Consider the following 56,435-nt stretch of genomic DNA (forward strand, 5'->3'; position numbering starts at 1 on the left):
GGTGACCGGCACAACGCATGATCGCCAACCCGCAAGCAGGCGGCAGCGAGGCTACGAGCCAGGTCACCAGCGGCCAGGATCCCAACCACCGCAACAGCGGCAACACCACCCTGACACTGACGCGAGGCTAACGCCTTCGCCGGCCGGTTCGATGAACACACCGGACACAACTGGCGAGTAAGGTGACGAACCCGAATCCGATTCATAGAATCGGCAGCCATCAGGTCCCGGTCGGCCCACTCAAGCGGAGGTTCCCGATGGCGCGCACGGCGCACCGTGCCCAAGGCAAGCCCGTCACGGTGGGGGAGCTGATGCTGCGGCCGGACGTCCACGGCAGACGCCGCCCCGAAGACCTCGAGGTGCTCGAACTCGCCTACCGGATGCGCCGCCGGATCGGCCCGGAGCCGGTGGTCGCGCCGACGCCCCGCTCGCGGGCGCTTGCCGTTGTCGCCGGGCTTTGGCGGCGCAAGGCGCGGTAACCGCCTGGGTTCTGGTGTGGGCCACCCTCGTCGAGGGTGGCCTTTTTCGTGTGCGTGAAGGTGCTTGATGTGGCGTTTTCGTGGCGGCGCCGCGCTCGGCCTCGTCCCCACATCGCCCTCTTGTGTGTCGCCCGGCTGCACACGCGCGCGTACCTCATGCACAAAGTTGCGCGATACGACGATTGACGAAGCACAAAACTGCACCTAACGTGACACCTGTTGCGCACACCGGCACGGATGGGGAGTTCATGAGCGGGACCTTCATGGCGGCGGAGGTCGCCAGCCAGCCCGGCTGCTGGCGTGAGGCGGGCGCGCTCGCCTCGGCGAACAGCGGGCAGTTGCCGGCTCCGGGCGCGCGGGTGGCCGTCGTCGGCTGTGGTACCTCGTGGTTCGTCGGCCAGGCGTACGCCGTGCTGCGCGAAACGGCCGGGTTGGGTGAGACCGATGCCTTCGCCGCTTCCGAGTTTCCGGTCGGCCGGGCCTACGACCACGTGATCGCGCTGAGCCGCTCGGGTACCACGACCGAGGTGCACACCCTGCTCGCGAAGCTGCGCGGGCGGACGAAGACCACCGCGATCACCGGCGTGCCCGAGGCCGTCGGGGGCGCCGCCGACGCGCTCGTCGATCTGTCGGCCGTGGACGAGCGGTCGGTCGTGCAGACGCGGTTCGCCACGACCGCGCTCGCGATGCTGCGCGCGCACCTGGGCGAAGACCTCGGCGACGTCGTCGCACAGGCCGAGCGGGTGCTGGCCGAGCCGCTGCCCGCCGAGCTCACCGAAGCCGAGCAGGTCAGCTTCCTCGGCACCGGCTGGTCCGTCGGCATCGCGAACGAGGCCGCGCTCAAGTTCCGCGAGGCGTGCCTGCTGTGGACGGAGTCGTACCCGGCCTGGGACTACCGGCACGGCCCGATCAGCATCAGCGAGCCGGGCCGGGTGACGTGGATGTTCGGCGCCGCACCGGACGGGCTGGCCGAGGACGTGCGCCGCGCGGGCGGCACGTTCGTCGAGAGCGGGCTCGACCCGCTCGCCGACCTGGTCCGCGCCCAGCTCGTCGCCGGGGCGATCGCGCGGCGCAAGGGCCTGGACCCGGACCACCCGCGCAGCCTGACGCGCTCCGTCGTCCTCGCATGATCGTCACCGTGACGCCGAACGCCGCGCTCGACGTCACGTACACAGTGGACAGCCTGGTGCCGGACGCCGTGCACCGGGCGCGCGACGTCCGGCGCCGGGCGGGCGGCAAGGGCGTGAACGTCGCCCGCGTGCTGCACGCGCTCGGCGCCGACGTCCGCGCGATCGCCACCGCGGGCGGGGCGACCGGGGCCGAGGTCGCGGCGGAGCTCGGCGCGGCCGGGCTGCCCGCCGAGCTGGTGCCGATCAGCGGCGAGACGCGCCGGACGACCACCGTGCTCTCCGCGGAAGACGGCTCGGTGACCCTCCTCAACGAGCCGGGGCCGCGGCTGACCGCGGCCGAATGGGCGCTGCTGGCCGCGCACGTCCGGCGCCGCGAGCCCGAGGTGCTGGTCTGCTCCGGCAGCCTGCCGCCGGGTGCGCCGCCCGACGGCTACGCGCGGCTGGCCGCCGGCTGGACGTCCATTTTGGACACCTCGGGGCCGGCTCTGCTGGCCGGGCTGGCCGCACGGCCGGCCGTGGTCAAGCCCAACGCCGCCGAGCTGCGCGAGGCGACCGGGCTCGACGACCTGGAACAGGCGGCGCACGAGCTGCGCGGGCGGGGCGCGGGCGCCGTGGTGGTGTCTCTCGGCGCGGCCGGGTTGCTCGCGGTCACGGCCGCGGGCACCTGGCACGCGACACCGTCGAAGCCGCTCGCCGGCAACAGCACGGGCGCGGGCGACGCGGTGGTCGCGGCGCTCGCGCTCGGGCTCTGCCGCCGCGAGCCGTGGCCGGAGATCCTGCGCCGCGCCGTCGCCCTGTCCGGCGCGGCGGTGCTCGGCCCGCTCGCCGGCGACGTCGACCTCGGGCACTACCACCGGGAGCTGGCCGCGGTGCGGGTCCGGCCGGGCGGGGAGGCCTGATGTCTCCGGCCGCGGCTGCGGGATCGGCCGCGGTGCGGGGCGGAGTCCCGATGGCTTCGACCCCCTCCGGCGCATTCGACCAACGGGGGCCGGCCGCCGGGTGCGGCCGGCCGGAAGGGATGTCCTGATGCCTCTGGTCGCCACCGGCGAAATCGTCGCCGAGGCCGCGGCGGCGCGGCGGGGGTGTGGTGCCTTCAACGCGATCCAGCTGGAGCACATCACCGCGATCGTCGAAGGCGCGGCGCAGGCGGACTCGCCCGTGATCGTTCAGCTCAGCCAGAACGCCGTGCGCTACCACGGTGCGCTCGCGCCCATCGGGGGCGCCGCGCTGGCCGTGGCCCGGGTGGCCGAAGCGCGCGTCGCCGTGCACCTCGACCACGCCGAGTCGCGTGAGCTCGTGCGGGAGGCCGTCGCGCTGGGGTTCGGCTCGGTCATGTTCGACGCGTCCAAACTGGACTACGCCGGCAACGTCCGGGAGACCCGCGAGGTCGCCGCCTTCTGCCACGACCACGGCGTGTGGGTGGAGGCCGAACTCGGTGAGGTCGGCGGCAAGGACGGCGTGCACGCGCCCGGCGCCCGCACCGACCCGGACGAGGCGGCGGAGTTCGCCGCGGCCACCGGCGTCGACGCGCTCGCCGTGGCCGTCGGCAGTTCGCATGCCATGCTGACCCGGGACGCCACTTTGGACTTCGGCCTCATCGCGCGGCTGCGCGAACGGGTGCCCGTGCCGCTGGTGCTGCACGGCTCGTCCGGGGTGTCGGACGAGGGGCTCGCCGAGGCCGTGCGGGCGGGGATGACGAAGGTCAACATCGCCACCCAGCTCAACAAAGTCTTCACCGCGGCCGCGGCGGGAGACTGGCGCGCGCACCCCGAACGCGTCGACCCCCGGAAGTACCTGGGGGCCGGGCGGGACGCCGTGACCGCCGAAGTGCGGCGATTGTTGCGGCTTCTTGTGTTGACAGATGCTTGAAAGCCCATAAAACTGCGCACTAACGCGCAGAACATGCGCAATATTCGATCTCGATCCAGGTGGTGGCGGATGCGGCGAAGCAAAGTCATGGCATGTGCGGTGGGAGCGTCCGTCCTCCTGGCGGGCTGCGGCGGAGGTGCCGACGCGGGCGGCGGCACGGGGGAGAACGCGCTGCCCGGGGTCGACCAGTACCTCGCCGCGCCCTGTCCGGAGGCGGCCGTCAAACCGGCCACGGACAAGGAGTTCACGTACTGGGCGATGTGGACGGCCGACGAGCCGCAGGGCAAGGTCCTCCAGAAGGCGTTCAAGTGCTTCCAGGAGAAGACCGGCGTCAAGGTGAACGTGCAGTGGCTGGGGCGCAAGGCCTACACGCAGAACCTGGTGCCCGCGCTCAACACCGACGCCGTGCCGGACCTGTTCGACCAGGACGTCAGCAAGGTCGGCGCGGCGATCATGACGCCCGGCGGCACGCAGAGCGTCGACGACGTCTTCGCGATGAAGGTCGGCGAGGGCGACAAGACGGTGAAGGACGTGCTTTCCCCAAGCTCGTACGACTTCCCGCAGAACAAGGACCACGAAGGCCACAACTTCATGGTCCCCTACACCGTGCAGTCCAGCGCGTGGTGGTTCAACAAGGACACCGCGGGCGACGTGCGGCAGCCGAAGACGATGGACGACCTGACGGCGTTGTTCGACAAGGCGAAGGCCGACGGCAAGGCCGCGATCAGCCAGGACGGCGACATCCCGTTCTACAACATGTACTTCTTCACGCAGCTCGCCGAGCGGTACGTCGGCGCGGGCGGGCTCAACAAGGCCGCGTCCGACAGGACCGGGCAGGCGTGGAAGACCGACCCCGGCTTCCTCAAGGCCGCCACGGAAACCGCGAAGCTGCCGAAGTACTTCATCGACGGCTGGGACGCGGCGAAGTTCCCGCAGGTGCAGCAGCGCTGGGCCGACGGCGACTCGCGCTACCTCTACGTCGGTACCTGGGCGCCGAGCGAGACGCGCGAGTACCTGGACAAGCAGGGCGCCGGGACGAAGATCAACTACGGCTCGTTCCAGTTCCCGATGCCGGCCGGGGCCACGCACGACACCGTCGAGCAGATGTCGATCGGCTTCGCGGTGACCAAGAAGGCCAAGCACCCCGAGGCCGCGAAGGCGTTCATCGCCTACTTCCTCGGCAAGGACATCCTGTCGGGCATCCCGGCGGTGGCCGACAACCTCGTGCCGCGCGCCGACCTCGCCGTGCCGGACGACCTCAAGCAGGTCAAGGCGGCGATGGACGACCCGAAGAAGGAGCACGTCCTGCAGTACGACGGGATCGACGGCATCGCGGGCGGCAAGTGGCAGACCGACGTCTTCGACCCGGCTGACACCGCGTTGCTGAAGGGCCAGCTCACGCCGCAGCAGTTCGTCGACCAGCTGGCCGCCAAGGGCGCCGAGTTCTGGAAGAGCCAGGGCTGATGGCCACGCTCACGACGGCACCGGCGCCGCGGGTTTCGGAGACCCGCGACGCCGGTGGCGCGCACCTGCGCCGCAAGAAGCGGCTGTTTTGGCCCTTCGCGGCGCCGGCGTTGGCGCTGTACCTCGCGTTCCTCGTGCTGCCGACGCTCGCGACGGTGGTGCTCAGCTTCACCAGCTGGGCCGGCGCCGGCGACACGCCGCAGCCCAACGGCGTCACCAACTACACGCGGATGTGGGCGAGCGACTCGTTCCAGTACGCGTTCCGCAACACGCTGGTGTACGTCTTCCTCGGCGGCATCGGCACGTTCGCGCTGGCGTTCCTGTTCACGATGGTGCTGCGGGACATGCGCGGCGGCAAGGTCGTCCGCGCGATCCTGTTCTTCCCGAACATCGTCGCGCCGGTGGCGCTGGGCATGTTCCTCGGCTTCGTGTTCAAGTACCAGCCGGGCAAGCAGGGCCTGGCGAACTACGTGCTGGAGCACGTCGGCGCGGACGCGGCGAAGTTCCTGGCCCCGGCCAACGTGACCGGCGTCGTGACGGCGTCGCTGATCTGGGCCAGCTCGGGCTTCTACATCACGATCCTGATGGCCGCGGTCGACCGGATCCCGCCGTACCTCTACGAGGACGCCGAGCTGGGCGGCGCGTCGCCGTGGCAGAAGTTCCGCAACATCACGCTGCCGATGACGTGGGACGTCGTCGGCGTCGCGGGTGTCCTGTGGACGATCAACGCGCTGAAGATCTTCGAGCTGGTGTTCGTGCTGGCCGGGCCGGGCACGTACGCGCCGCCGAACCAGGCGTGGACGCTGGGGATCTACGTGTTCGACCGGACCTTCGGCTCGAACGGCACGCCGGACTTCGGCGCCGCCTGCGCGTGCGCGGTGGCGATGATCGCGCTGGTGTCGATCCTGGTCGTGCTGCTGAGGCGGGTGATGCGCCGTGACGCTCTCCAGTTCTGACGTCCGCGTGCGGAAGGTACCGCGCAAACCGCGCCCGGCTCCCGGCGCGCGCCGGCTGAGCCCGTTGCGGCTGCTGGGGTCCACGATCGTCTGGCTGTTCACCGCCGGCAACGTCCTGGTGCTGTACTGGCTGGTCACCGCGGCGTTCAAGACGCCGGTGGAGATCTTCACCAAGCCGTTCGCGCTGCCGTACCAGTGGTTCCACCTCGGCAAGCCGTTCCGCAACTTCGGCTACGCCTGGACCAACGCGGGGTTCGGCGACGCGGTGCTGACGACGGTCGTGCTCGTCGGCCTCGCCACGGTCGCGACGGTGGCCGTGTCGGCGCCCTGCGCGTACGCCCTGACCAGGCTGGGGGTCCGCGGGTCCGGGCCGATGACGAACGTGGTCGCGATCGGCATGGGGGTGCCGTTCCAGACCGTGATCATCCCGCTGTTCGTCGTGCTCAGCCGGATCCACCTGGACAACGAGTACGGGCTGTTCGTGCTGTACGTCGCCTTGTCGATCCCGTTCACGGTCTTCCTCCTGACCGGCTTCTTCCGCTCCCTGCCGGACGAGCTGGAGGAAGCGGCCGCGCTGGACGGCGCGTCCCCGGTGCGGACGTTCTTCTCAGTGATGCTGCCGCTGGCGCGCGGCGGCCTGATCACGGCGCTGACGCTGAACGCGATCGGCCTGTGGAACGAGACGCTGCTGGCGATCGTGTTCCTGAAGGACCAGGCGCACTTCACGCTGTCCCGCGCGCTGTTCACGTTCTACGGCGCGGCGAGCTACCAGTCGGAGTACGGCGGCCTGATCGCCGGGGTGGCGATCGTGGTGCTCCCGATGCTGGTGCTCTACCTCGTGCTCGCCCGCCGGATCATCACCGGCCTGACCCTCGGCGCCGGAAAGTAGGAAGACGATGGCGGAAGTGACGTTCCGGGACACGACCCGGTTCTACGCGGGCGTCGACCGCCCGGCGGTCGACGGGCTCGACCTGGCGGTGGCGGACGGCGAGTTCCTGGTCCTGGTGGGCCCGTCGGGCTGCGGGAAGTCGACGACGCTGCGGATGCTGGCCGGGCTCGAGGGCGTCGACGACGGTTCGATCCACATCGGGGAGCGCGACGTCACGGCGTTGCCGCCCAAGGACCGGGACATCGCGATGGTGTTCCAGAACTACGCGCTCTACCCGCACATGACGGTCGGCGAGAACATCGGCTTCCACCTGAAGCTGGCCCGGATGCCGGCAGCGGAACGCCGGCGGCGCGTGGCTTCGGCGGCCGAACTGCTGGACCTGACGCCGTACCTCGACCGCAGGCCCGCGCGGTTGTCGGGCGGGCAGCGCCAGCGCGTCGCGATGGGCCGGGCGATCGTGCGCGAGCCGAGCGTGTTCCTGATGGACGAGCCGCTGTCCAATTTGGACGCTCAGCTGCGCGTCCAGACCCGCACGCAGATCGCCTCGCTGCAGCGGCGGCTGGGGATCACCACGCTGTACGTCACCCACGACCAGGTCGAGGCGATGACGATGGGCGACCGCGTGGCGGTGCTGCGGGACGGGGTGCTGCAGCAGTGCGACACCCCGATCGGCCTGTTCTCCCGGCCGGCGAACGTGTTCGTGGCGGGGTTCATCGGGTCGCCGTCGATGAACCTGCTCGAGACCACGGTGTCCGAGCTGGAAGTGCCGTTGACACCGGCGCAGCGGTCGGCGCTGACCGGCCCGGGTGTCGTCGTGGGCGTCCGTCCCGAGGGGTGGATCATCGGCTCGGGGCGGGACGCCGTGGTCGAAGTCGTGGAGGAGCTGGGCAGCGACCAGTACCTGTACTGCCGGGCCGGCGAGCAGGTGCTGACCGTGCGCACGCCGGGGATGGCGGCGTGGCAGCGGGGCGAGCCGATCAAGCTGGCGCCGCAGCCGGAGTCCGTGCACCTGTTCGACGCCGCGACCGGCGCGCGGCTGCCTTGACCGGCGTGCCGCGTGCGGGCGACACCGGCGATGCAGCATACTGCTCGAAACGGTAGTCAACAGCGCAACCGTGTGCGCGCTGGACCGCCGCGAAGCAAAGCTAGGGAGTACCGCAGATGGCCCGGCACGAACGGTTGAGCACCCTGCTGGACATGCTGGGGCAGCGGGAAAAGATCGACGTCGAGGACGTGGCGGCGGAGCTGAACGTCTCCGCGGCCACCATCCGGCGCGATCTCGACCACCTCGCCGAACAGCAGCTGCTGACGCGCACCCGGGGCGGCGCGGTCGCCAACGACCTCGCCTACGACCTGCCGCTGCGCTACAAGACGGCGCGGCACGTGCCGGAGAAGCAGCGGATCAGCGTCGCCGCGGCGGCGTTCGCGGCCAAGGGCATGGTCGTCGGGCTGAACGGCGGGACCACGACCGCCGGGGTGGCGCGGGCGCTCGCCATGCGGTCCGACCTGTCCGGACGCGGGGACGCGCCGGGCATCACGGTCGTCACCAACGCGCTGAACATCGCGCACGAGCTCGCCGTGCGGCCGAACGTCAAGATCGTCGTCACGGGCGGGGTCGCGCGGCCGCAGTCGTTCGAGCTGAGCGGCCCGCTGGCCACCCGCGTGCTCAGCGAGCTGACCATCGACCTGCTGTTCCTCGGGGTCGACGCCTTCGACCCGGAGGCGGGCGCGTTCGCCCACCACGAGGGCGAGGCCAGCATCAACCGCCTGATGGTGGAACGCGCCGAGCGCGTCGTCGCGGTCGCGGACGGGTCGAAGCTGGGCCGCCGGGCGTTCGCGCGGATCTGTGAGACGACCCAGGTGCACGCGCTGGTGACGGACACCGACGCGGATCCGGAGGCGGTGCGGGCCCTCGAGGCGATGGGTGTCGATGTTCAGGCCGTGTGAGCCAGGGCGAGTTCGAGGACGCGGTGGCCGGCCGCGGACGGGTGGACGTCGCAGCCGCCCGCCGGGAGCTTGACCAGCAGGCCCGCCGCGCACGGGTCGCCGCCCGTGCGCAGGGACGCCAGGAAGAACGCCGTGAAGCCGTCCGCCACCTTGCCGTGGTAGCGGCGCGTCACCTGGGCCAGCGTCGTGTCGAGGGCCTTCACCTGCGCGACCTGCGCCGCGTCGCGGTAGTCCAGCGAGTAGTACGACACCAGCACCAGCTCACCGCGGTACTGCGAGCGCACCGCGCCGAGGATCGCCGCCAGGTTCCGGCTCACCTGGCCGAGCGCCGCCGTGAAGTCCGGGCCCGTGCAGTGGTCCGGCGTGGTGTCCCGGCAGAGGAACAGGTCGTTCGCGCCGATGGTCAGCGTCACCAGCCGGGTGTCCCGGTGGGTCCGCAGGTACTGCACGGCGTAGGCGATCTGGCTGCCCGGGTAGGCGACGTGCAGCGGGAACGCCGCCCGGTAGCCGTTTTCGCAGCCGTTGCTCGGCGCGGTGGTGACCAACAGGCTGCCCGTCGTTTCGCCGGGACACGACGCGTTCGCCAACCGGAGCCCGCGCAGCGCGGCGTATTTCTCCGCGTAGCCGCTGAAGTTGGCCGCGTTCAGGTAGTCCGCGCCCGCGTTGGGCCGGTAGCCGAACGCGACCGAGTCACCCAGCGCGAGGTAGCGGCCGGTGCCGGCTTCCGCCGGGGTCGTGAGAAGTGCGGAAGCGGCGATCACGACCGCCGCCGTGGCGAAGAATCGACGAAGCATCTCCGGCTCCCTTCCCCGCAGCGCTGCGTGGCCGGAACGATTGTGCCCGTTCCGGCCACGCGGCGGAAGCGTCAGAAGCCGATCGTCGACGGCGGTTTCGGCCCGGCGATGCGGGCCTCGGCCGATCCGGGCTCGACCGCGGCGCAGTGCGTGCCCTGGGCCGGGAGCTTGCCGCTGATCAGGTAGTCGTCGGTCGCCTTGATCACGCACGGGCTGTTCTTGAAGTACGCGCCGTGGCCCCAGCCGTCGTAGGTGAGCAGCGTGCTGCCGCTCTGCCGGGCCGCGGCCTGCGACCACGCGTACGGCGTTGCCGGGTCGTGCTCGCTGCTCACCATCAGCAGCGGCGGCGCGCCGTGGACCTGCAACGGGTGCTGAGGATTGCTGGTCTTGTCCGGCCAGCCGATGCAGCCGGTGACGGCCTGCCAGCCCAGCGAGTTGACCTTGACGTCCGGCGCCAGCGCCGCGGCCGTGCGGCGGTAGGCCTCGAGCTCGGCGTAGTTGTGCACCGGCAGCTTCCAGTCGTCGCAGAACACGCTCCGGAAGACGTTGTTGACCGGGGTGTCGGCCCTCGCCTGCGCCGACGCGGCCGGCTTGGTGCCGTCCGCGAACGTCTTGAGCGTCTTCGCCAGCTGGTCCCAGCTCGGGCCGTAGAACGAGCCCTGGAAGATCGACGCCAGCTCCAGCGGCGTGATCGCTTCGCCGCTCTGCGGGTCCCTCAGCTCTCCGCGCGCGGCCTTGTCCTGCAGGGCACGCGTCAGCTTCGAGACGTCCTGACCGTGCAGCGCGCAGCTCGGCGTCCGGCCGCACCAGGCGGCGAACTCGCCGAACTCCGCTTGCACCGACTGCGTTTCGCTGGTGAGGAACTCGAACGCCGTGTACTGCGAGTGGTCCATGTTGCTGTCCAGCACGAGCGCGCGGACCTTGTCCGGGAACAGCTCCGCGTACTGCTGGCCCATCAGCGTGCCGTACGAAACGCCGTAGTAGGTCAGCTTCCGCTCGCCGAGCGCGGCGCGGATGGCGTCCATGTCGCGCGCGACGCTCCTGGTGTCGCCGAACCGGCCCAGCGGCCCGGAAAGCCTGTCGCAGCTTTCGCCGAGCTTGCGGTTGTAGCTCGCGAGCTGCTCGAACTCGGCCTGGTTGCGCGGAACGGCCGGGTGGTCGGCGATGATCTCGTCGAGCCCGCACTTGATCTGCGTGCTGTCGCCGACGCCGCGCGGGTCGAAGCCCACGGTGTCGAAGCGCTTGGTGATCTCGGGTGAGAGCGACCAGCCGCCCTCGACCTCACCCGCGCCCGCGCCGCCGGGGCCGCCCGGGTCCATCAGGATCGAGCCGATGCGGGCGGCCGGGTCGGTCGCCTTGCGGCGGGCGAGCGCGATGCTCGCGGTGCCCTTCTCCGGGTGGGCCCAGTCGATCGGCACGGTCACCGTGCCGCAGTCCACGCCGGGCGCGCCGGCGCACGGCTGCCAGTCGATCGTCGCCGGGGACGCCCCGGCCGGCGTCGCCGCCAGCAGGCTCCCCGCTACCGCCACTGCTGCCGCGGCCGTGACCAGCCGCCTCGATACCCCCGACATCGTCAGCCCTTCCCCTTACCGACAGTGGTTGGCCGGCTCCAGGTAATCACCATTCCGGTGATCGCGCCAGATTCCCTGGTGGATCAGGCCTTGACGTCCACTGTGGACGCTCGCTCCGCGTGCCGCAGCCACGCCGTCGCCACCACACCCAGCACGCACAACGCGCCCAGCACGCCGAACGCCCAGCCGAACCCGGTCGCCGGGTCCACGGCGAGCCCGCGGGACAGCACGATCACGCACAACGCGCCGCCGGCCGCGCCGCCCACGCGCAGCACGATGTTCACCAGAGCCGTCGCGTGGCCGAGCTCCGCCGCGCTGACCGACGCGTACGCCGCCGTCGAAGCGGGCATGATCGACAGCCCGAGCCCGGCGCCGCGGACCACGAGCACCGCCTGGACCAGCCACATCGGCGCGTCCGGGCCGAGCCACGGGAGCGGCGCGGTGCTCGCCAGGACGACCAGCGCGCCGGCGAGAGAGACGGTGCCGCCGCCGTAACGGTCCGTCAACCGGCCGGCGACGAGCACGAACCCGGTCGTGGCCAGCCCCATCGGGGCGAGCAGGACGCCCGCCTCGGCGGGCCCGGCGCCGAGCCGGACCTGGAACCACAACGGCAGCAGGAGAACCGCGCCGAACATCCCGGCGCCGGCGAGCAGGACGGACGCCAGCGCCGAGCCCAGCACCGGCCGCGCGGCGAGCCGCAGGTCCAGCACGGGGTGGCGGACGCGCAGCGAGCGCCAGGCGAACACCGCGAGCGCGAGGGCGCCGACAGCCGCGAACACGGCGTCGCGCTCGGTGAGCGTGTAGACGAGCAGTGGCAGGCCGAGCGACACGAGCAGCAGCCCCGGCCAGTCCACCGGCGGCGGCTGCCCGCGGTCGCCGCGCGGCACGTACCGGAGCGCCAGCCCGAACGCGACCAGCCCGATCGGCAGGTTCAGCCAGAACAGCACCGGCCACGAGAAGTGCGCGAGCAGGAACCCGCCGACGCTCGGCCCGACGACGGGGGCCAGCCCGACGACGAGGCCGAGCGTGCCCATGGTGCGGCCGAGCCGCTCGGGTCCCACGGCCAGCCCGATCACCGTCTGCCCGGCGGTGACCAGCACACCGGTGGTCATGCCCTGCACCGCCCGGACCGCGATCAGCGTGCCGGCGTCCGGCGCGAGCGCGCAGGCCACGGACGTCAGCAGGAACGCCGCGAGCGCCCAGAGCCACAGCCGTCCGGCGCCGAGCTTCTTCACGAGCCACGGGGTGAGCGGGAGCGCGGCGGACAGCCCGAGCAGGAAGGCGGTGGCCACCCACTGGATTTCGATGAGGCCGACCCCCAGGCGCAGCCTCATCGACTCCAGCCCGACGGCGACGATCGAGCCGTCCATGTTGGCCAGGAAGCCCCCGAGCGCCATCACGCCGGAAGCGATCCAGACGGTGCGCGGGATCGGTGGTGCGGTCATGTCCCCGACGGTAGAAGTTCAAGGAAGGTCGAGGTCAAGGCTGAGCCGCGGGCGCCTGGCACGGCCGGATCTCCCTGCCGTGCAAGGAGAGGTGCCGGTGCCACCGCCTGGGCGTCCCGTCGCCGAAGAGCCAAGGCCGCCACGGAGGTGCGCCAAGCGTCACTTCGGGCGGTCTCCGGTGCGCGTCGAGCTGCCCCGGACGATCAGCTGCGCGGCCATCGTCGTCGTGGTCGTCGCGCGGGCGCCGCCGTCGCCGATGCGGTCGAGCAGCAGGCGCGCGGCCAGCTGGCCCATCGCGTGGGCGGGCTGGGCGACGACGGTCAGCGCCGGGGAGATCAGGGTCGCCCACGGCGCGTCGTCGAACGACACGATCCCGACGTCGCGGCCCGCTCGCAGGCCCAGCTCCGCCAGCACCTGCAGGACACCGACGGCCATCGTGCTGCTGGACACCAGGAGCGCGTCCGGCGGCTCGGGTTTCGCCAGCAGCTGCGTCGCGGCTTCCCGCCCGCCGGCTTCGCGGAATTCGCAGCGGCGGACCAGTTTCGCGGAGTACTTCCGGCCGGCGGCCCGGAGTCCGTCGCGGTACCCGTCGAGCCGGTCGTCGGCCGTGGTGACGCCCGGCGGGCCGGCGATGCAGGCGATGCGCTCGTACCCGTTGTCCGCGAGGTGGGCCACGGCGTCCCGGGCCGCGGCGCGGGAGTCCAGCAGGACGGCGTCGCAGTCGGTGGACCCGAGCCGCCGGTCGACGGTCACGATCGGCGTCCGGTGCGTCGTCAGCGGCCCGACGTCGCTGTCGCCGGTGGTCGGCGACATGATCACGCCCGCGATCCGCTCCTGCGCCGCGACCTCGACGTACCGGCGTTCCTTGGCCGCGTTCTCGTCGGAGTTGCACAGCATCACCGAGTACCCGGCCGCCTGGGCCGCGTCCTCGACGCCGCGTGCGATCGCCGTGAAGAACGGGTTCTCGACGTCGGAGATGATCAGCGCCAGCACGGCGGTCTCGCGGCGGCGCAGGCTGCGGGCCAGGCCGTTCGGGGTGTAGCCGAGCTCGGCCACCGCCCTGGCCACGCGTTCGGCCAGTGCGGGGTCCACAGTGGACTTGCCGTTGAGCGCCCGCGACACGGTCGCGGTCGACACCCCGGCCAGCGCCGCCACGTCGGAGATCGTCGCCACCCGCGTCCTCGTTCACCCTCGTTCGTTGACAGGGCCCCCGGGGACACCATAGCTTGGGGGAAATCGATTTCCCGCAGGGTGGTCCGTGGAGGGAGGATGACGGGACTGCTGCTCGGCGTGGACATCGGCACGGCCAGCTCGAAGGGCGTGCTGGTGGACCCTGACGGCGCCGTGCTGGCCCGGTCCGTCCGCGAACACGCCGTGGCGACACCGCGTCCCGGCTGGTTCGAACACGACGCGGAAACGGTCTGGTGGGCCGACTTCGCCGCGATCGTCGCCGACCTGCTGCGCGCCGCCGAGGGACGGCCGCTCGCCGGGCTCGGCGTCAGCGGCATCGGGCCGTGCCTGCTGCCGGCTTCGGAGGCGGGCGAGCCGTTGCGGCCGGCGATCCTCTACGGCGTCGACACCCGGGCGAGCGCCGAAATCGCGGAGCTGAACGACGAGTTCGGCGTCGAGGAGATCCTCGCGCGCGGCGGCTCGCCGCTGACCAGCCAGGCCGTCGGGCCGAAGGTGCGCTGGCTGGCCCGGCACGAGCCGGACGTCTACGCGCGCACGAAGAAGCTGCTGATGGCGAGTTCGTTCCTGGTGCACCGGCTGACCGGCCGGTACGTCCTGGACCACCACTCGGCGAGCCAGTGCACGCCGCTGTACGACCTCGTCGCGGGCGAGTGGGCGACGGACTGGGCTTCCCGCGTCGCACCGGGTCTGCCGTTGCCGGAGCTGCTGTGGCCGATGGAGGTCGCCGGGAAGGTCACCGCCGCGGCGGCCGCGGCGACCGGGCTGCCCGAAGGCCTCCCGGTGACGGCCGGGACGGTCGACGCCTGGGCCGAGGCGGCCAGCGTCGGCGTCCGCGGGCCCGGCGACGTGATGGTCATGTACGGCACCACGATGTTCCTGGTCCAGGTGCTTCGTGAGCCGCGCCCGCACCCCGGCCTGTGGGGCACGCGCGGGGTGGTCCCGGGGAGTTTCACCTTGGCGGCGGGGATGGCGACGTCCGGCGCGGTGACGGACTGGCTGCGGAAGCTCGTCGGCGCGTCCTACGAGGACCTCGTCGCGGAGGCGGCGCTGGTGCCGGCGGGCAGCCGGGGGCTGCTGCTGTTGCCGTACTTCGCCGGGGAGCGGACGCCGTTGTTCGACCCGGACGCGCGCGGCGTGCTCGCCGGGCTGACGACCACGCACGGCCGGGCGGAGATCTACCGCGCGGCGCTCGAAGGCATCGCCTACGGCGTCCGGCACAACCTGGAGGCGATGGCGGCCGCGGGCGGCGCGGCGGGCCGGCTGGTCGCGGTCGGCGGCGGGACGAAGGGCGGGCTGTGGACACGCATCGTCTCGGACGTCACCGGGCTGCCGCAGCAGATCCCGGCCGAGACGATCGGCGCCTGCCTGGGCGACGCGCTGCTGGCGGCGGAGGCGGTCGGGATGGCGCCCGTCCGGGCCAACCCGATCGCCACGACGGTCACCCCGGACCCGGCGAACAGTGCGCGGTACGAGGAGTTCTACGGCCACTACCGGTCCCTGTACGAGGCGACGGCCGGGACGACTCACTTTCTGGCGGAGCAGCAGCGCGCGTCGTCGTAGTGGTCAGGGCGCGGACCGGCGGCGGGCGACCATGTCCCGGTAGTGCTCCAGCGCCGCGACGGACTGGGTGACCTGCTCAAAGCTGGGGAGCGCGCGGACGTTGGCCACGAGCGTCATGTCCTTGCGCGGGATCTCCACGAAGCACACCTCCACGCCGGACTCGGCGGCGAGGGTGGCCACCTGGGTCCGCCAGGTCGGGAGATCGTGCTCGTCGCCGAGCCATTCGTGCAGGTAGACGCACCACTTGCCGCGGCGCAGCTCGCCCGCGATGGCCTCCTGCCCAACCAGGTACGGTTCGGTCACGCGGTCGTCCACGACCGTTCCCCGGAACACCAAGGCACCTCGTTCCCTCCTGCTCCCGGGCGGTGACCCCGACCGCCGGAAAGCGCTATCTCGGCGAAGACCTCCCCTCTGCCGCCGAGCAGCGCGGATCCCGGCAACCGATGACCGACCAGCCGGGACGGCGCCAACATACCGGCGGAAATGGCGCGCAGCAACCATTTCCGTTCGGGACGCGCCGAGCGTGCACAGCCGGCGTGCGGATGCACGTGCCGATCGCCGCGTGCGCGTTCGAACATTCATCGAAATGGCGGGAAGAATTTTCCGGCGGAGAAACCGCAGAACGTTATCGGAGTCCGCGGCGCGTGCCCAGTGGATCTTCGGTCCGCGACCGGACGGGTGCGCAACGTGAGCACCGACGGAAGTCGTGAGTCGGCCCGCTGAACCGGTTCGGCGGGTGACTTTGCGCGAAACGTGCGCTATACAGAGCCCGTCATGCGTGTTGATGCGCGAAAGGTGTCTCGAATGAGCAGAGTTGCGCAGTCGCTCGGCTGTCTGGCCGCTGCCGCCGCCCTCGGACTGGCGCCCACCGCGGCGTCCGCCGAGCCGGCCGCGGCGGGCTCCGGGCAGCTGGGGGACCTGACCGGGATCACGGCCGACGGCCCGACGGTGACGCTGGAGTCGGGGGCCGCCGCCGTGCGCGTGAGCTTCCCGGCCGACGGGGCCGTCCGGGTCTGGCTCGCCCCCGACGGGACCTTCACCGACCCGGCGGGCAGCAGGATCGTGCTGCCGAAGAACACGCCCCCGGCGACGCCGAAACGCGTCGACAAGGGCGCTTACTGGGCCATCTCGACGCCCAAGGCGACGCTGCGGGCGTACAAGCACCCGCTGGAGTTCGCCCTCTACGACGGCGCCGACCGCAAGCAGCTCTGGGCGGAGTCCGCGCCGCTGGCCTGGACCGGCACCACGACCACGCAGAGCCTGGCCCGGACCGCGACCGAGCAGTTCGTCGGCGGCGGTGAGCAGAACGGCCGGTTCAGCCACCGCGACCAGACGATCAAGATCTTCGCCGACGACAACTGGGACGACGGCGGAGCGCCCAACTCGCAGCCGTTCTACGCCTCGACCTCGGGTTACGGCGTCCTGCGCAACACCTTCGCCCCGGGCAGCTACTCGTTCACCAGCCCGGTCAGGACCACCCACGACGAACGCCGCTTCGACGCCACCTACGTCGTGGGCGACTCCCTCAAAGACGTCGTCAGCGGCTATACGGACCTCGTCGGCAAGCCGTTCCTGCCGCCGATCTACGGCCTGGAAACCGGCGACTCGGATTGCTATCTGCATAATGCAAATCGCGGGGAGCGGCACACGCTCGACGCCGTGAAGGTCGCCGACGGCTATACCGCGAACGGAATGCCGAATGGCTGGATGCTCGTCAACGACGGTTATGGCTGCGGCTACGAAAATCTGCAGCAAACCGGCGAAGGTCTACGAAAAAACAACATGCAGTTGGGCCTCTGGACCGAAGACGGCGTGCCCAACCAGGCCGGCGAGGTCAAGGCCGGCGTGCGGGTGCGCAAGCTGGACGTCGCCTGGGTCGGCCCGGGCTACCAGTTCGCCCTCGACGCCTGTGACACCGCCTACAAGGGCATCGAAGACAACAGCGACGCCCGCGGGTTCGTCTGGCAGCCGGTGAGCTGGGCCGGGGCGCAGCGCTGCGGCGTGCTGTGGAGCGGCGACCAGTCGGGCTCCTACGACTACATCAAGTGGCAGATCCCGACGTACGCCGGCGCGACGACGTCCGGCATCGCCTACAACACCGGCGACATCGACGGCATCTTCGGCGGCAGCCCGCAGACCTACGTCCGCGACCTGCAGTGGAAGACCTTCCTGCCGGCCGCGATGACCATGGACGGCTGGGCGTCCTCGGACAAGCAGCCGTGGCGCCAGGGCGAGCCGTACACCTCGATCAACCGCAAGTACCTCACGCTCAAGGAGCGGCTGCTGCCCTACACCTACAGCTACTCGGCGCAGGCGCACCAGACCGGCGTCGGCCAGGTCCGGCCGCTGGCGCTCGAGTACCCGGACGACCCGAACGTCTGGACGGACAAAGCGAAGTACGAGTTCCTGTCCGGCACGGACTTCCTGGTCGCGCCGGTCTACGAGAAGTCGGACGTGCGCAACGGCATCTACCTGCCCAAGGGCACCTGGGTGGACTACTGGAGTGGCAAGACCTACACCGGTCCGACCACTGTGGACGGTTACGACGCACCGCTCGACACGCTCCCGCTGTTCGCCCGCGCCGGGGCCGTCGTGCCGATGTGGGCCGAGGGCACGACGTCGTGGCAGACGCGGGACAAGTCACGGCTCGACGTCGACGTCTACCCGCAGGGCAAGGGCAGCTTCACGCTCACCGAGGACGACGGCGTCACCCGCGGCTACCAGCGCGGCGAACAGGCCAAGCAGACGTTCACCGTCGACGCGCCCCGGTCCGGGCCCGGCACGGTGACCGTGGGGATCGGCGCGAGCGCGGGCACCTACCCCGGCAAGCCCGCGGCGCGGAACTACGAGCTGTCCGTCCACACGGGATCGAAGCCGGGCGCCGTCCAGGCCGGGACCGGGGTGCTGCGGCAGTACGGCAGCAAGGCCGAGCTGGACAAGGCGCCCTCGGGCTGGTGGTACGACCCGGCCGCGCACGGCGTGGTGCGCGTCAAGACCGGCGCGCTCGGCGCGGGTGACCGGCAGGACGTGCGGCTGTCCGGCACGAGCGCGGTCGGCGGTTTCTTCCCCGAGGACGACAACACCGCGGTGACGCTGTCCGCGCCGTCGCTGGCCGTGCCCGGCCAGACCGTGACCGGCACGGTCGGCTTCACCAACAGCACGCCGCTGCCGGTGCGGGACGTCACGCTCTCGGTGCAGGGCAACGGGATCCGCGCGGCCGTCCAGAACGCGCCGAAGCTCGTCATGCCCGGGCAGACCGTCAAGGTGCCGGTCACGCTCACCCCGGACGCCGGGCTGAAGCCCGACGACTACCGGGTCACGGCCACGGCGACGTACCAGGCCAGGCTGGGGGCGCACCAGGCCGTCGACGCGTTGACGGTCACCGTGCCGTACGCCTCTATGGCCGCGGCGTACGGGAACGTCGGCGTCACCGACGCGGCGCACGTCGCGGGCGGGGACCTCGACGGCGGGGGCAGCAGCTTCCGCGCCGAAGGACTGGCGGACGCCGGCCTGAAGCCGGGCGCGGCCTTCACCGCGAACGGTGCGCGGCTGACCTGGCCCGACGCCGGGAGCGGCAAGGCGGACAACGTCGTCGCCGCCGGGCAGACCGTCGCCGTGCGCGGGACCGGCTCGAAGCTGGTGCTCACCGGCACCGGCACCGGGACGGCGAAGGGCACGGTGTTCGTCCGGTACGCCGACGGCAGCACCAGCCAGGCCGACCTCGGCCTGCCCAACTGGTGCTGCGCCGACCCCGCCCAGTACGGCGCGACGACCGTCGCGACCGTCCTGGGCAAGAACACCCGCACCGGCCCGGCCTACCCGACCGTGCCGTACCGGGTGTTCGCGAACTCCGTCCCGCTGACCGCGGGCAAGCAGGTCGTCGCGGTGACGCTGCCGTCGAACTCGGCGCTGCACGTGTTCGCCGCCGGCGTCGCCTGAAGGAGGTTCGGCGACCCGCCGAAGTAGGCGCCGTCCGTGACGAAGATCGTGTCGTCACGGACGGCGACCGCGGTCGGGTTCGCCAGGCCGTCCGAAGTGGACAGGATGGTCCGGATGCCGTCACGGCCGACCGTGACGACCCGGTTCTCCTGGTTGATCGCCGCGACGACCGTGCCGCCGTGGAAGGCGAAGTCGTCGACCGGCCCGAGGCCCGTCGCGACGACCCGGCCGGGCCCGCCGGCGAGCGGGAACCGGACCAGCGTGCCGCGGTCCAGGTTGGACACCCAGACCGCGCCGTCGTGGACCTTGATCCCGTTGGCGCCGAAGCCGGTCACCGGCGCGAGCAAGTCGCCGGTCGCGAAGGCGGAGACGCGGCCCCGGGAAACCCGCCAGACCGTGGAGCCGAACGAGTCGGCGACGAAGAGGTCGCCGGTTACGGGGTCGCGAGCGACGCCGTTCTGGAACCCGGCCGGCGGCAGCGCGGCCACCTGGACCGGCGGGCCGCCGGGCCGGATCCGGTAGAGCCCGGTCGCGGCGGTGCCGGTCGAGACGGCGACGTACAGGTCGCCGCCGGGCGCCCGCACGATGCCGCCGAGGAACAGTTTCCGGTGGACCACCGGGACGTCGCCGTCCGCCGGGACCGGGATGCGGGCGATGCTCCGCACCCGGCCGTCGGGCGTGACCCGGCCGATCTCGCCGCTGTAGGCGAAGGTGAGGTCGGCGGAGCCGTCCGGCTCGAGGGCGAGGTTTTCCGGCTGCTGCCCGGCCGCGGCGTCGAGGGGGATGATCCTCGTCGCCGCCTGCGCGGGCGGGGCCGGCAGGGCGAGCACGGCGGCCGCGGCCAGCACGGCGCCGATCTGCTTGATGCGCAAGGGAAACTCCGTCTGGTGAAGGGAACGGCGAACAGAACCCCAGATCGCCGTGCCTTCGACGGTAGGCCCGGTGCGCCCCCGGTCACCAATAGCCCGGCCTGGGCCGGCCATCGGAAATCCGATCACAGGTCGCGGGCGAAGCAGCGCGAGAGCGGCTCGCCGGCGTACGGGCCGTACGCCTCGATGGGCTCGTAGCCTTCGCGCTGGTAGAAGCGGATCGCGTCCGGTTGTCCCGTGCCGGTTTCCAGCAGCAGCCGGGGAACGCCGAGTGCGCGCGCGTGGTCTTCGAGGGCGCGCAGCAGCGCGACCGCGACGCCGGTGCCGCGCGCGGCCGGCTCGACGTACATCCGCTTGACCTCGGCGGCACCCGGGCCGAGGGACCGGAGCCCGCCGCAGCCGAGCGCTCTGCCTCCGGCGTCCCGCGCGACGAGGAACACCGTGACGGTCTCGGCGGTGGGCAGTGCGCCCGGCTCGTGGTCGTCGGTGCCGTAGCGGGCGTCCAGTTCGGTGCGCTGGGCCGCGCGCAGCCGGACGGCGTCGGGATCGTCCCAGGTCACGGCCCTGATTTCAACGGTGGTCAGCACGGTGCCCCTTTCCGTAACAGGCGTTACCGTAGCACCTGTTACGCTTCCCGGAAAGGAGGTTTCCGTGCCGAGGCAGCGTGACGTCCAGGCGCAGCGGGAGCTGCTCTCGAACGCGACGTGGCAGGTGCTCGCCGACGGCGGCCTGCCGGGTCTGACGCTGCGCGCGGTCGCCGGGCGCGCCGGCTGCACGACCGGCCTGGTGATGCACGCGTTCCCGACGAAGAAGGCGTTGCTGCTGCACGCGCGTGACCTGCTCTACGAACGCACGGCAGCCCGGGCCGACGCCGCCGAGGCCGCGAGCGGCGACGCCTTCGGGGCGCTGGAGGCGGTGCTCGGCCAGGCCGTCGACCTGCCGCACGGCCACCACGAGGAGTCCCGCGTCTGGGTGGGCTTCCTCGCGGCGGCCCTGGCCGACGACGACCTGGCCGACCGCCACCGCGCGGCGAACCGCTCGTTCCTGGCGCGCGTCCGGCGGCTGGTGGCGGCCTGCCGTCCGAAGTGGACGGACGAGCGCGTCGAACTGACGACGAAGAGCCTGGTGGGGCTGGTCGAGGGCCTGAACGTGCTGGCCGCGGCCGACCCGGCCGAATACCCGGCCCGGTTGCAGCAGGACGCACTGGCCCGGGCGCTCACCGAACTGCGTCCCGCGCCGGGCCCGGGTGCGCGGTGCTGACCCGGGTCAGGCCGCGCACGTAGCCGCGGCGGACCTAGGCGGCCGGGCCGAACCGGCGGCGGTAGGCGCTCGGGCTCAGCCCGGTGTGCCGCCGCAGCTGGAGGCGCAGGTTCGCCGCCGTGCCGAGGCCGCTGGCCCCGGCGACCCGGTCCAGCCGCAGCTCGCCGCGCTCGATGAGGCGGCAGGCCAGCGTCACGCGTTCCGTCGTCAGCCAGGCCAGCGGGGTCGTGCCCAGCTCCGCGCGGAACTTCCGGTGCAGCGTCGCCAGGCTCGTCGCGGCCCGGGCGGCCAGGTCGGCGACGGTCAGGGGCTGGTCCAGGCGGGCCAGCGCCCACGCCAGCACGGGTGCCAGCGACGTGTCGGGCACCGACGGCACCGGGCGCGCGATGAACTGCTGCTGCCCGCCGTCGCGGTGGCCGGTGAACACCAGGCGGCGGCTGACGATGTTGACGACTTCGGCGCCGTGGTCGCGCTGGATGAGGTGCAGGCCGAGGTCGAGCGACGCCGCGCTGCCCGCCGCGGTGAGGACGTCGCCCTCGTCGACGAACAACACCTCCGGTTCCCAGTGGACCGCCGGGAACCGCTCGGCGAACTCCGCGGCCCACTGCCAGTGGGTGGTCGCGCGCCGGCCGTCGAGGACGCCCGCTTCGGCGAGCGCGAACGCGCCCGTGCAGAAGCTGACCAGCCGGGCGCCCCGCGCGGCGGCGCGGCGGATCGCGGCGATGATCGCGGGGTCCGTCGGCACGCCGGTGTTCGGCCGGGCGGGCGCGATCAGCGTGTCGGCCGCGTCGGCGGCCTCGAGCCCGGCGACGCCGCTCAGCGTGAACATCCCCAGGTTCATCCGCACGTCCGTGGTCGGGGCGCAGAGCGTGAAGTCGTACCAGGGCCGGTCCAGCTCGGGCCGCCGCAGGCCGAAGAGCTCGGTCGCGACGCCCATCTCGAACGGGTTCGACTCCGCGGTCACGATCGCCGCGACCCGGTGAGAGAATTCTTGCGGCATGTGCGATTCCTAGCACTCGCCGCGCCGGAACGCCAGGCGCAGGATCGAGCGCATGAACCCGATCGACCTCACCGAAGTCCTGGCGACCTTCGACGCCGCCTGGAGCCCGCGGATCGTCACCCGCGTCAACGACTACGACATCCGGCTGGCCCGGTTCGACGGCGAGCACGTCTGGCACGTCCACGAAGACACCGACGAGTTCTTCCTGGTCCTCGACGGCGAGATCGAGATCGAACTGCGCGACCCGGACGAGCGCGTCGTGACGCTCTCCCGCGGGCAGGTCTTCGTGGTGCCGAAGGGGACGTTCCACAAGCCGTCGTCGAAGAACGGCGCGAGCGTGCTCCTGGTGGAACCGGCCGGGACGCTCTCGGTCGGCGATGAGCACGACGAGGTGCCCGACCACGTCGACGTCACCACCGGCCACCTGGTCTAGCGTCGGGGAATGGTGACCTTCCTACCGGCCGACCAGGCGTCGTGGGCGGACCTGCAGGCGATCTTCGGCGACCGCGGCGACCCGGCCCGCTGCCGGTGCCAGTACTTCAAGGAGACGCCCGCGCAGTGGCGGTCCGGGACACCGGAGGAGCGCGCCGAAGAATTCCGCGCGCAGACGGCCGAGCACGCGACCGGGCTCGTCGCCTACCTCGACGGCGAGCCCGCCGGCTGGTGCGCGGTCGAGCCGCGCACCGCGTACCGGCGCCTGCTGGGGAGCCGGCTCGTCTGGGCCGGCCGGGACGAGGACAAGGACGACGACGGCGTCTGGGCCGTCACGTGCTTCGTCACGCGCAAGGGCTTCCGGCGGCAGGGCGTCAGCGCCGCCTTGGCGAAGGCGGCCGCGGACTTCGCCCGCGAGCGGGGCGCCCGGGCGGTCGAGGGCTACCCGATGCTCGTCGAGCCGGGGCAGCAGCTCGCCTGGCCCGCCGAACTGTTCGTCGGCAGCCGGGGGATCTTCGCCGACGCGGGTTTCACGGAGGTCAGCCGTCCGACCGCTCGTCGGGTCGTCATGCGGCTGACCTGCTGAGTCCTTCTGGAAAACGGCGTACGCTCGGCCGCATGAAACGGACATCGTTCGCGCAGTGGCCGTGCTCGATCGCGCGCACCATGGACCTGCTGGGCGACTGGTGGACCCCGCTGGTGCTGCGTGACGCCTTCTACGGCGTCCGCCGCTTCGACGAGTTCCAGCAGCAGCTCGGCATCGCGCGCAACACCCTCGCCGACCGGCTCAAGCGGCTGGTCGACGAAGGGCTGCTGGAGAAGGTCGCGTACCAGACCGAGCCGGTGCGCTACGACTACGTGCTCACCGAAAAGGGCCGCGACTTCTACCCGGTGCTGCTCGCCATGACGCGCTGGGGCGACCGGTGGCTCTCGAACGAGGCCGGCCCGCCGATCACCGTGCACCACACCGCGTGCGGGCACGACACGCACGCCGAAATCGTCTGCGCCGAATGCCGCGAACCGATGACGCCGGACGACACCCGGATGCGCCGCGGCCCCGGCTTCCCGCCGCGGCTCGCGCAGCGCCCGGACGTCGAAGCGCGCTTCGCGCGGCAGGAGTGACGTTGACAGGGTAGGTCTATCTACGCAACTATCGTGGTCAGAGGCGCATCGAGAGGAGTGGCGACCACGATGGAGTGGACAGGCGCGCGGTACGCGGACAAGCCGACGGCCGAGGTCTCGACCTGGATCGACGCCGCCCCCGAAGACGTCTGGGCGGTCGTCTCCGACATCGCCGTGATGCCTTCGCTGAGTTCGGAGCTGCAGTCCGTCGAATGGCGCGAGGCCGGCCGCACGTTCGTCGGCCGGAGCAAGCACGACGCGTTCGGCGAGTGGGAGACGACGTCGTTCGTCGTCGAGTGCGAAGCGCCGCGCGTGTTCTCCTGGGCCGTCGCGGACCCGGCCGAGCCGAGCTCGGTCTGGAAGTTCACCCTGGCGCCCGAAGCCGGCGGCACGCGGCTTTCGCAGTGGATGCAGATGGGCCCGGGGCGGTCCGGGCTGTCGTTCGCCATCGACCGGATGCCGGAGAAGGAGCAGAAGATCGTCTTCGTCCGGCTGCGCGAGTTCGAAACCGCGATGACCGGCAACCTCGCCGCGATCAAGGACCGGGTCGAAAGCCGATGAGGACCGCGACGACCGTCGAGTTCTCACGGGATTCGCGCACCACGCTGGACTTCGTGCTGGAGGCGGAAAAGCTCGGTCTCGACGTCTGCTGGGTGGCCGAGGCCTGGGGCTCGGACGCGCCGTCCGCGCTCGGCTACCTCGCCGCCCGCACCGACCGCATCCAGCTCGGCTCCGGCATCATCCAGCTCGGCACACGCACGCCGGTCGCCATCGCGCAGGCCGCGCTGACGCTCGCCGACCTGTCCGGTGGCCGGTTCGCCCTCGGCCTCGGGCCCTCGGGACCGCAGGTGATCGAAGGCCTGCACGGCGTCCCGTTCGCGAAACCGTTGACGCGCATGCGCGAGACCGTCGAGATCATCCGCCAGGCCATCGCGGGGGAGAAGATTTCGTTCTCCGGCAAGACTTTCGAGATCCCACTGCCCGGCGAGGCGCGGGCGATGCGGCTGTCCACCCCGCCGAACCCGGACATCCCGATCTACCTCGCGACGCTGTCGCCGAAGCTCTTGGAGCTGACCGGCGAAGTCGCGGACGGCTGGCTCGGCACCAGCTTCGTCCCCGAAGGCGCCTCCGCGTACTTCGAGCATTTGGACGCCGGGCTCGCGAAGGCGGGTCGCACGCGCAAGGACATCGACGTCTGCCAGGGTGCCGAAGTCGCCTTCGCCGACAACGAGGACGAGCTGCGCGCCATGGTCGGCGGCCGCAAGAAGGAGCTGGCCTTCAGCCTCGGCGGGATGGGCTCGGCCAGCACGAACTTCTACAACAACGCCTACAGCCGCCAGGGCTGGGCGGACGTCGCCGCCGAGGTCCGCGAGCGCTGGCAGGCCGGCGACCGCGACGGCGCGACCGCGCTCGTCACCGACGAAATGGTGCTCGGCACGACGCTGATCGGCACCGAAGAGATGGTGCGCGCCCGCTTGCGCGTCTGGCGCGACACCGGCATCGACACGGTCCGGCTCTACCCGGCCGGCGAAACGCTCGAAGCGCGTCTCACGACGCTTGGCCGCGCACTGGAGCTGCTATGACCGGCGACTGGCACCGCACCGCGTGCAGCCTCTGCTACCTCAACTGCGGGCTGGAGGTGCAGCTCGACGGCCGGAAGATCACCCGCGTCCGCGGCGACAAGGCGCACCCGCGCTCGGGTGGCTACCTGTGCCAGAAGGCGCAACGCCTGACCTGGTACGGCGACCACTCCGATCGCCTGACCACGCCGCTGCGCCGGCGTCCCGACGGCACCCACGAGCCCATCGACTGGGAAACCGCGCTGACCGAGATAGCCGCGAAGCTGCACGCGATCCGCGACGCCGACACCGCGGCGGGCCGTCCCGGCTCGTTCGCCTACGTCGGCGGGGGTGGCCAGGGCAACCACTCCGGCGGCGCGTACGGCGCGTCGCTGCTGAAGTGGATGAACTCGACGCGGCACTTCAACGCGTTGTCGCAGGAGAAGACCGGTGACTTCTGGGTCAACGGGCAGCTGTTCGGCTCGACGCTCGTGCACACCGCCGAGGACGTCGAGAACTGCGACCTGCTGGTGGTGCTCGGCTGCAACCCGTGGCAGGCCCACGGGTTCAGCAACGCCCGGCACGCGCTCAACACGATCAAGAACGACCCGGCGCGCAAGATGATCGTGATCGACCCGCGGCGCACCGAAACCGCGGAGATCGCCGACCTGCACCTGCCGCTGCGCCCGGGCACCGACGCCTACCTGCTGGGTGCGATCCTGGCGCTGCTCCTCGACCGCGGCGGCGTCGACCAGCCGTTCCTCTCCGAGCGCACCGAAGGCTTCGACGAGGTCGCGGCGGTGCTGGCGAAGATCCCGGTGGACGAGTGGATCGCGCACGCCGAAGTGTCCCGGGTGGACGTCGAGCGGGCCGTCGAGCTGATCCTCGCCGCGGAGGCGATGACGGTGCGCGTCGAGCTGGGCATCCAGCAGGGCCGGCATTCGACGCTCAACAGCTACCTCGAGAAACTGTTGTACCTGCTCACCGGCAACTTCGGCCGTCGTGGCACGAACAACCTGCATTCGTGGCTGCTGCCGCTGTGGGGCTCGTCGGGCGGCCGCCGGTCCGAGGTGACCGGGTTCGAGTACATCGGCGGCCTGCTGCCGGCGAACACCCTGGCCGAGGAGATCCTCACCGACCACCCGAACCGGGTGCGCGCGCTGTGGGTCGAGTCGTCGAACCCGGCGAACACGTTCGCGGGCACGCGGGACGTCGAACGCGCCGTGCGGGCAGCCGAGCTGTCGGTGGTCGTCGACGTCGCCCACACCGAGACGGCCGCGCTCGCGGACTACGTCCTGCCCGCGGCGTCGCAGCACGAGAAATGGGAGTTCACCCTCTTCACGTTCGAATGGCCGACGAACTACTTCCAGCTGCGGCGGCCGTTGTTCGACCCGCTGCCGGGCACGCTCGTCGAGGCCGAGATCTACACGCGGCTGTTCGACGCACTGGGCGTGCTGCCGCCGTCGGACGTCCTCGCGTCGCTGGCCGGCGGCCCGCGTTCGGAGCTGCAGGCGGGGATCGGCGCACTGGTCCAGGCGATGCCGGAGCGGTCGGCGATCCTGCCGGTGCTGCTCTACCGGACGCTGGGCGCGTCCCTGCCCGACGGCGCGGCGTCGATCGCGCCGCTGTGGGCGGGCTGCCACCGCGCGGCGAAGACGATGACCGTGCCGGTGCAACGCGCGCTGGGCACCACTTCCACGGGTGCCGAGCTCGGCGAGGAACTCTTCGCGCGCGTGCTGGCCGGGCCGACGCCGTTCTCGACGCACGAGCAGGACGAGGTGTGGAACCTGATGCGCCGCTCGCGCGTCCGGCTGGCGGTGCCGGAACTGCTGGAGTGGCTCGGTTCGCTGGACCCGGCCGCGGAGCGCCCCGACCCCGCGTTCCCGTTCTCGCTGCTCAACGGCCAGCGCCGCGCGCACAACGCGAACCAGATCCTGCGCGACCCGCGCTGGCGCCGCACCGACCCGGACGGCGCGTTGCGCGCGCGTCCGGAAGAACTGGCGTCGATCGGCGCTTCGCCGGGTGATTGGGTGGCAGTGGTGACGCCGGCGGGCCGGGTGGTCGTCCGCGCGGAGGCCGACCCGGGCCTGCGCCCGGGTCAGCTGGCCCTGCCGCACGGCTACGGCATGGCCCACCCGGACGCCGAGGGGCGACGGGTGGTCAGCGGGCCCCGGATCAACCTGCTGACCGACGCCCTGGACCGCGACCCGATCGCGGGAACACCGCACCACAAGGACGTCCCGGCGCGCCTGGAGCCGGCGACGGAGGCGGAACGCGAGCGCGCGGAGGCGGACAGCGTGCGCGTGCGTGCGACCGTCGCGAGTGGACAGTCCTGAGGTTCGCCCCGTTTATAGTGATCCCATGCGCAAGGTGATCTCGAACCTGTTCATCTCGCTCGACGGCGTGGTCGAGGCGCCCGACAAGTGGTCGCTGCGCTACTGGAGCGACGAGATCGGCCAAGCGGTCGGCGCCGGGATGGCCGCGGCCGACGCGATGCTGCTCGGGCGCGTCACCTACGAAGGGTTCGCCGAGGCTTGGCCCGGCCGCAGCGTCGAGGACGACGAAGGCGCCGAGTTCATGAACAACGTGCGCAAGTACGTGCTGTCCTCGACGTTGTCCGAGGTCGGCTGGAACAACTCGACGCTGCTGACCGGCGATCCGGCCGCGGCCGTGCGTGAGCTGAAGGCCGGACCCGGTGGTGACATCATGACCAGCGGCAGCACCACGGCCGTGCGCTGGCTGCTGGCCGAAGGCCTGGTGGACGAGCTGAACCTGCTGCTGTACCCCGTGGTCGTCGGCCGGGGGAGACGGCTGTTCCCCGCGGACGGGTCGTCGTTCCCGCTCGAGCTCAAGAAGTCCTCGACGTTCGGCAACGGCGTCGTCCAGCTGACCTACGTCCTCAGTTGACCTGGCGGGACTGCCCCTGCCAGAACGGCTCCCGGAGCTTGAACTTCTGGATCTTCCCGGTCGCCGTCCGCGGCAGCTCGTCGAGGAACTCCACCCGCTTCGGGCACTTGTACCCCGCGAGGTACTCCCGGCAGTGCTTGATCAGCTCCTCGGAGGTCACCTCCTCGGACGTGACGACCAGCGCCGTCACCAGCTCGCCCCACTTCTCGTCCGGGACGCCGATCACCGCAGCCTCGCGGACCGCCGGGTGCGAGTTCAGGGCGTCCTCCACCTCGATCGACGACACGTTCTCGCCGCCCGAGATGATCACGTCCTTCTTGCGGTCCGCGATCGTCAGGTAGCCGTCTTCGAAGGTCCCGCCGTCACCGGTGTGGAACCAGTTGCCCGCCTGGACCCGCGCGGTCTCCTCCGGGTTCTCCCAGTAGCCGTCGAGGTTGTGGTTCGACTGGGCGAGCACTTCGCCGTCGGTGTCGACGTCGATGCGGACGCCGAGCGCCGGCGTCCCCGCGCGGCCCAGCAGGCGCGCCTGCTCGTGCGGGTCGAGGTCCGCCCACTCGCTGCGCATCCGGTTGACCGTCAGCAGCGGCGCGGTCTCGGTGAGCCCGTAGATCTGGATGAACTCCCAGCCCAGCTCGGCCCGCACCCGCTCGATCGTGCGCGTCGGCGGCGGCGCGCCGGCCACGACGATCCGGACGCGGTCGCGGCCCGGGATCTCGCCTTCCCAGGTGGCGGCGCCGTCGAGGGCCGCCGTGACCACCGCCGGCGCCGCGCACAGGATCGTCACGCCGTGTTCTTCGATGCGCCGGAGGATTTCGGTGCCGTCGACCTTCCGCAGCACGATGTGCCGCCCGCCGAGGCCGGTCACCGCGTACGGCATGCCCCAGCCGTTGCAGTGGAACATCGGCAGCGTGTGCAGCAGGACGTCGTTGTCGTTCAACGTCGTGTGCAGCCCGAACACGGCGGCGTTCAGCCAGATGTTGCGCTGGGTGAGCTGCACGCCCTTCGGCCGTGCCGTGGTGCCGGAGGTGTAGTTGATCGTCGCGGTCGCCGACTCGTCGCCCGCCCACGGCTCCGGGGTGCCCTCGCCGCCCCAGATCGCCTCGTCGTCGCGGCCCAGCACGAAGACGTGCTTGGCCGTCACGGAGTCCAGCAGGTGCTCCAGCTCCGGGTCGACGATCAGGACCTCGGCGCCGGAGTGCTCGACGATGTACTTGACCTCGGCCGCGGCGAGCCGGAAGTTCACCGGCACCAGGACCCGGCCCCAGCCGGACACGCCGAAGAACGACACGAGCAGCCGTGCGGCGTTGTGCGACACCATCGCGACGCGCCCGCCGACCGGCACGCCCAGGGCGTCGAGGTTGGCGGCCTGCGCGCGGGCCCGGCGCGCCACCTCGCGGTAGGTGAGCGAACCCCAGCTCGGCGCGGGCTGGTCCGGCTCGTCGACCACCGCGACGCGGTCGGGGTACACCGTTTCCGCACGGTCGAGGAAGTCCCGGACACCCAGATCGAAGAACATGTCCCCGATGATGACCCTTCGCGGGTGCTCGCACCAGTCCGATGTGGTTCGCTGGAGCGTGATGGACTTCGACACGGTGGCCGGCGAGCTCTACGGGGGTGACCTCGCGGAGTTCGTCAACGCGCGCAACGCCGCCGCGAAGGCTGCGAAGGCCGGGGGAGACGCCGAACTCGCGAAGCGGATCCGCGAGCTGCGCAAGCCGACCACGGCCGCGGCGATCGTCAACCGCCTGGCCAGGGAAGACCCGGGCCGGCTGCGGGAGCTGGCGGAAGTCGGCGACGAGCTGCGCGACGCCCACACCCGCCTCGCCGGTGACGACCTGCGCGCGCTGACCCGGCGCCGCGGCGAGCTGGTCCGGCACATCGTGCGCGACCTGCCTTCGATGAGCGACACCGTTTCCCGCGAGGTCGAGGCGACGCTCGAAGCCGTCGCCGCCGACCCGGAAACGGCGAAGCCGGCCCTCGCCGGGCGGCTGACGTCGGTGGCGCACCAGGACACCGACCAGTGGTTCAGCCTCGCCCCGGCCGCGCCGCCGGCGACCGGCAAGCGCCCGGCGAAGCTGGTGGAAAAAGCCGAACCGGCGAAGCCGAAGAAGGCCGAAAAGGACCGTCAGCGCGAGGAAGCGGACCGCAAGGAACGCGAGCGCGCCCGCGCCGAACGCGAGCGCCTGCGCAAGGAGGCCGCCGAGCTGGCCAAGGACCGCGCGGTGGCCGAGCGCGACCTGGTCCGCACCGAACGCGCGGCCGAGCAGGCGAAGGCCCGCGTCGACGACCTGCGCGAGCGCCTGGCCGAAGCCGAGGAACGCGCCGAGCGCGCGACGGCGGAGTTCGAACAGGCGAAGGAAACCTACGAGCGGGCCGACGAAGCCGCGGAGGAAGCGCAAAAGGCCGCCGACGCCCACTGATCCCGCGCTGCGGTGAGCGCGCGCCCCGGATGGGCCTGCGCACGGTCAGAGCAGCACTTCGGCCAGTTGCCGGTGGTTCTCGGCCTCGACGTCCGGTGACGGGCCGAGCACCTGGACCGCGACGTGGTCGGCGCCGGCGTCCACATGGGACCGCAGGCCCTTGGCGATCGTCTCCGGGGTGCCGTGCAGGACGAGGTCGTCGATCAGGCGGTCGCTGCCGCCGCCGGCGACGTCGGCCTCGGTGTAGCCGTGGCGCCGCAGGTTCGTCACGTAGTTGCACAGCCCGAGGTACGGCCGCCGCACGAACGGGCGGCCGATCGCACGTGCGGCCACCGGGTCGGCGTCGACGACGACTTTCTGTTCCGGCGCCAGCAGTTTGCCCGCGCCCAGCACGGCCCGGGCGTGCCGCGTGTGCGCGACCGGCACCAGGTACGGGTGCGCGCCCGCGGTGCGCTCGGCGGCCAGCTTCAGCACGCGGTCGCCGAGCGCGGCGAGGACGCGGGCCTCGACCGGCACGCCGGCCGCGTCGAGCCGGTCGAGGTAGTCGACGATCTTCTCGTAGGGGCTGCGGTACTCCGTGACGGATTCGGGGTGCCCGACGCCGATGCCCAGCAGCAAGCGCTTTCCGTACCGGCCGGCCAGCCGGTGGTAGGACTCGGCGAGCGGCTCCGCGTCGTCGGACCACATGTTGACGATCGCCGTCGCCACCGTGATCCGCTCGGTCGAGGCGAGCACGTCCTCGACGAACGCGAGGTCGCCGACCGACTTCGACCCGGTGCCGAACCAGACCGTGCCGTAGCCCAGCCGGTCGGCCGCGACGGCGTGCTTCTTGCGGGTTTCGTCGTCGCGGTGCGGGGCCAGGAACACGTCGAACCGCTTCACTACACTCGTCATAGACGTCAATGTAGCAAATGTAGCGACCTCAGTTCGAGAGGCGGTGCAGCCACTCCCGCAGCATCCCGCGCTCGGTGGGCGTCAGCTCGTCGACGTCGTCGGCGAGCCGGGTCGACAAAGCGACCGCGAGCGCGCCGGTCGACGAGCCCTCGGCGGGCCGGTCGGTGAGCAGCCCGGCCAGCACGGACTCCCGGACCTGCGTGGACATCGCCAGGTCGCGGCTCGCTTCGGGCTGGGCGATCAGGCTGAGCGTGACGCCGCTGCCGGCCGCCGCGAACTGCCGGGCGGCCTCGGCCGCCTCGACGCGCAGGCGGCCCTCGCGCGCCAGCGGGGTGAACAGCTCGAGCAGCATCGCTTCGGCGCTGGAGGTGAGGTTGCACGGCACACCCGGCTCGATCTGGCCGTAGAGCAGCACGTAGAACCGCGGGTTCTCCAGGCCGTACTCGACGTGCCGGTCCCAGCCCGCGCGGATCCGCTCGACCGGGTCGCCGCCCGCGTCCGGCGTCTGCACGTACTGCGTGAAGCCGTAGTTGACGACGGCGTCGAGCAGGCCCTGCTTGCTGCCGAAGTGGTGGTAGAGCGTGGGTGCCTGGACGCCGGCGCGCTCGCAGATGGCCCGGGTCGACACCGGCCCGCCCTGCGCTTCGTGCAGCAGCTGCCCGGCCGCCAGCAGCAGGCGGTCGCGGGTGCTGGTGGCGTTGCTCGATCGTCCGGCCATGTAGCAATTGTAACGCCGGTCTGTAGCGTCAGTCCCGGAGCCGCAGCTGGATCCGGCGCAGGCCGGCGAAGGCGTTCAGGATCGCCGGGTCGGTCGTCGCCGCGTCCGGGCGCACCGACCGGTAGCCGTCCAGCAGGGCCTCCCGCAGCTCGTGCCGCTGCGGCAGGTGCCTGAGCTCGTCGAGCGCGACGGCGAGGTCGTAGGCGTAATGCCCGTAGCCGCAGTCGTCGAAGCCGATCGCCCGCACGCGGCCGCGGTGGAACAGGTAGTTCTCCTGCCGCAGGTCGCCGTGCACCAGGCCGAAGACGTCGGCGCCGCGGCCCAGCTCGATCCGGGCCGCGCGGGCCCGCTCGGCGGCGGCGCGGACGCGTTCGTCGCCCCCGGCCCGCGCGACCGCCCGGTCGAGCACGGCGGCCGAGAAGCCGTCCACCTGCGAGCGGCCGAAGTCGGTGAGGTCGTCGACGCGGCCGCGGTCCAGCCCGTTCAGCCGCGCGCCGTGCAGGTGCAGCCGCGCGGTGAACTCGCCGACCGCGTACAGCTGCGGCGCGTTGAGCCGCTCGTCGACGAACCGGCCGTCGACCCAGTGGCAGAGCACGCAGGTGCGCGGCTCCGGGACCGCCGGATCGGCGACCACGGCGACGAAGTCCCGCGCCCGCGTCGGCACCGGCCGCGGGACGACGAGGTCGGTTTCGCGCCGCAGCGCGGCGAGCCAGGCCAGTTCGGACCGCACCTGGGCGGCGCTCGGGCCGTCCGGCCGCTCCACCCGCAGCACGTAGCGGTTCCCGTCGGCGCCGTCGACGCGGAACGTCGTGTTGTGCCCGCGCCCCAACGGGGTCAGCCGGGCCACCGGGACGTCGTAGCCGGTCAAGGCCGCTTCGGCGAGCCGGCGCAGGCGTCGCGTCCGGCCCGAACGGTCGAGCTCGGCGAACGGCCGGTCGTTCGCCGTCGAGCCCGCCATCGCCCACGTGCTCAGCTGACCGACCGTTCCGGCGCGCGGGAGGGCAGGCCCTCGACCAGCCGCTCGACCTCGGTGCCCGGCCGCACCCCGAAGCGCGTGCACCGGCTGTTCGTGCCGATCTCGTCCGCGTGGCTGTGCGCCGAGCTTCGCTGGAAAAGGCCTCTGGTGGTCATACCGTGCCGCACGCGTGATCTCCGTCCGCCGCTTACCGGCCCCTTGCCTTCCCAGAGGGGACACGGGTGAACCGGACGGCCGGTTCAATCCCGGACAGGGCGTAGATCCCGGTGCCGGCCAGCGCGGCCGCGGCCAGCGCGGAGAGGCCGAGGACGGGCAGTGGCGCGGTCAGCGGGTCGATGCCGGCGAAGGACTCGACGCCGATCACGGCGGTGAGCACGGCGTCGGCGACGACGGCCGCGACGACCACCCGCATCCGGTGGGCCTCGGGCCAGCGGCTGAAACGCAGGACCCAGGCCAGCGCGGGCAGCACGAGGATCGCGTGCATCGCGACCGCGTGCAGCGGCTTGAGCGAGCCGGCGGTGGTGTACGCGCCTTCCGGGTCGCCGCCGCGGGCCAGCACCACGCCGCGGGCGATCATCACGGCGCCGGTGGCCAGCGCGACCAGCAGGACGACCAGGCCGGCCCGGACCGCCAGCCGCATGCTGGGCGCGTCCGGACCGGGGCCGACCAGCGCGGCGGCGGTGAAGCCGATGATCGTCAGGACGATCACGGCCCCGCCCGCGGCGAGCGTCATGGACACGGCGGTGTCGAACGGCGTCCCGAAGTCGAAGTGCGACGGCACCCCGCGCCACGCCTGCATGCTGACCAGCACGACTTCGGCGACGCTCGCGGCGGTGAAGGCGCCGAGGAGGACGTTGCGCACCTGGGGTCGCACGGTGAGGAACGACGTCGCCCAGGCCACCGACGCGAGCGTGAGCCCGAACGAGAGGCCGAACGTGACGGCCTTGCGCATCGACAGCGGGCCCAGCCACGAGCCGCCGGTGGCGAGGAGGACGATCGCGTGCACGACGCCGCTCACGAACAGCGCAGCGCCGACCGCATAGGCGACGCGCTCGGCTCGCCGGCCGTCGTGCCAGATCCGGGTCAGTGCGTTCATGACGGGAAGTGTCGCCCGCCGGCGGGGCCCGGCGCGTCGGCCCGGCGTCGACACCCCGGCGTACGCCGAGGTGCGTACGGCAAGCCGGAAGAAAATTGAAAAAGCGATCGTAAAGTACGCCCGTAATTCTTGACCCGGATATTGCCGAAACCGGTGTCCCGCGCCACTCAGCAGGCGGATGCGTTGCGGGTGAAAGAGTTCTACCATCGAATCATGTACATCGCCCTGCTGACCTACACGGCGCCCGAAACAGAAGTCGACTACGCGCTCCCGGACCACGCGGACTGGTTGCGCAAACAATTCACGAAGGGAGTCTTCCTCCTTTCCGGAAAGGGGAACGGCGCCGCCGACCAGGTGATCCTGACGCGCTCGGTGCTGCGCGGCAAGCTCGACGCCGTGCTCGCGAGTGACCCGTTCGTCACCCGCCGTCTCGCCCGCTACGAAGTCATCGAGTTCACCGCCACGCGCACCGCCCAGGAGCTGCTGGCGATCAACGAGGCCATCGCCTCCTGAGGGATCCGCCACGGTCGGGTGGCCCGGCGACGAGGCCCCGCCACCTGCCGGCGAAGAAGTGCTGTCTTTTCCGCGGTCACCTCCCGCCCCTGCGGATGCGGGTGACCTGCGAGCCCGGCACAGCGGTGGGCTCCCAGGGGTGCGCCCCGCCCCCGGCTGGTCCCTCGCCCATGAGAAACCCGCATTGCGTGCCCGGCCGTTTTTGTCGGTGCCCTCCGGTATCGTGGAAACCGGGGGCTGCTCGCCCGAATATGCCGTGATTTCCCTTGCGCCGCAACAGAAATCCGTCTGCGCCCGACGGCCCGGTTTTCACCCGGTTCAGCGATGATCTTCGCACGTGTGTTCGGTAACGTCAGTGGCATGAACGCATTGCTTTCCCTGATCGGACTGCGGCAGCTGCCCAGGCCGGACGAATAGCGCTCGGGCAAGGGCCCGACCGGTCCACCCCGGGCAGCGAGACCCGTGATCGAGCGGCTGTCGAAAACGGCGCACCGGCTCCGTCCCCTGAGCACGAGCGGCCGAGAGGGGCCGCGTGACACGGGAGGCAGCCATGACGATCGAGCGCATGGACAACGTCGGCATCGTGGTCGACGACCTGAAGGCCGCCATCGCGTTCTTCCTCGAGCTCGGCCTGGAGCTCGAGGGCGAGGCGCCGGTCGAGGGGCCGTCGGTGGACCGCATGGTCGGCCTGGACGGCGTCCGGTGCGACCTGGCCGTGGTGCGGACCCCGGACGGCCACGGACGGCTCGAGCTGATGAAGTTCCACGCCCCGGCGGCCACCACCACGGCCGAGCCGAACGCGCCGGTCAACGCCTTCGGGATCCGGCGCATCATGTTCGCCGTGACGGACATCGAAGTCGTCGTCGCCCGCCTGCGCACCCACGGTGCCGAGCTCATCGGCGAGCTGGTGCGGTACGAGGACAGCTACCGCCTCTGCTACGTCCGCGGCCCCGAAGGCGTCATCGTCGCGCTGGCCGAGAAACTCGGCTGAACCCCACCCCACCGGAAAGGACCACCCACCATGGCCGTTGCCGACGATCTCGACCGCGCCACCGACTCGTCATGGGACTGGGTCGCCGAGCAGACCCGCACCTACCTCGCCTCGGGCGGCACCGAAGGGCACGAATCGAACGGCGTGTCCACGCTCATCCTCGCCACGACCGGGCGCCGGACCGGCGAGGCCCGCCGCACCTGCCTGATCTACGGCACTTCGGGCGACGACTTCGTCGTCGTCGCCTCCAAGGGCGGCGCCGACGAGGATCCGGCCTGGTTCAAGAACCTCCAGGCCGAGCCGAGCGTCGGGGTCCAGGTCGGCACCCGCCGGTTCACCGCCCGCGCGCGGGTCGCGTCCGCGGCCGAACGCGAGGCGCTCTGGCCCCGGATGACGCGCATCTTCCCGCTGTACGACGAGTACGCCACGAAGACCGACCGCGTGATCCCGATCGTCCTGCTGACCCCGCAGGAGGAGTGAGCGCGTGCGATCACAGCAACCGGCGGAAGTGCTCCGCCATCTCGAGCCCGCGAGCTTCCTCCGTTGTCGGCCAACGGAAATCGTCGTGCTCGCCCGGGCTGAGCACGACGTCACCGGCGCCGTCCTCTTCCACCGCGTAGACGACGGCGTGGATCTCCATGGCGCGCCCGGCGACGTCCGGCCACGAATCGCGGGACAGCTCGCCCGTGACCCGGACCGTCAACCCGGTCTCTTCCGCGGCTTCGCGGACGGCCGTCGTTTCGCTGGGTTCGCCTGGCTCGACCGTGCCGCCCGGCAGTTCCCACCGTCCTCCGAGGAACGTCCCGGGCGCGCGGCGGAGGAACAGCACCCGGTCATCCCGCGCGATCCAGCAGTAGGCCAGGTGCTTGTGGACGGTCTCCGTCATGCGCGCGATTCTCGCTCAGTTGGTCTTCGACGTCGGCAGGTGGGCGCCGAGGTACCCGACGTACACCGTGCCCGTGCGGTCGGTGTCGTCGAGGAAGTGCAGCCGCGGCGCCGGCGACTTGAAGCGCTCCAAGGCGATGTGCGCGCCGAAGTAGTCGCGGCCCGCCGGGTTCGTGCGGGGGTCCACGCGGAACGTCCGCGCCTGGCGGAGCCGTTCGTTCGTGGTCACCGTGTCCGATTCGGCCAGGGCGATGATGTTGGCGCTGATCAGCGAACCCGGCTGGCCGGTCCGCGCGAAGGCGAGCACGTCGGAGAGCTCGGGGCCCGGGTCCTGGCCCGAGCCGAGCAACGTGGTCCGCGCGCGGGCGTACGCGTCCAAGGTGCGAAGCGCGTCCCACGCCTTGCGGCGCCAGGCGGTGGCTTTCGGGTGGTGGTCGAGGATCGCGGCCGGCGCCGGCTCGGCCGTGATCGCGAGGTGCCTGAGCGAAGCCGTCGCGGCGCCGATCAGCTCGGCGAAGCTGGGGAACTCTTCCGGCGGGCACTCGGCGGCCGCGACCTCGTCGTCAGCGCCGTGGTAGCGGGCCAGGGTCCCCGCCAGCAGGCCGTTCACGCGTCTGAGCTCGTCGCGCTCGGCCTCCGTCTCCTCGAACGCGCGCGCGTAGTCGTCCACCTCCTCCTGCAACTGCGCGAGCTGCGTCCGCAGGCACGCGACGTCGATCGCGGAGAGGTCGTCGAGCCGGCGGCGGAGCACCTTCACCTCGCCGGCGTGCCGGTCCCGTTCCTCGGCGTCGGCCTTCGACTTCTTGCGCAGGATGGTGATCACGCCCCGCGCCTCGGCCAGTTCCCGCTCGGCGCGGGCCAGCTTCTCCGCCAGTCCGGCGTCCGGCTCCCGGTCCGGCGCGGCGAAGGGATCCGAGGTGTACCAGGCCTGCACGCTCGGCACCTCGGCCCACTCTTCGGGCAGCGGGGTCCGGCCGCGCGCCTGGAGCAGCCGCGTGATCGCACCCTGGAGCGCTTCGGCGGGCACCGGGCCGCCCGTCTCGACGAAGTCGGGCAGCTGGTCGCACAGCGGCGCGTACAGCCGCGCGCCCTGCGGTACTTCGTAGCCCAAGGGCACATTCCGGTTGAGCGTGCGGCGGAAGCGGTCGTCGACGTCGAAGACGTTGACCAGACCGGGCCAGCCGTCGACCGGCACCGTCGGTGGTTCGGTGAGCACCAGCACCGCCGACGTCCGCCACTGCGCCACCAGCGCCTCGCCCAGCAGTTCCGCGACGCGGTCGCACTCCTTGCGAGACCAGCCGCGCATGGCGAGAACGGGCGCCTCGATGGGGATCTCGTCGTTGCCGCTCGCGCCGAGCTCTTCCAGCCCGATCCGTTGTGCGGGCGCGACGTGGCAGCTGCGCCACGGGCGCGTGCACGCGGCGGCCAGCAGCCACGTCACGCGGTCCTCGCCCGCGTGGTAGCACAGCGAAAGCAATACCTGAACGGAGTAGCGGCCTTCGCCGTCGCTCCACCCGAACTTCAGGTCGCAGCGGCGCGATCCGCCGTCATCGGACGAGCCGAGATCGGCGACCGTGTAGTCGTCGTGCTGCCGCTGGCGGGCGATCAGCCTGCCGCGCAAGGCGTCCAGGGGGCGTTTCCCCTCGGTGGGGACCAGTCCGTGGTGCCAGATCCGGTGCACCCCCACAGGACTCAACTCCGTTCGCCGGAAACAGGACCTCAGGCGAACATAGCGGATCCTGTGACCGTTCGAACGCGGGGCGTCACCTCATTCACGCGTCCAGAGGCAGAAGGGATGCCCGGCCGGATCGAGGCAGACGCGGACGTGCGGCTGCGGCTGGAACCGCGCGACCACGGCGCCCGCGGCGGTCGCGGCCGCCGTCGCCGCTTCGAGGTCGTCGACCTCGATGTCGAGGTGCAGCTGCATCTGCGGGGCGCCGTCGGCGGGCGGCCACACCGGCGGCACGTGGCCGGTCTCGAGCTGGAACGACAGCCCGGCGCCGCCATCGTCCGGGCGCAGCGTCACCCACTCCGGCTCGTCGGTCCGGATCGGCCAGCCGAGCAACTTCGAGTAGAACGCGGCGAGCGCCCGCGGGTCCGGCGCGCCGAGCACGGTGGAGGTCAGCTTCATGAGCCGGTGGTACCCGCCGCGCCGGGAGTTCTACCGGCTCTGCCCGGTCTGGATGTCGAAGTACGCGACGGGCGGCCCGACGTGCCGCCACGACGTCGTCGCGAACACCGCGGCCCCCGAGAGCGCGAGCAGCGCGGTGAGGACGGCGAGCGTGGCGCCGATCCGGCCCGGGCCGGGCTCGGTGCGCGCGCCGGCGTGGACACCGAAGACGAGCGCCAGCACGCTGATCGGCAGCAACGCGAACCACAGCGCGCCGAGCACCAGCACGAACGCCTGCGTGACCCACGAGTTCGCCCAGGCGGTCACCACCGGCGGCCGGACGATCAGCCACGCCGCCCACGTCGCGACCGCGAGCGTCAGCGCGGGCGCGCCGACCGCGAGCGAAGCGATCCCCAGGCCGCGGCCCGGCCGGGTGGTTTCCGACGGCTCGGTTTCGAAGTCAGGTTCCCCCATGCCGGGATCATCCCGGCCGGGCCGCTTCGCGTTACGCGGAATACCCCGGCGCCGCGCGGGTTGACTCCAGGCGCAGCCGCAGGGATCACCGAGGGAGCCACCATGTCGTCCGAGTTCGTCCAGGGGACCGTCGCCGACGGGTTCGAGTCCGTCCGCGAGGAGTTCGCGGCCGTAGCGGCCGCCGAAGGGGGCGACTACGCCGCCCAGCTCGTCGCGCACGTCGACGGCGAACGCGTCGTCGACCTGTGGACCGGGCCCGAGATCACCGCCGATTCGCTGACGGGCGTGTTCTCCTCGACCAAGGGCGCCGCGCACCTGGTGGTCGCGCTGCTGGTCCAGGACGGCGTGCTCGACCTCGACGAGCGGGTCAGCCACTACTGGCCGGAGTTCGGCGCCGCCGGCAAGGCGGCGATCACGCTGCGGGAGCTGCTCGCGCACCGCGCCGGCGTCGTCGGCGCCGACGAAGGGTTCGCGGCCGCCGAGATCGCGGACGACCGGGTGATCGCCGCGCGCATCGCCCCGCAGCGGCCGTACTGGCGGCCCGGCACCCAGTTCGGCTACCACGCGCTGGTGATCGGCGCGCTGACCGGCGAGGTCGTCCGGCGGGTGACCGGACGCAGCATCCAGGAGCACTACGAGGAGCGCGTCCGGAAGCCGTTCGGCCTGGACTTCTACCTCGGCCTGCCGGAGGAGCTCGAGCCGCGCTTCCTGACGACGCAGCCGATGCTGCCCACGCCGGAGCAGCTGGCCGAGCTGGAGGCCGGGGCGACCGGGCCGGACAGCATCACCGCGATCGCCTTCAACCGCAACCACCCGAAGGCGCCGGAGCTCTGGGACCTCCCGAACATCGAGGCGGTCCGCCGTCTGAGCCCGGCCTCGGTCGGCGGCGTGGGCTCGGCCCGCGGCCTGGCGGGCATGTACGCGGCGGCGATCAGCGGCCCCGAGCGGCTCCTGAGCCCGGAGACGGCGGCGGAGTTCGCCCAGATCCATTCGGTCGGCGACGACCTGGCGACCCGCAACCGCAACGCCTTCGGCCTCGGCTTCGCCGTCGTCTCGGACGACTACCCGGAGCTGGGCCAGGGCGCGTTCGGCCACAGCGGCGCGGCGGGCTCCCAGGCTTTCGCGGACCCGCGCAGCGGCCTCGCGTACGGCTACAACCGTCGCCGCTTCGCGTTCCCGGGCGGAGCGGCCCCGGAAAACGCGCGGCTGGTCCGCACCGTCCACAAGGCGGTGATCGCCAGGCGAGCGTAGCTGTCCACAAAGGACACTCCCGGCCGGACGGCGCTGTCGTCCGGCCAGGGTGACGCGCGCCCGAGACTCGAAGCTACGGCACGGGAACTGCACGATCGGGCAGCCGTCCGTGCCGTGGGCGACCGGCCGGTCGCGGTCCGTGCCCGGCGCATCACGCCCCACCGGACGGCCCCGCCGTCCGCTCACCCACCCGGCGGCGGTGCACGTCCGCAGTGGACACCGTTACAGAGTTCACTCGTTAGGACGTTCCGGCCGGGGCGTTTGGCCTGATCACGGCACTCGGTCTGACTTTCCGTAGCGAAAACCCTCCCGATCATTGCTCCGTTGTGAAACTATTGGTCCGTTCGCGGGGAGAGGGCCTCGCGACGGGGACACACCGTCACGGCCGCGTCCCCATGCAGATCCCCAGGGGAGAGGAGATCGACCATGTCGACGCCCACGGACACCAAGCCGGAAGAGACCCCGGAGCCGACCGAGAAGGCGGGCCCGGTGGTCCCGCACCCCGAGCCCGACGAGTTCGGCTGGGTGCACATCGACCACGACCCGCTGGTCCCCGCGAAGGACCAGAGCGGCGGTCCGGTCGTGACGCCGAACTGCGCGCCGCCCTGCTACCAGGTGGCCCGCTGAACTTGACCAAGCTGTGACCGCCCGCCTGCCGATCTTCGACCGGTAGGCGGGCTCCGTTCTGCTTACGCCTGTGCTGTCATAGGAGAGTGCCTGTGACAAAGCTGGACCCGTCCGAAGTCATCGACAGGGTCCGCAAACTCCAGCAGACCGCTTCGGACGTTTCGTGCCTCGGGCGCTTCCACGAGGGCGTGCGTCTCCTGCGCAAGGGCATGGGCCTGCTGGACTCGATGTATCCGGTCGGCCCCGCGCACCGCACCGACTGGATGGTCACGCGGATCCGGCTCTCCAGCACACTGGTCGCGCTGAACTCGGAGATCTCCGGCGACATCAAGGCCGGGCTCGCCGGGCTGGACGACGTCCGCCGGCTGATCACCGGGGTCGAGGACGAGGTCGTGCGCGCCGAGCTGAGCGCGGCGCTCGAGCACAACTACGGCGCGCGGCTCATGAGCGTCGGCCGGAACGAAGACAGCCTCGGCTACTTCGGGACCTCGATGGAGCACCGGCGCTTCTGGCTCGACCACACCACGGAACCCGAACCCCGGATGGTCGGCCTCGTGCAGACGCTGGCCGCCCGGGGCTGGGTGCACACGAAGCTCGGCAACGTCGGCCGTGCTCGCGAGGACCTCAGCCGCGCCATCGAACTCGCCGAGAAGTACGAGCTGCGCGCCGACGCGGCGGACGGCCGGCGCTTCCTCGGAACGCTGGCGCTGCGGACCGGAGACGTGCCCGAGGCCCTTCGCCTCTACGAGGTCAGCGAGCGTTCGTACCGGGCGCTGGACCTCGACGTGCCGTCCCAGCTGAGGCTGGAACAGGCCGAGGCGCTGCTGGCCGCGGGGCTGGCCGGTGAGGCGGGCGAGCACCTCGACGACCTGATGGAGTCGATGCGTTCGCTGCCGAGCGTCACGCGCGAGCTGGCCTACATCGAGCTGCACCGGGCCGAAGCCGCGCTGAGGGCGGACGACCTGGACCTGGCCAGGCAGATGGCCGGGTCGTCCCGCCGGCGGATGCTCAAGGTGGGGTGCCAGACCTGCGCCGGGAACGCGAAGATCATCGGACTGCAGGCCGACGTGCGGGAAGCGCTGCGCTCGGGGGAGATCCCGGCGTCCCTGCCGCACCGGGCCATCCGGACCGCCGAGACGCTGCCCGTACCGCGGCTCACCGAGCAGGCGGCCACCGCGCGGATGCTCGCCGTCCGGTTGGACATCCGGCGGGGCAACCTCAAGCGCGCCGGTGAGACCCTCCGGAAGGTGCCGCGTCCCGGGCAGCTCACCCCCATCGACTACCGGATGCTGCGCCGGCTCTGCCGGGCCGAACTCGCCGTCGCGCAGGGGAACCGGGCCAAGGCGCTCACCGAAATCCGGTCCGGGCTCACCGAGCTCGATGCCGTGCGGGATCGGATGGGCGGGCTCGATCTCGTCTCCGGGACCGCGCTCCACGGTCAGGAGCTCGCCGACCTCGCCGTGAAGCTCGTGCTCGAACGCAACGACGCCCGGCGGCTGTTCGTCTGGCTCGAACGGACGCGGGCGCAGACCTACCGCTACGAACCGCTCTCGGCCGGGACCGATCCCGAGCTCGCCGCGCGCGTGGCCGAGGTGCGCGGGCTGGGGCAGGCCATCCAGGAAGCGCAGCACGACGGTCATCCCGTCGCCGGGCTGCGCGCCAAGTACAACGAACGGCTTCGCGAGGCCCAGCGGCTCGGGTGGCACACCGGGCGGTGGGGGCGGCCACGGCCGGTGGCCGGGCTCGACGAGGTCTTCGCGCAGCTCGGCCGCCGGGCCATGGTCAGCTTCGCCGCCTCCGGGGACGAGCTCGTCGCCGTCGTCGTGGCCGGGGGCGAGTGCCGGCTCGTGCGGCTCGGGTCCGCCGAGGCCGCCGCCGAGTCCGCGCGCGTGCTCAACGTCGACCTCGACGCCCTCGCGCCCGACAACCTGCCCGAGCGGCTCGCCGAGGTCGTCATGGCCTCCGCGCGCAAGCAGGCCGACAAGCTCGACGCGCAGCTGATCCAGCCGCTCGCCGAGCTCTTCGGTGACCGCGAGCTGGTCATCGTCCCCACCGGGCCGCTCTACGCCGTGCCGTGGGGCGTCCTGCCGGGGCTGCGGGGGCGCCCGACCGTCGTCGCGCCGTCCGCGACCGCGTGGCTCGCCGCGGAGCTGACGAAGTCGCCGCGGGCGCGCAAGATCGTGCTCGTGCGCGGGCCGGGGCTCGCCGGGGCGCGCGGTGAGCTGGAGAAGCTGACCACCCACTACCGCGCCGCGACGACCATGACCGGCGCCAAGGCGACCGTCAAATCCGTGCTGCGCGCGATGGACGGCGCCAAATTGGCGCACTTCGCCGCCCACGGCGCGCACGAGCCCGAGAACGCGCTGTTCTCCCGGCTCGAGCTCGCCGACGGCGCGCTCTTCGGGCACGAGATGGCCGGCCTGCGGCAACCGCCGCGGCAGGTCGTGTTCGCCGCGTGCGAGCTGGCGCTCAACCGGATCCGGCCGGGCGACGAAGCCCTCGGCTTCGCCAGCGCCCTGCTGGCCAGCGGCTCGCGGACGGTGATCGCGCCGCTGTCCCGCGTCGGCGACCTGGCCTCGGCGGCCGCGATGGACGACTACTACCGCGCGCTCGCGGTCCGGGACAGCCCGGCGCTGGCGCTGGCCGACGCGATCGCCGTCGACCCGTTCCGCCGCCCCTTCGTCTGCCTCGGCGCCGGCTAAGCGGCCGGGGGCGACCACACCAGTCGCGGGTCGGTCTGGACGAAGCTGCCGAGCAGCTGGTCGATGCGCGTCAGCACGTCGAGGTCGAGGCGGACGCCGGCGGCCTTCGCGTTTTCCGTGACCTGCTCCGGCGTGCTCGCGCCGACCACGGCCGAGGCGACCGTCTCGTGCTGCAGCGTCCACGCCAGCGCGAGCTGCGCCATCGTCAGGCCGGCGTCGTCCGCGACGCCGCGCAGCAGCTCCACCCGCTCCAGCAGCTCCGGCATCAGCAACGGCCGCGCGGACGCCTTCCCCGCCGCGCGCGAGCCCGCCGGGATGCGGCCGTCCCGGTACTTGCCGGTCAGCACGCCCTGCGCGAGCGGCACCGACGCGAACTGCCCGACGCCGATCCGCTCGCCCACCGGCATCACCTGTGCCTCGGCCACCCGCCACAGCATCGAGTAGTGCGGCTGGTTGGCGATGAACGGCACGTCGTACCGCGAAGCCGCCTCGTGCGCCTGCAGCAGCTGCTCGGCCGTCCACTCCGACGTGCCCACGTACCGGACCTTCCCCTGTCGCACCAGGTCCGAGAGCGCGAGGAACGTCTCCGCGACCGGCGTCCGGTAGTCGAAGCGCAGCAGCTGGTAGACGTCGACGTGGTCGGTGCGCAGCCGCCGCAGGGAGCCTTCCAGCGACGCGATCACGTGCTTGCGGCTCAGCCCGGCGTCGTTCGGCCCCGGACCTTCCGGCCAGAACACCCCGGTGCACAGGACGAGCTCGTCGCGGCGGACGGCGGAAAACGCGGCCCCGTAAGCCTCTTCGGCGGCGCCGTCGTGCCACGCCGCCGCGGTGTGGAACGTCGTGACGCCCGCGTCCAGCGCCGCCGCGACGCAACCGGGCGCGTCGTGCGTCAGCCAGTTGCCGTACGCGATCTCGCTCACCGCGAGCCCGCTCGCGCCGAGCCTCCGGTACTCCACTTTCAGCCTCCCTGGACGGCCATCTCGTCGATCCACGCGTCGACCGCGCCCGCCTTGCGCGCGAACGACTCCCGCACGGATTCGTGCGGCAGGATCAGGAACTCCTCCTTGCCGAGCCCGTGCACGACCGCCTCGGCGACGTCTTCGGGTTCGAGCAGCGGCGCGGCCGCGGCGATGGCCAGCGCGGCCGGGTGGCCCGCCGCGATGCCGGGCTCGAGCAGCGCCGTCCGGACGCCGAGCGGGCACAGCGCGCTGACCCGCACCCCGCGCGGCCGGTAGGTGATCGCCAGCCATTCGGCGAGGCCGACGGCCGCGTGCTTGGTGACCGAGTACGGCGCGTCGCCCGGGGTGCCGAGCAGCCCGGCCGCCGACGCCGTGATCAGCAGGTAGCCCTCGCCGCGCGCGAGCATCGCGGGCAGCACGACCTGCGCGGCGTGGACGTGCTGCAGCACGTTGATCTCCCATGACTTCGCCCACTGCTCGTCCGCCGCGTGCACGCCGGTGCCGAACGCCGCGCCCGCGTTGGCGCAGAACAGGTCCACCGGGCCGAACGCGGCCTTCGCCGTCGCGACCAGTGCCGCCAGGTCCTTTTTGGACGTCGCGTCGGCGGCGACCGCGACGGCCCGGCCGCCCGCGGCCGCGATCTCCTCCGCCACCCGCTCGGCCCCCGCGGTGTCGACGTCGGACACGACGACCCCGGCCGCGCCCTCGGCGGCGAAGCGGCGGGCCATGGCCGCGCCGATCCCGTGGGCCGCGCCGGTCAGCACGACGACCCGTCCGCTCAGTTCCACGCGGCCTCCCGTATTCGAATTCACAGTGTCACGAACGTGCGAGAAATGTATTCCGCGGTTGCGATACAGGTGATAAAAGTGCTGGTCAGAGCGTTGATCGTGCCGCGTTCCACAGTTTCGTACTTTAGCACGAGTATTGCGTTTCCCGGGCCCGGTGCGTTATTCCTGGGATCGGTCCGGTGAAGATCACCCCACCCCGCACAGGAGGTTCGCCGATGGCCGAGCTCGTCCCGCCGTCGCACGCTCGACGGCTGCGGTGCCTGGGCGTCGGCGATCCCGACGTCGTCGCCGCCGTCGCTCGCGACGGCGGGCTCGGCGTGCTCGACGGCGCCGATCCGGCCGCCCTGCGGCTGGTCGCGGCCCGGGTCCGGGTGCCCTTCGGGGTGCGCACGAACGGCGTGCTGCCCGAGGGCGCGGCCTTCGCCGTCCGGACGGCCGCGCCGTGGGCCGGCGCGCTCGCCGAGGTCCCGGACGCCACCAGGGCCGCCGAGGCCGTCCGCGGCGGCGCGCTCGGGCTCGTCGCCCGCGGCGGCGAACTGAGTGACTTCGTTCTGCTGCAACAACTCTTGACCGCCTTCGACGTTCCGGTGTGGGGCAGTGTCGCGGGGCCGAGGACGGCGGTGGGTGCGCTGGCCGGCGGCGCGGCGGGTGTCGTCGTGTCATCCACAGTGGACGTGCGGCGGATCGTCGGTGCCGAAGTGCCCACGCCGGCGCCGTCCGGCCGGCTCTGCCGGACCCTGGGCAGCGAACTGCCGGTCGTCCAGGGCCCGATGACGCGGGTGAGCGACCAGCCCGGCTTCGCGGCGGCCGTCGCCGATGCGGGCGGGTTCCCGTTCGTCGCGGTGGCCACGGCGAACGGCGCGCGCACCACGGACCTGCTCACGCGCACCGCCGAGCGGCTCGGCGACCGGCCCTGGGGCGCGGGCATCCTCGGCTTCGTACCCGACGCCCTGCGCGTCGAGCAGCTCGCCGCGATCCGCGCGGCGCGGCCGCGGTGCGTGCTCGTCGCGGGCGGGAAACCGGGGCAGGTCAAGGCGTTGGAGGCCGACGGGATCGCGACGTTCGTGCACGTGCCGTCGCCGATCCTGCTCCGCCAGTACCTCGACGCCGGGGTCCGCCGGTTCGTCTTCGAAGGCGCCGAGTGCGGCGGGCACGTCGGGCCGCGGACGAGTTTCGAGCTGTGGGAACAACAGCTGGCCGTGCTCGAGGGGGCCGAGGACGTCGAGGTGCTCTTCGCGGGCGGGATCCACGACGCCCGGTCGGCCGCGATGGTCGCCGCGATGGCCGCGCCGCTCGACGCGTTCGGTGTCCTGATGGGCACCGCCTACCTGTTCACCGAGGAAGCGGTGACGCACGGCGCGATCACCGGCCTGTTCCAGGACCGCGCGCTCGCCGCCGGCGCGACCGTCACCCTCGAGACCGCGCCGGGGCACCGGACGCGCTGCCTGCCCAGCCCGTACACGGCGGAGTTCGAGCAGGTCAAGGCGAGCCTGACCGGGAGTCCCGAAGCGTGGCAGCGCCTGGAGGAGCTGAACACCGGACGGCTGCGCGTCGCGAGCAAGGGCGTCCGGCGTGACGGCGAGCGCATCGACGAGGCCACCCAGTTCGCCGAGGGCATGTACATGGCGGGCGAGGTCGCGGTGCTGCGCGACCGCCGGACGACGATCGCCGAGCTGCACCGCGAGGTCACGTCGGGCCGGACGTTCACCCGCCCTGTGGAACCGAAGCCGGTCGGCGCGAACCGGGACATCGCCGTCATCGGCATGGCCTGCACGTTCCCCGGCGCGCCGGACCTCGACGCGTTCTGGTCCGCGATCCTGCGCGGCGAGGACGCGGTCACCGAGGTGCCGCCCGGGCGCTGGGACCCGGACGTCTACTTCGGACAGTCCACTTCGAAGTGGGGCGGCTTCCTGCCTACCCTGGCCGTCGACCCGCTCGACCACGGCATCCCGCCGTCGGCGATGACCAGCATCGATCCGGCCCAGCTGGTTTCGCTCGAGACCGCGCGCCGGGCGCTCGCCGACGCCGGGTACGCCGAGCGCGACTTCGACCGCGAGCACACCAGTGTCGTGTTCGGCGCGGAGGCGGGCGGCGACCTCGCCAATGCGGGCACGCTGCGGTCGCTGCTCGACGGTTACCTCGACGAAGTCCCGCCCGAGCTGCTGGAGCAGCTGCCCGAACCCACCGAGGACACCTTCCCGGGCACGCTCGCCAACGTCATCTCCGGCCGGATCGCCAACCGGCTCGACCTCGGCGGCGCGAACTACACCGTCGACGCCGCGTGCGGGTCTTCCCTGGCCGCGCTGGACCTGGCCGCCAAGGAACTGCGGGCGGGCACGAGCGAGCTGGTGCTGTGCGGTGCGGTCGACCTGCACAACGGCATCCACGACTACCTGATGTTCACCTCGGCCGGCGCGCTCTCGCCTACCGGGCGCTGCCGCCCGTTCGACGCGGCCGCCGACGGCATCGCGCTCGGCGAGGGCGTCGCCTGCCTGGTGCTGAAACGGCTTTCCGACGCCGAGCGCGACGGCGACCGGATCTACGCGGTGGTCAAGGGCGTCGGCGCGGCGAGCGACGGCAAGGCGCTGGGCCTGACGGCGCCGCGGCCGGAAGGCCAGCACCGCGCGCTGGACCGGGCCTACCGCGACGCCGGAGTGTCCCCTGTGGACGTCGGGCTGGTCGAAGCGCACGGTACCGGCACGGTCGTCGGCGACGCCACGGAACTCCGCACGCTGACCGGGTTCTTCACCGACGCCGGCGCCGGGCCGGGCAGCTGCGTGCTCGGTTCGGTGAAGAGCCAGATCGGCCACACGAAGTGCGCGGCCGGGCTGGCCGGGCTGATCAAGGCCGCACTCGCGCTGTGGCACGAGGTCGTCCCGCCGACGCTGCAGCTGACCCGGCCCAACGCGGCGTGGGACGCCACCACCAGCCCGTTCACGTTCACGACGGCCGCGCGGCCGTGGGCGGACCCGGCCCGGCTCGCGGGGGTGAGCGCGTTCGGCTTCGGCGGCACCAACTTCCACGCCGTGCTCGGCGCGGGCCCGGTGAGCCCCGACCGGCGGCACGGCCTGCGCGACTGGGCCCCCGAGGCCGAGGAGATCCTCGCCGGTATCGGCCGGAGCGACGCCGATCCCGGAAAAGTCGCGTTCCTCTTCCCGGGACAGGGCAGCCAGCGACCCGGCATGCTCGCCGAGCTGTTCGTGCACTTCCCGGAGCTGGCGGACGTGCTCAAGCTCGCTCCCGACGTCGCCGCGAAAGCGTTTCCGGCAAGGGCTTTCGACGCCGACGCGGTCCAGGACCAGGAACGAGCCCTGACCGACACCCGCGTCGCGCAACCGGCGCTCGGCCTGGTCGAGACGGCGGTGGCGCGGCTCCTGGACCAGGTCGGCGTCCGCCCGGACTTCCTCGCCGGGCACAGCTACGGCGAACTGGTCGCGTTGTCGGTCGCGGGCGCGTTCGACACCGAGACCCTGCTGCGGCTCAGCCACGCGCGGGCGAAGGCGATCGCCGACGTCGCGCGGCCCGGCACGATGGCCGCCGTCAAGGCGCCGCGGGACCTCCTCACGCCCACCCTGATCGGCCCGGACGTCGTGGTCGCCAACCACAACGCCCCCGAGCAGGTCGTCCTTTCGGGCCCGGTGGCGGCGATCGAACGCGCGATCCGGCGGCTGCGGGAAACCGGCGTCACGGCCCAGCGGATCCCCGTCGCCTGTGCGTTCCACAGCCCGCTCGTCGCCGGGGCGGGAGCCGTCTTCGCGGCCGAGCTCGCCGGTGAGTCCCTGTGTGATCCACAGTGGACAGTGTGGTCGAACCGCACCGCGAAGCCGTACGAGGGCGATGTCCGAGCCGAACTGGCCGCGCAGATCAGTGCGCCCGTGCGGTTCCTCGAGCAGATCGAAGCGATGTACGCGGCCGGGGCGCGGACGTTCGTCGAGGTGGGACCGGGCCGCGTGCTCACCCGGCTGGTCGGGGAGATCCTCGGCGAGCGCCCGCACACCGTCGTCGCCTGCGGACCCGATCTCGAAGCGTTCCTGACCGCGTTGCGGACGCTCGCCGACGCCGGCGTCGGCGTCCGCACCGAGCGGCTGACCCGGCCGCGGCGTCCCGCACCGTCCCCGACCGCCTGGGCCGTCGACGGGCGGTCCGTCCGCGCGCCCGGCGCCGAGGCACCCGCCCTGCCCCCGGCCCGACGAATCCGGAGTACCGCCATGACCCCGTCCGCACCCGGCCGCGACCAGGCGATCGTCGACTTCCTGCGCACCACCCGTGAGCTCGTCGCGGCCCAGCGGGAGGTCATGCTCGGCTACCTGGGCAGCACTCCCGCGCCCGCCCCCGTCCCCGTCGCGGCGCCCGTCGTCGTCGAGGAACCGCTTCCGGAGCCGGAGCCGGTGGTGGTCGAAGCCGCTCCGGCTGACGTCTTCACCACGGTGATCGGCGTGATCAGCGAACGCACCGGCTACCCGGCCGAGATGATCGCCGGCGACCTCGACCTCGAGGCGGACCTGTCGATCGACTCGATCAAACGGACCGAGATCGCGGGCACGCTGCTGGCCCGGCTGGGGCTGCCCGCCGACGACCGCACCGACCAGCTCAGCCGCGACCGCACGGCCGGTGCCCTCACCGCGCACCTGGAGAACTGGCTGGCCCCGGCACCGGAAGCGCGGGCGCCGCGCCGGTACGGCCTGGTCAAGGTGCCCGTGCCGCTCGATCCGGATCCCGCGCGGTTGCGCGGGCGGTCCGTGGCCGTGCTGGGTGACGACGAGTCCGTGCGGGCCGCGTTCGCCGCGGCCGGTGCCGAGCTCGTCCCGGCGGACGCGGACATCACGGTCGTCCTGGCGGCCGGCCGCAGCGTCCCGGAGGTGTTCAAGCTCCTCAAGACGGTGAAGGGCACGGTGCTGCTGGCGGCGGAGCCGGGGACGGCCGGCCTCCGCGGCCTGGCCCGCGCCGCCGCGCTGGAACGCGACGGCGGCACCCGGCTCGTCGAAGTCACCCACGACGTCGCCAAGGTGCTGGTCGACGAGGCCCTCAGCGACGGCCCTTCGGTCGTGTGCCACGACGAGAGCGGCCGCTTCACGATCGAGCCGCGGCCCGCGGACCTCCCGTCGATCGCCTACTCCGGCGCCGGTCCCGGTGGCGGCGAACTGGCCGCGCTGGGCCTCGGCCCGGACTCGGTGGTGCTGCTGGTCGGCGGCGCGCGGGGGATCACGGCGCACGCCGCGACCGCGTTCGCCGCGGCCGGCTGCCGGATCGAACTGGCCGGGCGGACGCCGTGGCCGGGGGAGCCGGACGACCTGCCCGAGGACCCGGCCGCGATGCGGGCGGTGCTGGCCGGCCGGGGCGGATCGGTGGCCGGGATCGAACGGCGGGTGCGGACCGTGCTGGCCCAGCGGGAAATCGGCCGCACGCTCGACGAGGTCCGGGCCGCGGGTGGCGACCCGGCCTACCGGACGCTCGACGTGCGTGACCCGGAAGCGGTCCGGCGCCTGGTGAAGGACCTCGGCCGGGTCGACGGCGTCGTCTTCGCGGCAGGGGTGATCGACGACAAGCTCATGGCGGACAAAGACGAACTGTCGTTCCGGAATGTCTACGAGACCAAAGTGGAGGGTGCTCGCGCGCTGCTCGACGCGCTCGACGTCGAACCCGGCTTCGTCGCGTTCTTCGGCAGCATCGCGGCCGTGCTCGGTAACCGCGGCCAGACGGACTACGCCGCGGCGAACGACGCTCTGGAGACATTGGGCCGCGATTGGCCCGGCCGGGCCGTGACCGTCCACTGGGGACCGTGGGCGCCTGCCGACGACCACCGCGGCATGGTGTCGCCGGAGCTGGCGCGCGAGTACGAGCGCCGGGACGTCGCCCTGCTCGACCCGGCCGAGGCGACCGCGGCCCTGCTGCGCGAACTCGCCTACGGCTCGGACCGTGCGGTGCTGTACACGGCGTCGCTGTGGTGAGCCAGGAGCCGGTCGCGATCGTCGGCATGGGCGTGTTCCTGCCCGGCGCGTCCACAGTGGACCAATATTGGCGGAACCTGGTCGACGGCATCGACGCCGTCACCGAGGTCCCGTCGCACCGCCGCGACCCGGCGTTCCACGGCCACGACGGCACCGGGCCGGACCGGACGCACGGCCGTCGCGGCGGCTTCGCCCCCGACACCCTCGAGTTCGACCCGGTGGCCCACGGCGTGCCGCCGACGTCCCTGGAGGGCACGGAACCGGACCAGCTGACGGCGCTGGCCGTCGCGGTCGCCGCCGTCGAGGACGCCGGTGGCCTCGGCCGGCTCGGGGACCCCGAGCGCGTCGGCGTCGTGCTCGGCCGCGGCGGCTACCTCTCGCCCGGGCTGCGGGGCTTCGACCAGCGGGTCCGCACCGTCCGGCAGATCACCCGCACGGTCGGCGAGCTGATGCCCTCGGCCGGCCCCGACGTCCTCGACCGGCTGCGGACGGCGTTGCTGGCACCGCTCGGCGAGTTCCGGCCGGAGACCGCCGCCGGACTGGTGCCCAACCTCGCCGCGGCCCGCGTCGCCAACCGGCTCGACCTCGGCGGTCCGGCGTACACAGTGGACGCCGCGTGCGCGTCTTCGCTGGTCGCGGTCGACCAGGCGATCGGCGAGCTGACCCGGCACCGCTGTGACGTCGTGCTGGCGGGTGGTGCGCACCAGACGCACGACGACACGCTCTGGTCGCTGTTCACCCAGCTCGGCGCCCTTTCGCCGAGCCAGCGGATCAGCCCGCTCTCGCGCGAAGCCGACGGCATGCTCATCGGCGAGGGCACCGCGCTCGTCGTGCTCAAGCGGCTGGCCGACGCCCGGCGCGACGGCGACCGCGTGTACGCCGTGATCCGCGGCAGCGGCACGTCGAGCGACGGGCGCGGCGCGAGCCTGCTCAGCCCGTCCGTCGCCGGGCAGACCCTGGCGCTGCGCCGGGCTTGGGACGGGCTCGATCCGGCGGAAATCGGCCTGCTGGAGGCACACGGCACGGCGACGCCGGCCGGGGACGCCGCCGAGCTGACGACCGTCGCCGACGTCTTCGGCCAGGCCGCCGGGCCGCGCTCGGTGATCGGCTCGGTGAAGTCGATGATCGGGCACACGCTGCCGACGGCCGGGGTCGCCGGATTGGTCAAGGTGGCGCTCGCGCTGCACCACGGGATGTTGCCGCCGACGCTCAACTGCGCCGACCCGAACCCGCTGCTGGACAAGACGCGTTTCCGTGTGCTGGCCGAGGCCGAGCCGTGGGGCGAGCTGCCACGGGTGGGCGCGGTCAACGCGTTCGGCTTCGGCGGCGTCAACGCGCACGTCGTGCTGGAAGGGGGCGATCCGGCGCCGAAGCGGCGGGTGCGCGTCGACGAGCCGGAACGCGTGCTGCGGCTGGCCGCGGGCACACCGGAAGAGCTGCTGGAGCGCCTCGACCGGCCCGGCGACGAACGTGACGGGCCGTGCCGGATCGGGATCGTCGGCCCGGACGAGCGCAAGCTGGCCACGGCCCGCAAGGTGCTGGCCAAGGTGGCCGCGACGGGCAAGGCGTGGCACGGCGGCGGCGACGTCTGGTGCTCGGTCGACCCGCTGCTGCCCGGCGGCAGGATCGCGTTCGTCCACCCGGGACTGGAAGACGGCGCCGAGCCGCGGATCGGCGATGTGGCCGCGCACTTCGGCCTCGACCGTCCACAGTGGTCGACGGCCAGCGTGCTCGACCGCGCCGCGAGCGTGTCGGCCACCGGGCTGATGCTCGGCGAAGTCCTGCGGCGGCTGGCGATCCGGCCCGACGCGCTCGCCGGCCACAGCGTGGGCGAGTGGACGGCGATGCAGGCCGCCGGGATGTACCGGGCCGACCCGGGCGTCCTCGACCGCTACTGGCCCGACGGGTTCGAGCTGCCCGAAGCGGACTACCTGGTGCTGGGCTGCCCGGCCGCGCGGGTGGCCGGGCTGCTGCCCGGCGACCTGGTGATCTCCCACGAGAACGCGGTCAAGCAGACGATCGTCTGCGGGCCGCCCGAGGCCGTCGCCGAGTTCGCCGAGACCTGCCGTGGCCAGGGGATCGTGGCCCGGACGCTGCCGTTCCGGTCCGGGTTCCACACGCCGTTGATGCGGGCGCACCTCGCGCCGTTCGCCCGGCTCGTCACCGAGCTCGACCTGCGCGAGCCGGCGCTGCCGGTGTGGTCCGCGACGACCGCGGCGCCGTACCCGGCCGCGCTGGAAGCGATTCGCGAGCTGTACCTGGTCCACCTCGTACGCCCGGTCCGGTTCCGGGCGCTGACCGAGGCCCTGCACGACGCCGGGTTCCGCGCGTTCGTGCAGGTCGGAGCCGGTCAGCTCGGCTCGTTCGTCACCGACACGCTCGGCGAGCGGCGGCACCTGGTCGTCGCCGCCGCGTCCGGCACGCGGTCCGGGCTCGCGCAGCTGCGTCGCGCCGCGACCGCGTTGTGGACCGAAGGCGGTAACCCGGACTTCGAGGTCCTCGAACCCCGCCGGATCCGGCTGAACACCGGAAATCCCTTGCTGTCGCTGGGAGAGTCGGCACGCGGTCTGCTCGAGCACGAGGTGCTGCCCGCCGGGGTGCCGGACGCGATCGTCGCCGAGTTCACCGCGCTGCTCACCGACACCCGCCGGGCCGCCGCGGACGTCGTCGCGGCGGCCGCCCGCCGCCGCGTCGAGTCCACTGTGGACGTCTCGCTCACGGCGATGCCGTACCTGCGCGACCACCGGTTCTTCCGGCAGCGCGACGACTGGCCCGACGAGTCCGACTTCCGGCCGGTGGTCCCGGCGACGACGCTGGTGGACCTCGCCTGCCGGGCCGCCGAACGTACCTGGCCGGGCACCAGGGCCGTCGAGGTCCGCGACGCCGTGTTCTCGCGGTGGCTGATCGCTTCCCCGGCGCAGCGGGTGCCGCTGGTGATGAGCCGCGAGGGTGACTGCGTGACCGTCGAGATCGGACCGTACGCGCTGGTGAACGTCGAGCTGGGGACGTACGCCCCACCGCCGTCGCGCACCGGGGTGCCCGGTCCGGAGACGACCCCGCCGCTGAGCGCGTCCGAAATCTACGAGCAGCGCGAGATGTTCCACGGCCTGGCCTACCGGGGCCTGGCGCGGCTGACCGGCCTCGGCGAGCAGCACATCCGGGGCGAGCTGATCGTGCCGTCCGCACCCGGCGGGCTGCTCGACAACGTCGGGCAGCTGCTCGGCTGCTGGCTGATGGCCACCCGGCCCGACGGGCTGCTCGCGTTCCCGCGCTCGCTCGGCCGGCTGACCTGGCACGGGCCGGAACCCGAGCCGGGCACCCGCGTCGAGTGCCTGGTGCGCGTCCGGCTGCCCCGGCCGGACGTCCTCGAGATGGACGCGGAACTCGTCCGGGACGGCCGGGTGCTCGCGACCGTCGAACGCTGGCGGGACGTCCGGTTCCCGTGCGACCGCACCGCCCACCGCGTCTACGCCTTCCCCGACCGGCACCTGCTGGCGGACCGGCGGGACGACGGCTCGGTCGCGGTCACCGACCGCTGGCCGACGGTCGCGGCCCGCGACATCTACGCCGGCGTCTACCTCGCCGCCGGGGAGCGCGCCGAGTTCGCCGCCGTCCCGCCGCGCGAGCAGCGCGGCTGGCTGCTGAAGCGCATCGCCGCGAAGGACGCCGTCCGGGCCCGGCTCGCCGAGCCCGTCTACCCGGCGGAGATCCGGGTGCACGACGACGGCACGGTGTCCGGCCGGCACCGCGTGCTGCCGGACTTCGCCGTCACGGTCGAGCTGACCGGGGACACCGCCACCGCCCACCTCAGGAGCACGTCATGACCCTCGACCACGCCTCCGCCGTCTTCGACGTCGTCGCCGAGCTGCTGACCCAGCTCACCGGCGACGCCGAGGTGCTCGGCATCGAGATCACGCCCGACACGACGTTCCACGAAGACCTGCAGCTGGAGAGCATCGACCTGGTGACCTTCGCGAGCATCCTCGCCGAGCACTTCGGCGCGGACGTCAACCTCGCGGAGTACCTGGCCGAGCAGGACCTCGACGACGTCATCGGGCTGACCGTCGGGGACATCGCCCGGTTCGTGGGGGAGCGCACGTGCCCACGATGACCGTGAACGGGCTGCGGACCAACGTGCAGCTCGTGCCCGCCGGCGGCACCGAGACCGTGGTGTTCCTGCACGGCATGGGGACCGACAGCCTCGCGAGCTTCTACCTGACGCTCGCGCCGCCGGTCGCGGCCGCCGGTATCGACGTGATCAGCTACGACCTGCGCGGCCACGGCAAGACCGAGCGGCCGGTGCGCGGGTACACGCTCGGGGACTTCGTCGCCGACCTCGACGACCTGCTGCGGCAGCTCGGCGTCGACCGGCCGGTGCACCTGGTGGGCAACAGCTTCGGCGGGACGCTGGCCTACAGCTACGCCGTGGCCCAGCCGTCGCGCGTGCGCAGCATCGTGTGCATCGAGTCGGAGCCCGCGACCGAGGTGTGGGCGGGGAAGATGAGCGAAATCCTCGCGCACACCGTGAAGTTCCTGCAGGTGGAGGAGAGCTTCGACTGGATCGAGGCGAACTTCAGCGCCCACCACCGGCGGCTCGCGCGGATGGCGGCCGAGCGGATCACGTCGACGAAGATGGCCGAGGAGGTCCCGCTCGGACCGTTGCTCACCTGGGAGCAGGTGGCGGCGATCGGCTGTCCCGT

The 56,435-nt window shown here is 72.4% G+C and carries 49 protein-coding genes (1 of these 49 running past the window's edge); 30 read left to right on the forward strand and 19 right to left on the reverse strand.

The genetic code is table 11. The features are described from left to right. Positions 1–257 precede the first annotated feature (257 nt). The 9 genes from ACYVLJ_RS38855 to ACYVLJ_RS38895 all read left to right on the forward strand — a co-directional run bounded on the left by ACYVLJ_RS38855 (position 258) and on the right by ACYVLJ_RS38895 (position 8,734). Positions 258–479, forward strand: coding sequence for a hypothetical protein (locus ACYVLJ_RS38855; protein WP_451967574.1), 222 nt, complete (start codon positions 258–260; stop codon positions 477–479). A gap of 248 nt (positions 480–727) precedes the next feature. Continuing rightward, positions 728–1,609: an SIS domain-containing protein gene (locus ACYVLJ_RS38860; RefSeq protein WP_460442408.1), complete on the forward strand. Its 882-nt coding sequence runs from the start codon at positions 728–730 to the stop codon at positions 1,607–1,609. Next, entirely contained in the window at positions 1,606–2,508 is a 903-nt protein-coding gene (locus ACYVLJ_RS38865; protein ID WP_460442409.1) for a 1-phosphofructokinase family hexose kinase, read from the forward strand. The genes ACYVLJ_RS38860 and ACYVLJ_RS38865 overlap by 4 nt, the downstream gene beginning before the upstream one ends. 127 nt (positions 2,509–2,635) lie before the next feature. Continuing rightward, positions 2,636–3,478 carry a class II fructose-bisphosphate aldolase gene (locus tag ACYVLJ_RS38870; RefSeq protein WP_460442410.1) on the forward strand — a complete coding sequence of 281 codons (843 nt, stop codon included), beginning with the start codon at positions 2,636–2,638 and terminating at the stop codon, positions 3,476–3,478. 99 nt (positions 3,479–3,577) lie between these two features. Continuing rightward, the gene (locus ACYVLJ_RS38875; RefSeq protein WP_460442411.1) at positions 3,578–4,942 is read left to right on the forward strand and encodes an ABC transporter substrate-binding protein; all 1,365 of its coding nucleotides are present in this window, start codon (positions 3,578–3,580) and stop codon (positions 4,940–4,942) included. Further along, complete coding sequence (locus ACYVLJ_RS38880) at positions 4,942–5,898, forward strand: carbohydrate ABC transporter permease (protein ID WP_451967567.1); 957 nt, start codon at positions 4,942–4,944, stop codon at positions 5,896–5,898. Before ACYVLJ_RS38875 ends, ACYVLJ_RS38880 begins: the two co-directional genes overlap by 1 nt. Further along, positions 5,879–6,787 carry a carbohydrate ABC transporter permease gene (locus ACYVLJ_RS38885; RefSeq protein WP_460442412.1) on the forward strand — a complete coding sequence of 303 codons (909 nt, stop codon included), beginning with the start codon at positions 5,879–5,881 and terminating at the stop codon, positions 6,785–6,787. The genes ACYVLJ_RS38880 and ACYVLJ_RS38885 overlap by 20 nt, the downstream gene beginning before the upstream one ends. A 7-nt stretch (positions 6,788–6,794) precedes the next feature. After that, entirely contained in the window at positions 6,795–7,832 is a 1,038-nt protein-coding gene (locus ACYVLJ_RS38890; protein ID WP_451967564.1) for an ABC transporter ATP-binding protein, read from the forward strand. A 116-nt stretch (positions 7,833–7,948) separates the two neighbouring features. Then, positions 7,949–8,734, forward strand: a complete 786-nt coding sequence (locus ACYVLJ_RS38895) for a DeoR/GlpR family DNA-binding transcription regulator (protein ID WP_460442413.1) — start codon at positions 7,949–7,951, stop codon at positions 8,732–8,734. Here the strand turns inward: ACYVLJ_RS38895 and ACYVLJ_RS38900 are convergent. From ACYVLJ_RS38900 to ACYVLJ_RS38915, 4 genes are all read right to left on the reverse strand, one after another. Beyond that, a complete protein-coding gene (locus ACYVLJ_RS38900; protein WP_460442414.1) occupies positions 8,722–9,528 on the reverse strand; it encodes an SGNH/GDSL hydrolase family protein in 807 nt (268 codons plus the stop codon). The two genes, ACYVLJ_RS38895 and ACYVLJ_RS38900, sit on opposite strands and share 13 nt — an antisense overlap. A 71-nt stretch (positions 9,529–9,599) precedes the next feature. Then, positions 9,600–11,099 (reverse strand): alpha/beta hydrolase, encoded by a 1,500-nt coding sequence (locus tag ACYVLJ_RS38905; protein WP_460442415.1) that lies wholly within the window; start codon positions 11,097–11,099, stop codon positions 9,600–9,602. Between the two features lie 83 nt (positions 11,100–11,182). After that, the gene (locus ACYVLJ_RS38910) at positions 11,183–12,544 is read right to left on the reverse strand and encodes an MDR family MFS transporter (RefSeq protein ID WP_451967557.1); all 1,362 of its coding nucleotides are present in this window, start codon (positions 12,542–12,544) and stop codon (positions 11,183–11,185) included. A 159-nt stretch (positions 12,545–12,703) separates the two neighbouring features. Next, positions 12,704–13,717, reverse strand: a complete 1,014-nt coding sequence (locus ACYVLJ_RS38915) for a LacI family DNA-binding transcriptional regulator (protein WP_460442416.1) — start codon at positions 13,715–13,717, stop codon at positions 12,704–12,706. A 96-nt stretch (positions 13,718–13,813) separates the two neighbouring features. Between ACYVLJ_RS38915 and ACYVLJ_RS38920 the strand changes: the two genes are divergently transcribed. After that, positions 13,814–15,295: an FGGY-family carbohydrate kinase gene (locus ACYVLJ_RS38920; protein WP_460442417.1), complete on the forward strand. Its 1,482-nt coding sequence runs from the start codon at positions 13,814–13,816 to the stop codon at positions 15,293–15,295. A gap of 3 nt (positions 15,296–15,298) precedes the next feature. Here the strand turns inward: ACYVLJ_RS38920 and ACYVLJ_RS38925 are convergent, their stop codons facing one another. Next, entirely contained in the window at positions 15,299–15,598 is a 300-nt protein-coding gene (locus tag ACYVLJ_RS38925; protein ID WP_460442418.1) for a hypothetical protein, read from the reverse strand. A 501-nt stretch (positions 15,599–16,099) separates the two neighbouring features. On the opposite strand from ACYVLJ_RS38925, the gene ACYVLJ_RS38930 reads away from it, so the two are divergent. Further along, positions 16,100–19,234: a glycoside hydrolase family 31 protein gene (locus tag ACYVLJ_RS38930; RefSeq protein WP_460442419.1), complete on the forward strand. Its 3,135-nt coding sequence runs from the start codon at positions 16,100–16,102 to the stop codon at positions 19,232–19,234. 994 nt (positions 19,235–20,228) lie between these two features. On the opposite strand, the gene ACYVLJ_RS38935 is transcribed toward ACYVLJ_RS38930, so the two are convergent. Then, positions 20,229–20,663 (reverse strand): GNAT family N-acetyltransferase, encoded by a 435-nt coding sequence (locus ACYVLJ_RS38935; RefSeq protein WP_460442420.1) that lies wholly within the window; start codon positions 20,661–20,663, stop codon positions 20,229–20,231. Between the two features lie 91 nt (positions 20,664–20,754). Here ACYVLJ_RS38935 and ACYVLJ_RS38940 point away from each other — a divergent pair, with 91 nt between their 5' ends. After that, positions 20,755–21,363 (forward strand): TetR/AcrR family transcriptional regulator, encoded by a 609-nt coding sequence (locus tag ACYVLJ_RS38940; protein ID WP_460442421.1) that lies wholly within the window; start codon positions 20,755–20,757, stop codon positions 21,361–21,363. Between the two features lie 34 nt (positions 21,364–21,397). Here the strand turns inward: ACYVLJ_RS38940 and ACYVLJ_RS38945 are convergent, their stop codons facing one another. After that, entirely contained in the window at positions 21,398–22,363 is a 966-nt protein-coding gene (locus tag ACYVLJ_RS38945; protein ID WP_460442422.1) for a GlxA family transcriptional regulator, read from the reverse strand. Positions 22,364–22,415: 52 nt separating this feature from the next. Between ACYVLJ_RS38945 and ACYVLJ_RS38950 the strand changes: the two genes are divergently transcribed. From ACYVLJ_RS38950 to ACYVLJ_RS38980, 7 genes are all read left to right on the forward strand, one after another. Next, positions 22,416–22,796: a cupin domain-containing protein gene (locus tag ACYVLJ_RS38950; RefSeq protein ID WP_460442423.1), complete on the forward strand. Its 381-nt coding sequence runs from the start codon at positions 22,416–22,418 to the stop codon at positions 22,794–22,796. Between the two features lie 9 nt (positions 22,797–22,805). Continuing rightward, positions 22,806–23,381 (forward strand): GNAT family N-acetyltransferase, encoded by a 576-nt coding sequence (locus ACYVLJ_RS38955; RefSeq protein WP_451967543.1) that lies wholly within the window; start codon positions 22,806–22,808, stop codon positions 23,379–23,381. Between the two features lie 32 nt (positions 23,382–23,413). Beyond that, on the forward strand, positions 23,414–23,917 hold the full coding sequence (locus ACYVLJ_RS38960; RefSeq protein WP_460442424.1) for a winged helix-turn-helix transcriptional regulator: 504 nt from the start codon (positions 23,414–23,416) through the stop codon (positions 23,915–23,917). Positions 23,918–23,986: 69 nt separating this feature from the next. Next, positions 23,987–24,478 (forward strand): SRPBCC family protein, encoded by a 492-nt coding sequence (locus ACYVLJ_RS38965; protein ID WP_451967539.1) that lies wholly within the window; start codon positions 23,987–23,989, stop codon positions 24,476–24,478. Further along, positions 24,475–25,500 (forward strand): LLM class oxidoreductase, encoded by a 1,026-nt coding sequence (locus tag ACYVLJ_RS38970; RefSeq protein WP_460442425.1) that lies wholly within the window; start codon positions 24,475–24,477, stop codon positions 25,498–25,500. The genes ACYVLJ_RS38965 and ACYVLJ_RS38970 overlap by 4 nt, the downstream gene beginning before the upstream one ends. Next, positions 25,497–27,812 carry a molybdopterin-dependent oxidoreductase family protein gene (locus ACYVLJ_RS38975; protein ID WP_460442426.1) on the forward strand — a complete coding sequence of 772 codons (2,316 nt, stop codon included), beginning with the start codon at positions 25,497–25,499 and terminating at the stop codon, positions 27,810–27,812. Before ACYVLJ_RS38970 ends, ACYVLJ_RS38975 begins: the two co-directional genes overlap by 4 nt. 25 nt (positions 27,813–27,837) lie before the next feature. Next, entirely contained in the window at positions 27,838–28,383 is a 546-nt protein-coding gene (locus ACYVLJ_RS38980) for a dihydrofolate reductase family protein (RefSeq protein ID WP_451967533.1), read from the forward strand. Here the strand turns inward: ACYVLJ_RS38980 and ACYVLJ_RS38985 are convergent. Continuing rightward, positions 28,376–29,899, reverse strand: coding sequence for an acyl-CoA synthetase family protein (locus ACYVLJ_RS38985; protein WP_460442427.1), 1,524 nt, complete (start codon positions 29,897–29,899; stop codon positions 28,376–28,378). The two genes, ACYVLJ_RS38980 and ACYVLJ_RS38985, sit on opposite strands and share 8 nt — an antisense overlap. A gap of 61 nt (positions 29,900–29,960) precedes the next feature. Here ACYVLJ_RS38985 and ACYVLJ_RS38990 point away from each other — a divergent pair, with 61 nt between their 5' ends. Then, a complete protein-coding gene (locus ACYVLJ_RS38990) occupies positions 29,961–30,803 on the forward strand; it encodes a hypothetical protein (protein ID WP_460442524.1) in 843 nt (280 codons plus the stop codon). A 45-nt stretch (positions 30,804–30,848) separates the two neighbouring features. On the opposite strand, the gene ACYVLJ_RS38995 is transcribed toward ACYVLJ_RS38990, so the two are convergent. Genes ACYVLJ_RS38995 through ACYVLJ_RS39015 form a run of 5 tightly spaced genes read right to left on the reverse strand, consistent with a single transcriptional unit; the run spans position 30,849 to position 34,487 of the window. Continuing rightward, positions 30,849–31,697: a TIGR03620 family F420-dependent LLM class oxidoreductase gene (locus ACYVLJ_RS38995; protein ID WP_460442428.1), complete on the reverse strand. Its 849-nt coding sequence runs from the start codon at positions 31,695–31,697 to the stop codon at positions 30,849–30,851. A gap of 28 nt (positions 31,698–31,725) precedes the next feature. Next, entirely contained in the window at positions 31,726–32,415 is a 690-nt protein-coding gene (locus tag ACYVLJ_RS39000) for a TetR/AcrR family transcriptional regulator (RefSeq protein WP_460442429.1), read from the reverse strand. 28 nt (positions 32,416–32,443) lie between these two features. Further along, entirely contained in the window at positions 32,444–33,373 is a 930-nt protein-coding gene (locus tag ACYVLJ_RS39005; RefSeq protein ID WP_460442430.1) for a phosphotransferase enzyme family protein, read from the reverse strand. Positions 33,374–33,384: 11 nt separating this feature from the next. Beyond that, the gene (locus tag ACYVLJ_RS39010; RefSeq protein ID WP_460442431.1) at positions 33,385–33,546 is read right to left on the reverse strand and encodes a hypothetical protein; all 162 of its coding nucleotides are present in this window, start codon (positions 33,544–33,546) and stop codon (positions 33,385–33,387) included. 32 nt (positions 33,547–33,578) lie between these two features. Next, positions 33,579–34,487 carry a hypothetical protein gene (locus ACYVLJ_RS39015; protein ID WP_460442432.1) on the reverse strand — a complete coding sequence of 303 codons (909 nt, stop codon included), beginning with the start codon at positions 34,485–34,487 and terminating at the stop codon, positions 33,579–33,581. Positions 34,488–34,700: 213 nt separating this feature from the next. Between ACYVLJ_RS39015 and ACYVLJ_RS39020 the strand changes: the two genes are divergently transcribed. The 3 genes from ACYVLJ_RS39020 (at position 34,701) to ACYVLJ_RS39030 (ending at position 36,471) form a co-directional block, all read left to right on the forward strand. Further along, the gene (locus ACYVLJ_RS39020; protein ID WP_451967522.1) at positions 34,701–35,000 is read left to right on the forward strand and encodes a YciI family protein; all 300 of its coding nucleotides are present in this window, start codon (positions 34,701–34,703) and stop codon (positions 34,998–35,000) included. Positions 35,001–35,550: 550 nt separating this feature from the next. Then, positions 35,551–35,991 carry a VOC family protein gene (locus tag ACYVLJ_RS39025; RefSeq protein WP_460442433.1) on the forward strand — a complete coding sequence of 147 codons (441 nt, stop codon included), beginning with the start codon at positions 35,551–35,553 and terminating at the stop codon, positions 35,989–35,991. 30 nt (positions 35,992–36,021) lie between these two features. Then, entirely contained in the window at positions 36,022–36,471 is a 450-nt protein-coding gene (locus ACYVLJ_RS39030; protein ID WP_451967518.1) for a nitroreductase family deazaflavin-dependent oxidoreductase, read from the forward strand. 10 nt (positions 36,472–36,481) lie between these two features. Here the strand turns inward: ACYVLJ_RS39030 and ACYVLJ_RS39035 are convergent, their stop codons facing one another. The 4 genes from ACYVLJ_RS39035 to ACYVLJ_RS39050 all read right to left on the reverse strand — a co-directional run bounded on the left by ACYVLJ_RS39035 (position 36,482) and on the right by ACYVLJ_RS39050 (position 39,460). Next, positions 36,482–36,877 carry an NUDIX hydrolase gene (locus tag ACYVLJ_RS39035; protein WP_460442434.1) on the reverse strand — a complete coding sequence of 132 codons (396 nt, stop codon included), beginning with the start codon at positions 36,875–36,877 and terminating at the stop codon, positions 36,482–36,484. A gap of 15 nt (positions 36,878–36,892) precedes the next feature. Then, positions 36,893–38,563 carry a hypothetical protein gene (locus ACYVLJ_RS39040; protein ID WP_460442435.1) on the reverse strand — a complete coding sequence of 557 codons (1,671 nt, stop codon included), beginning with the start codon at positions 38,561–38,563 and terminating at the stop codon, positions 36,893–36,895. Positions 38,564–38,644: 81 nt separating this feature from the next. Further along, a complete protein-coding gene (locus ACYVLJ_RS39045; RefSeq protein ID WP_460442436.1) occupies positions 38,645–39,007 on the reverse strand; it encodes a VOC family protein in 363 nt (120 codons plus the stop codon). Between the two features lie 30 nt (positions 39,008–39,037). Then, complete coding sequence (locus tag ACYVLJ_RS39050) at positions 39,038–39,460, reverse strand: hypothetical protein (RefSeq protein WP_451967510.1); 423 nt, start codon at positions 39,458–39,460, stop codon at positions 39,038–39,040. Positions 39,461–39,562: 102 nt separating this feature from the next. On the opposite strand from ACYVLJ_RS39050, the gene ACYVLJ_RS39055 reads away from it, so the two are divergent. The 3 genes from ACYVLJ_RS39055 to ACYVLJ_RS39065 all read left to right on the forward strand — a co-directional run bounded on the left by ACYVLJ_RS39055 (position 39,563) and on the right by ACYVLJ_RS39065 (position 44,040). Further along, positions 39,563–40,711, forward strand: a complete 1,149-nt coding sequence (locus ACYVLJ_RS39055; protein WP_460442437.1) for a serine hydrolase domain-containing protein — start codon at positions 39,563–39,565, stop codon at positions 40,709–40,711. Between the two features lie 426 nt (positions 40,712–41,137). Beyond that, positions 41,138–41,338 (forward strand): hypothetical protein, encoded by a 201-nt coding sequence (locus tag ACYVLJ_RS39060; RefSeq protein ID WP_451967508.1) that lies wholly within the window; start codon positions 41,138–41,140, stop codon positions 41,336–41,338. 92 nt (positions 41,339–41,430) lie between these two features. Continuing rightward, positions 41,431–44,040, forward strand: coding sequence for a CHAT domain-containing protein (locus tag ACYVLJ_RS39065; protein WP_451967507.1), 2,610 nt, complete (start codon positions 41,431–41,433; stop codon positions 44,038–44,040). On the opposite strand, the gene ACYVLJ_RS39070 is transcribed toward ACYVLJ_RS39065, so the two are convergent. Both ACYVLJ_RS39070 and ACYVLJ_RS39075 read right to left on the reverse strand, forming a co-directional pair. Continuing rightward, a complete protein-coding gene (locus ACYVLJ_RS39070) occupies positions 44,037–44,996 on the reverse strand; it encodes an aldo/keto reductase (protein ID WP_451967505.1) in 960 nt (319 codons plus the stop codon). The two genes, ACYVLJ_RS39065 and ACYVLJ_RS39070, sit on opposite strands and share 4 nt — an antisense overlap. Positions 44,997–44,998: 2 nt before the next feature. Continuing rightward, positions 44,999–45,787: an SDR family oxidoreductase gene (locus tag ACYVLJ_RS39075; RefSeq protein ID WP_451967503.1), complete on the reverse strand. Its 789-nt coding sequence runs from the start codon at positions 45,785–45,787 to the stop codon at positions 44,999–45,001. A 215-nt stretch (positions 45,788–46,002) separates the two neighbouring features. On the opposite strand from ACYVLJ_RS39075, the gene ACYVLJ_RS39080 reads away from it, so the two are divergent. The 4 genes in view from ACYVLJ_RS39080 to ACYVLJ_RS39095 are tightly spaced (each overlapping or abutting the next) and all read left to right on the forward strand, a layout consistent with a single transcriptional unit that may run on beyond the window. Further along, a complete protein-coding gene (locus tag ACYVLJ_RS39080; protein WP_460442438.1) occupies positions 46,003–51,735 on the forward strand; it encodes an SDR family NAD(P)-dependent oxidoreductase in 5,733 nt (1,910 codons plus the stop codon). Next, positions 51,729–55,559, forward strand: coding sequence for a beta-ketoacyl synthase N-terminal-like domain-containing protein (locus ACYVLJ_RS39085; protein WP_460442439.1), 3,831 nt, complete (start codon positions 51,729–51,731; stop codon positions 55,557–55,559). The genes ACYVLJ_RS39080 and ACYVLJ_RS39085 overlap by 7 nt, the downstream gene beginning before the upstream one ends. Then, the gene (locus ACYVLJ_RS39090; protein WP_451967497.1) at positions 55,556–55,846 is read left to right on the forward strand and encodes an acyl carrier protein; all 291 of its coding nucleotides are present in this window, start codon (positions 55,556–55,558) and stop codon (positions 55,844–55,846) included. The genes ACYVLJ_RS39085 and ACYVLJ_RS39090 overlap by 4 nt, the downstream gene beginning before the upstream one ends. Next, positions 55,834–56,435 carry the 5' portion of an alpha/beta fold hydrolase gene (locus tag ACYVLJ_RS39095; protein WP_460442440.1) on the forward strand. It continues 175 nt past the right edge of the window, so the window shows 602 of its 777 coding nt (coding positions 1–602); it begins with the start codon at positions 55,834–55,836; its stop codon lies off the right edge, out of view. The genes ACYVLJ_RS39090 and ACYVLJ_RS39095 overlap by 13 nt, the downstream gene beginning before the upstream one ends.

Source organism: Amycolatopsis stemonae, from assembly GCF_054781455.1.

Bases quoted from the DNA above. Each gene is read 5' to 3' on its own strand.
- ACYVLJ_RS38890 (WP_451967564.1), top strand. From the start codon at position 6,795: ATGGCGGAAGTGACGTTCCGGGACACGACCCGGTTCTACGCGGGCGTC.
- ACYVLJ_RS39015 (WP_460442432.1), bottom strand. From the start codon at position 34,487: ATGAACGCACTGACCCGGATCTGGCACGACGGCCGGCGAGCCGAGCGC.
- ACYVLJ_RS38870 (WP_460442410.1), top strand. From the start codon at position 2,636: ATGCCTCTGGTCGCCACCGGCGAAATCGTCGCCGAGGCCGCGGCGGCG.
- ACYVLJ_RS39010 (WP_460442431.1), bottom strand. From the start codon at position 33,546: ATGACCACCAGAGGCCTTTTCCAGCGAAGCTCGGCGCACAGCCACGCG.
- ACYVLJ_RS38950 (WP_460442423.1), top strand. From the start codon at position 22,416: ATGAACCCGATCGACCTCACCGAAGTCCTGGCGACCTTCGACGCCGCC.
- ACYVLJ_RS38975 (WP_460442426.1), top strand. From the start codon at position 25,497: ATGACCGGCGACTGGCACCGCACCGCGTGCAGCCTCTGCTACCTCAAC.
- ACYVLJ_RS38880 (WP_451967567.1), top strand. From the start codon at position 4,942: ATGGCCACGCTCACGACGGCACCGGCGCCGCGGGTTTCGGAGACCCGC.
- ACYVLJ_RS39020 (WP_451967522.1), top strand. From the start codon at position 34,701: ATGTACATCGCCCTGCTGACCTACACGGCGCCCGAAACAGAAGTCGAC.
- ACYVLJ_RS39045 (WP_460442436.1), bottom strand. From the start codon at position 39,007: ATGAAGCTGACCTCCACCGTGCTCGGCGCGCCGGACCCGCGGGCGCTC.
- ACYVLJ_RS39090 (WP_451967497.1), top strand. From the start codon at position 55,556: ATGACCCTCGACCACGCCTCCGCCGTCTTCGACGTCGTCGCCGAGCTG.
- ACYVLJ_RS38895 (WP_460442413.1), top strand. From the start codon at position 7,949: ATGGCCCGGCACGAACGGTTGAGCACCCTGCTGGACATGCTGGGGCAG.
- ACYVLJ_RS38995 (WP_460442428.1), bottom strand. From the start codon at position 31,697: ATGACGAGTGTAGTGAAGCGGTTCGACGTGTTCCTGGCCCCGCACCGC.
- ACYVLJ_RS39035 (WP_460442434.1), bottom strand. From the start codon at position 36,877: ATGACGGAGACCGTCCACAAGCACCTGGCCTACTGCTGGATCGCGCGG.
- ACYVLJ_RS38985 (WP_460442427.1), bottom strand. From the start codon at position 29,899: ATGTTCTTCGATCTGGGTGTCCGGGACTTCCTCGACCGTGCGGAAACG.
- ACYVLJ_RS38930 (WP_460442419.1), top strand. From the start codon at position 16,100: ATGAGCAGAGTTGCGCAGTCGCTCGGCTGTCTGGCCGCTGCCGCCGCC.
- ACYVLJ_RS39000 (WP_460442429.1), bottom strand. From the start codon at position 32,415: ATGGCCGGACGATCGAGCAACGCCACCAGCACCCGCGACCGCCTGCTG.
- ACYVLJ_RS38905 (WP_460442415.1), bottom strand. From the start codon at position 11,099: ATGTCGGGGGTATCGAGGCGGCTGGTCACGGCCGCGGCAGCAGTGGCG.
- ACYVLJ_RS38990 (WP_460442524.1), top strand. From the start codon at position 29,961: ATGGACTTCGACACGGTGGCCGGCGAGCTCTACGGGGGTGACCTCGCG.
- ACYVLJ_RS38980 (WP_451967533.1), top strand. From the start codon at position 27,838: ATGCGCAAGGTGATCTCGAACCTGTTCATCTCGCTCGACGGCGTGGTC.
- ACYVLJ_RS38965 (WP_451967539.1), top strand. From the start codon at position 23,987: ATGGAGTGGACAGGCGCGCGGTACGCGGACAAGCCGACGGCCGAGGTC.
- ACYVLJ_RS38910 (WP_451967557.1), bottom strand. From the start codon at position 12,544: ATGACCGCACCACCGATCCCGCGCACCGTCTGGATCGCTTCCGGCGTG.
- ACYVLJ_RS38960 (WP_460442424.1), top strand. From the start codon at position 23,414: ATGAAACGGACATCGTTCGCGCAGTGGCCGTGCTCGATCGCGCGCACC.
- ACYVLJ_RS39025 (WP_460442433.1), top strand. From the start codon at position 35,551: ATGACGATCGAGCGCATGGACAACGTCGGCATCGTGGTCGACGACCTG.
- ACYVLJ_RS39030 (WP_451967518.1), top strand. From the start codon at position 36,022: ATGGCCGTTGCCGACGATCTCGACCGCGCCACCGACTCGTCATGGGAC.
- ACYVLJ_RS38900 (WP_460442414.1), bottom strand. From the start codon at position 9,528: ATGCTTCGTCGATTCTTCGCCACGGCGGCGGTCGTGATCGCCGCTTCC.
- ACYVLJ_RS38860 (WP_460442408.1), top strand. From the start codon at position 728: ATGAGCGGGACCTTCATGGCGGCGGAGGTCGCCAGCCAGCCCGGCTGC.
- ACYVLJ_RS39050 (WP_451967510.1), bottom strand. From the start codon at position 39,460: ATGGGGGAACCTGACTTCGAAACCGAGCCGTCGGAAACCACCCGGCCG.
- ACYVLJ_RS38920 (WP_460442417.1), top strand. From the start codon at position 13,814: ATGACGGGACTGCTGCTCGGCGTGGACATCGGCACGGCCAGCTCGAAG.
- ACYVLJ_RS38865 (WP_460442409.1), top strand. From the start codon at position 1,606: ATGATCGTCACCGTGACGCCGAACGCCGCGCTCGACGTCACGTACACA.
- ACYVLJ_RS39060 (WP_451967508.1), top strand. From the start codon at position 41,138: ATGTCGACGCCCACGGACACCAAGCCGGAAGAGACCCCGGAGCCGACC.
- ACYVLJ_RS38855 (WP_451967574.1), top strand. From the start codon at position 258: ATGGCGCGCACGGCGCACCGTGCCCAAGGCAAGCCCGTCACGGTGGGG.
- ACYVLJ_RS38945 (WP_460442422.1), bottom strand. From the start codon at position 22,363: ATGCCGCAAGAATTCTCTCACCGGGTCGCGGCGATCGTGACCGCGGAG.
- ACYVLJ_RS39005 (WP_460442430.1), bottom strand. From the start codon at position 33,373: ATGGCGGGCTCGACGGCGAACGACCGGCCGTTCGCCGAGCTCGACCGT.
- ACYVLJ_RS38955 (WP_451967543.1), top strand. From the start codon at position 22,806: ATGGTGACCTTCCTACCGGCCGACCAGGCGTCGTGGGCGGACCTGCAG.
- ACYVLJ_RS39080 (WP_460442438.1), top strand. From the start codon at position 46,003: ATGGCCGAGCTCGTCCCGCCGTCGCACGCTCGACGGCTGCGGTGCCTG.
- ACYVLJ_RS38970 (WP_460442425.1), top strand. From the start codon at position 24,475: ATGAGGACCGCGACGACCGTCGAGTTCTCACGGGATTCGCGCACCACG.
- ACYVLJ_RS39055 (WP_460442437.1), top strand. From the start codon at position 39,563: ATGTCGTCCGAGTTCGTCCAGGGGACCGTCGCCGACGGGTTCGAGTCC.